The 57,671-nt window shown below is 45.1% G+C and carries 56 protein-coding genes and 1 riboswitch (1 of these 57 only partly in view); of the genes, 53 read left to right on the top strand and 3 right to left on the bottom strand.

Annotated features, from left to right (window positions below; genetic code table 11):
* Positions 1 to 61: 61 nt before the first annotated feature.
* Entirely contained in the window at positions 62 to 1,060 is a 999-nt protein-coding gene (gene holA, locus DESACI_RS19295; protein ID WP_014828895.1) for a DNA polymerase III subunit delta, read from the top strand.
* A gap of 343 nt (positions 1,061 to 1,403) precedes the next feature.
* Here holA and rpsT read toward each other — a convergent pair whose 3' ends face one another.
* Positions 1,404 to 1,676: a 30S ribosomal protein S20 gene (gene rpsT, locus DESACI_RS19290; RefSeq protein WP_014828894.1), complete on the bottom strand. Its 273-nt coding sequence runs from the start codon at positions 1,674 to 1,676 to the stop codon at positions 1,404 to 1,406.
* Between the two features lie 189 nt (positions 1,677 to 1,865).
* Here rpsT and DESACI_RS19285 point away from each other — a divergent pair, with 189 nt between their 5' ends.
* The 24 genes from DESACI_RS19285 to DESACI_RS19170 all read left to right on the top strand — a co-directional run bounded on the left by DESACI_RS19285 (position 1,866) and on the right by DESACI_RS19170 (position 24,785).
* A complete protein-coding gene (locus DESACI_RS19285) occupies positions 1,866 to 2,195 on the top strand; it encodes a phage holin family protein (protein WP_014828893.1) in 330 nt (109 codons plus the stop codon).
* 106 nt (positions 2,196 to 2,301) lie between these two features.
* Positions 2,302 to 3,378, top strand: coding sequence for a stage II sporulation protein P (spoIIP, locus tag DESACI_RS19280; RefSeq protein ID WP_014828892.1), 1,077 nt, complete (start codon positions 2,302 to 2,304; stop codon positions 3,376 to 3,378).
* A gap of 96 nt (positions 3,379 to 3,474) precedes the next feature.
* Positions 3,475 to 5,046 (top strand): murein biosynthesis integral membrane protein MurJ, encoded by a 1,572-nt coding sequence (gene murJ / locus DESACI_RS19275; RefSeq protein ID WP_014828891.1) that lies wholly within the window; start codon positions 3,475 to 3,477, stop codon positions 5,044 to 5,046.
* Between the two features lie 255 nt (positions 5,047 to 5,301).
* Positions 5,302 to 5,730 (top strand): HutP family protein, encoded by a 429-nt coding sequence (locus DESACI_RS19270; protein WP_014828890.1) that lies wholly within the window; start codon positions 5,302 to 5,304, stop codon positions 5,728 to 5,730.
* Between the two features lie 520 nt (positions 5,731 to 6,250).
* The gene (locus DESACI_RS19265; protein WP_014828889.1) at positions 6,251 to 6,568 is read left to right on the top strand and encodes a P-II family nitrogen regulator; all 318 of its coding nucleotides are present in this window, start codon (positions 6,251 to 6,253) and stop codon (positions 6,566 to 6,568) included.
* Between the two features lie 3 nt (positions 6,569 to 6,571).
* A complete protein-coding gene (locus tag DESACI_RS19260) occupies positions 6,572 to 6,955 on the top strand; it encodes a P-II family nitrogen regulator (RefSeq protein ID WP_014828888.1) in 384 nt (127 codons plus the stop codon).
* 253 nt (positions 6,956 to 7,208) lie between these two features.
* On the top strand, positions 7,209 to 8,036 hold the full coding sequence (nifH, locus tag DESACI_RS19255; RefSeq protein WP_014828887.1) for a nitrogenase iron protein: 828 nt from the start codon (positions 7,209 to 7,211) through the stop codon (positions 8,034 to 8,036).
* Positions 8,037 to 8,072: 36 nt separating this feature from the next.
* Entirely contained in the window at positions 8,073 to 9,509 is a 1,437-nt protein-coding gene (gene nifD, locus DESACI_RS19250; protein ID WP_014828886.1) for a nitrogenase molybdenum-iron protein alpha chain, read from the top strand.
* Between the two features lie 14 nt (positions 9,510 to 9,523).
* Positions 9,524 to 10,951, top strand: coding sequence for a nitrogenase molybdenum-iron protein subunit beta (gene nifK / locus DESACI_RS19245; RefSeq protein WP_041276142.1), 1,428 nt, complete (start codon positions 9,524 to 9,526; stop codon positions 10,949 to 10,951).
* A gap of 25 nt (positions 10,952 to 10,976) precedes the next feature.
* Positions 10,977 to 12,332 carry a nitrogenase iron-molybdenum cofactor biosynthesis protein NifE gene (gene nifE / locus DESACI_RS19240; RefSeq protein WP_014828884.1) on the top strand — a complete coding sequence of 452 codons (1,356 nt, stop codon included), beginning with the start codon at positions 10,977 to 10,979 and terminating at the stop codon, positions 12,330 to 12,332.
* 4 nt (positions 12,333 to 12,336) lie between these two features.
* Positions 12,337 to 13,665, top strand: a complete 1,329-nt coding sequence (gene nifN / locus DESACI_RS19235; protein WP_014828883.1) for a nitrogenase iron-molybdenum cofactor biosynthesis protein NifN — start codon at positions 12,337 to 12,339, stop codon at positions 13,663 to 13,665.
* Between the two features lie 11 nt (positions 13,666 to 13,676).
* A complete protein-coding gene (locus DESACI_RS19230) occupies positions 13,677 to 14,051 on the top strand; it encodes a NifB/NifX family molybdenum-iron cluster-binding protein (protein WP_014828882.1) in 375 nt (124 codons plus the stop codon).
* A 13-nt stretch (positions 14,052 to 14,064) separates the two neighbouring features.
* On the top strand, positions 14,065 to 14,334 hold the full coding sequence (locus DESACI_RS19225) for a 4Fe-4S dicluster domain-containing protein (protein ID WP_014828881.1): 270 nt from the start codon (positions 14,065 to 14,067) through the stop codon (positions 14,332 to 14,334).
* A 230-nt stretch (positions 14,335 to 14,564) separates the two neighbouring features.
* Positions 14,565 to 15,398 carry a radical SAM protein gene (locus DESACI_RS19220; protein WP_014828880.1) on the top strand — a complete coding sequence of 278 codons (834 nt, stop codon included), beginning with the start codon at positions 14,565 to 14,567 and terminating at the stop codon, positions 15,396 to 15,398.
* 71 nt (positions 15,399 to 15,469) lie between these two features.
* Positions 15,470 to 16,585, top strand: a complete 1,116-nt coding sequence (locus tag DESACI_RS19215) for a homocitrate synthase/isopropylmalate synthase family protein (RefSeq protein ID WP_014828879.1) — start codon at positions 15,470 to 15,472, stop codon at positions 16,583 to 16,585.
* 131 nt (positions 16,586 to 16,716) lie between these two features.
* A complete protein-coding gene (locus DESACI_RS19210) occupies positions 16,717 to 17,193 on the top strand; it encodes a GNAT family N-acetyltransferase (RefSeq protein ID WP_014828878.1) in 477 nt (158 codons plus the stop codon).
* Positions 17,194 to 17,549: 356 nt separating this feature from the next.
* Positions 17,550 to 18,356: a molybdate ABC transporter substrate-binding protein gene (gene modA / locus DESACI_RS19205; RefSeq protein WP_014828877.1), complete on the top strand. Its 807-nt coding sequence runs from the start codon at positions 17,550 to 17,552 to the stop codon at positions 18,354 to 18,356.
* Positions 18,357 to 18,375: 19 nt separating this feature from the next.
* Positions 18,376 to 19,068 carry a molybdate ABC transporter permease subunit gene (gene modB, locus DESACI_RS19200; RefSeq protein WP_014828876.1) on the top strand — a complete coding sequence of 231 codons (693 nt, stop codon included), beginning with the start codon at positions 18,376 to 18,378 and terminating at the stop codon, positions 19,066 to 19,068.
* Positions 19,061 to 19,750: an ATP-binding cassette domain-containing protein gene (locus tag DESACI_RS19195; protein WP_014828875.1), complete on the top strand. Its 690-nt coding sequence runs from the start codon at positions 19,061 to 19,063 to the stop codon at positions 19,748 to 19,750. Before modB (DESACI_RS19200) ends, DESACI_RS19195 begins: the two co-directional genes overlap by 8 nt.
* A 130-nt stretch (positions 19,751 to 19,880) precedes the next feature.
* Positions 19,881 to 20,022: riboswitch (molybdenum cofactor riboswitch) on the top strand.
* A 185-nt stretch (positions 20,023 to 20,207) separates the two neighbouring features.
* Entirely contained in the window at positions 20,208 to 20,927 is a 720-nt protein-coding gene (gene modB, locus DESACI_RS19190; RefSeq protein ID WP_242833093.1) for a molybdate ABC transporter permease subunit, read from the top strand.
* The gene (locus DESACI_RS19185; RefSeq protein ID WP_014828873.1) at positions 20,911 to 21,972 is read left to right on the top strand and encodes a sulfate/molybdate ABC transporter ATP-binding protein; all 1,062 of its coding nucleotides are present in this window, start codon (positions 20,911 to 20,913) and stop codon (positions 21,970 to 21,972) included. The genes modB (DESACI_RS19190) and DESACI_RS19185 overlap by 17 nt, the downstream gene beginning before the upstream one ends.
* A 37-nt stretch (positions 21,973 to 22,009) precedes the next feature.
* Complete coding sequence (modA, locus tag DESACI_RS19180; RefSeq protein ID WP_014828872.1) at positions 22,010 to 22,852, top strand: molybdate ABC transporter substrate-binding protein; 843 nt, start codon at positions 22,010 to 22,012, stop codon at positions 22,850 to 22,852.
* Positions 22,853 to 22,876: 24 nt separating this feature from the next.
* On the top strand, positions 22,877 to 23,722 hold the full coding sequence (gene modD / locus DESACI_RS19175; RefSeq protein WP_014828871.1) for a ModD protein: 846 nt from the start codon (positions 22,877 to 22,879) through the stop codon (positions 23,720 to 23,722).
* 133 nt (positions 23,723 to 23,855) lie between these two features.
* Complete coding sequence (locus DESACI_RS19170) at positions 23,856 to 24,785, top strand: NADH-quinone oxidoreductase subunit G (RefSeq protein ID WP_014828870.1); 930 nt, start codon at positions 23,856 to 23,858, stop codon at positions 24,783 to 24,785.
* Positions 24,786 to 24,929: 144 nt separating this feature from the next.
* On the opposite strand, the gene DESACI_RS19165 is transcribed toward DESACI_RS19170, so the two are convergent.
* The gene (locus DESACI_RS19165) at positions 24,930 to 25,280 is read right to left on the bottom strand and encodes a carboxymuconolactone decarboxylase family protein (RefSeq protein WP_014828869.1); all 351 of its coding nucleotides are present in this window, start codon (positions 25,278 to 25,280) and stop codon (positions 24,930 to 24,932) included.
* Between the two features lie 426 nt (positions 25,281 to 25,706).
* Between DESACI_RS19165 and lepA the strand changes: the two genes are divergently transcribed.
* The 25 genes from lepA to glyS all read left to right on the top strand — a co-directional run bounded on the left by lepA (position 25,707) and on the right by glyS (position 52,513).
* On the top strand, positions 25,707 to 27,512 hold the full coding sequence (gene lepA / locus DESACI_RS19160) for a translation elongation factor 4 (RefSeq protein WP_014828868.1): 1,806 nt from the start codon (positions 25,707 to 25,709) through the stop codon (positions 27,510 to 27,512).
* A 251-nt stretch (positions 27,513 to 27,763) separates the two neighbouring features.
* Positions 27,764 to 28,975 (top strand): radical SAM family heme chaperone HemW, encoded by a 1,212-nt coding sequence (gene hemW / locus DESACI_RS19155; protein WP_014828867.1) that lies wholly within the window; start codon positions 27,764 to 27,766, stop codon positions 28,973 to 28,975.
* Between the two features lie 958 nt (positions 28,976 to 29,933).
* Positions 29,934 to 30,974: a heat-inducible transcriptional repressor HrcA gene (hrcA, locus tag DESACI_RS19150; protein ID WP_014828865.1), complete on the top strand. Its 1,041-nt coding sequence runs from the start codon at positions 29,934 to 29,936 to the stop codon at positions 30,972 to 30,974.
* A 63-nt stretch (positions 30,975 to 31,037) separates the two neighbouring features.
* Positions 31,038 to 31,640, top strand: a complete 603-nt coding sequence (gene grpE / locus DESACI_RS19145) for a nucleotide exchange factor GrpE (protein ID WP_014828864.1) — start codon at positions 31,038 to 31,040, stop codon at positions 31,638 to 31,640.
* 30 nt (positions 31,641 to 31,670) lie between these two features.
* Positions 31,671 to 33,509 carry a molecular chaperone DnaK gene (gene dnaK, locus DESACI_RS19140; RefSeq protein ID WP_014828863.1) on the top strand — a complete coding sequence of 613 codons (1,839 nt, stop codon included), beginning with the start codon at positions 31,671 to 31,673 and terminating at the stop codon, positions 33,507 to 33,509.
* A gap of 508 nt (positions 33,510 to 34,017) precedes the next feature.
* A complete protein-coding gene (gene dnaJ, locus DESACI_RS19135) occupies positions 34,018 to 35,133 on the top strand; it encodes a molecular chaperone DnaJ (protein WP_014828862.1) in 1,116 nt (371 codons plus the stop codon).
* A 26-nt stretch (positions 35,134 to 35,159) separates the two neighbouring features.
* Positions 35,160 to 36,101, top strand: coding sequence for a 50S ribosomal protein L11 methyltransferase (gene prmA, locus DESACI_RS19130; protein WP_014828861.1), 942 nt, complete (start codon positions 35,160 to 35,162; stop codon positions 36,099 to 36,101).
* The gene (locus tag DESACI_RS19125; RefSeq protein WP_014828860.1) at positions 36,088 to 36,825 is read left to right on the top strand and encodes a 16S rRNA (uracil(1498)-N(3))-methyltransferase; all 738 of its coding nucleotides are present in this window, start codon (positions 36,088 to 36,090) and stop codon (positions 36,823 to 36,825) included. Before prmA ends, DESACI_RS19125 begins: the two co-directional genes overlap by 14 nt.
* 366 nt (positions 36,826 to 37,191) lie before the next feature.
* Positions 37,192 to 38,550 carry a tRNA (N(6)-L-threonylcarbamoyladenosine(37)-C(2))-methylthiotransferase MtaB gene (gene mtaB, locus DESACI_RS19120; RefSeq protein WP_014828859.1) on the top strand — a complete coding sequence of 453 codons (1,359 nt, stop codon included), beginning with the start codon at positions 37,192 to 37,194 and terminating at the stop codon, positions 38,548 to 38,550.
* An 84-nt stretch (positions 38,551 to 38,634) separates the two neighbouring features.
* Positions 38,635 to 38,985, top strand: coding sequence for a histidine triad nucleotide-binding protein (locus DESACI_RS19115; protein WP_014828858.1), 351 nt, complete (start codon positions 38,635 to 38,637; stop codon positions 38,983 to 38,985).
* A gap of 118 nt (positions 38,986 to 39,103) precedes the next feature.
* Complete coding sequence (gene rpsU, locus DESACI_RS19110) at positions 39,104 to 39,280, top strand: 30S ribosomal protein S21 (RefSeq protein ID WP_014828857.1); 177 nt, start codon at positions 39,104 to 39,106, stop codon at positions 39,278 to 39,280.
* 13 nt (positions 39,281 to 39,293) lie between these two features.
* A complete protein-coding gene (locus DESACI_RS19105; RefSeq protein WP_014828856.1) occupies positions 39,294 to 39,746 on the top strand; it encodes a GatB/YqeY domain-containing protein in 453 nt (150 codons plus the stop codon).
* Between the two features lie 138 nt (positions 39,747 to 39,884).
* Positions 39,885 to 40,172, top strand: coding sequence for a YabP/YqfC family sporulation protein (locus tag DESACI_RS19100; RefSeq protein ID WP_014828855.1), 288 nt, complete (start codon positions 39,885 to 39,887; stop codon positions 40,170 to 40,172).
* Positions 40,165 to 41,385 carry a sporulation protein YqfD gene (gene yqfD / locus DESACI_RS19095; RefSeq protein ID WP_014828854.1) on the top strand — a complete coding sequence of 407 codons (1,221 nt, stop codon included), beginning with the start codon at positions 40,165 to 40,167 and terminating at the stop codon, positions 41,383 to 41,385. The genes DESACI_RS19100 and yqfD overlap by 8 nt, the downstream gene beginning before the upstream one ends.
* 67 nt (positions 41,386 to 41,452) lie before the next feature.
* A complete protein-coding gene (locus tag DESACI_RS19090) occupies positions 41,453 to 43,741 on the top strand; it encodes an HD family phosphohydrolase (RefSeq protein ID WP_014828853.1) in 2,289 nt (762 codons plus the stop codon).
* 70 nt (positions 43,742 to 43,811) lie between these two features.
* Positions 43,812 to 44,282 carry an rRNA maturation RNase YbeY gene (gene ybeY / locus DESACI_RS19085; RefSeq protein ID WP_014828852.1) on the top strand — a complete coding sequence of 157 codons (471 nt, stop codon included), beginning with the start codon at positions 43,812 to 43,814 and terminating at the stop codon, positions 44,280 to 44,282.
* A 39-nt stretch (positions 44,283 to 44,321) separates the two neighbouring features.
* Positions 44,322 to 44,705, top strand: a complete 384-nt coding sequence (locus DESACI_RS19080; protein WP_014828851.1) for a diacylglycerol kinase family protein — start codon at positions 44,322 to 44,324, stop codon at positions 44,703 to 44,705.
* A 116-nt stretch (positions 44,706 to 44,821) separates the two neighbouring features.
* Positions 44,822 to 45,277 (top strand): cytidine deaminase, encoded by a 456-nt coding sequence (locus tag DESACI_RS19075; RefSeq protein ID WP_014828850.1) that lies wholly within the window; start codon positions 44,822 to 44,824, stop codon positions 45,275 to 45,277.
* A 561-nt stretch (positions 45,278 to 45,838) separates the two neighbouring features.
* Positions 45,839 to 46,753, top strand: coding sequence for a GTPase Era (gene era, locus DESACI_RS19070; RefSeq protein WP_014828849.1), 915 nt, complete (start codon positions 45,839 to 45,841; stop codon positions 46,751 to 46,753).
* Position 46,754: 1 nt separating this feature from the next.
* Positions 46,755 to 47,399 carry a deoxyribose-phosphate aldolase gene (deoC, locus tag DESACI_RS19065; protein WP_014828848.1) on the top strand — a complete coding sequence of 215 codons (645 nt, stop codon included), beginning with the start codon at positions 46,755 to 46,757 and terminating at the stop codon, positions 47,397 to 47,399.
* Positions 47,400 to 47,499: 100 nt separating this feature from the next.
* Complete coding sequence (locus DESACI_RS24330) at positions 47,500 to 47,751, top strand: hypothetical protein (protein ID WP_148271336.1); 252 nt, start codon at positions 47,500 to 47,502, stop codon at positions 47,749 to 47,751.
* A 208-nt stretch (positions 47,752 to 47,959) separates the two neighbouring features.
* Positions 47,960 to 48,718, top strand: a complete 759-nt coding sequence (recO, locus tag DESACI_RS19060; RefSeq protein ID WP_014828847.1) for a DNA repair protein RecO — start codon at positions 47,960 to 47,962, stop codon at positions 48,716 to 48,718.
* Complete coding sequence (locus DESACI_RS19055; RefSeq protein WP_049804084.1) at positions 48,696 to 49,190, top strand: DUF4342 domain-containing protein; 495 nt, start codon at positions 48,696 to 48,698, stop codon at positions 49,188 to 49,190. Before recO ends, DESACI_RS19055 begins: the two co-directional genes overlap by 23 nt.
* 355 nt (positions 49,191 to 49,545) lie before the next feature.
* Positions 49,546 to 50,436, top strand: a complete 891-nt coding sequence (gene glyQ, locus DESACI_RS19050; RefSeq protein ID WP_014828845.1) for a glycine--tRNA ligase subunit alpha — start codon at positions 49,546 to 49,548, stop codon at positions 50,434 to 50,436.
* A gap of 1 nt (position 50,437) precedes the next feature.
* Positions 50,438 to 52,513 (top strand): glycine--tRNA ligase subunit beta, encoded by a 2,076-nt coding sequence (glyS, locus tag DESACI_RS19045; RefSeq protein WP_014828844.1) that lies wholly within the window; start codon positions 50,438 to 50,440, stop codon positions 52,511 to 52,513.
* A gap of 165 nt (positions 52,514 to 52,678) precedes the next feature.
* Here the strand turns inward: glyS and DESACI_RS19040 are convergent, their stop codons facing one another.
* Complete coding sequence (locus DESACI_RS19040) at positions 52,679 to 54,040, bottom strand: IS1182 family transposase (RefSeq protein ID WP_014826382.1); 1,362 nt, start codon at positions 54,038 to 54,040, stop codon at positions 52,679 to 52,681.
* 455 nt (positions 54,041 to 54,495) lie between these two features.
* Between DESACI_RS19040 and ccpN the strand changes: the two genes are divergently transcribed.
* From ccpN to ppdK, 3 genes are all read left to right on the top strand, one after another.
* Positions 54,496 to 55,137: a transcriptional regulator CcpN gene (gene ccpN / locus DESACI_RS19035; RefSeq protein WP_014828843.1), complete on the top strand. Its 642-nt coding sequence runs from the start codon at positions 54,496 to 54,498 to the stop codon at positions 55,135 to 55,137.
* Between the two features lie 318 nt (positions 55,138 to 55,455).
* Positions 55,456 to 56,265: a pyruvate, water dikinase regulatory protein gene (locus DESACI_RS19030; protein ID WP_041276637.1), complete on the top strand. Its 810-nt coding sequence runs from the start codon at positions 55,456 to 55,458 to the stop codon at positions 56,263 to 56,265.
* Positions 56,258 to 57,671, top strand: partial view of a pyruvate, phosphate dikinase gene (ppdK, locus tag DESACI_RS19025; RefSeq protein ID WP_014828841.1) — the 5' portion only. The gene runs 1,229 nt beyond the window's last position; only the first 1,414 of its 2,643 coding nucleotides appear in the window; it begins with the start codon at positions 56,258 to 56,260; its stop codon lies off the right edge, out of view. The genes DESACI_RS19030 and ppdK overlap by 8 nt, the downstream gene beginning before the upstream one ends.

Below are 57,671 nucleotides of genomic sequence, written 5' to 3'. Positions count from 1 at the left end.
GGAGTTAAATCTGGCTTTTTTCTGAGGCCTCCATTAAAATGAGCAAAGGGGGGTGGATTTGATGAAAGAAATCGAAATAGTTAAGGGGAGTACAGCAAAGGGTAAAATTCCACCCGTTTATTTATGGTATGGAGAAGACCGTTTTTTCATTCAAGAAGCCTATAGTGTCCTTAAGTCCTTTTATCTTCAGACGGATCCTTCGGGAAGCGGGATCGAGCGTGTTTCTGCTAAGAATGTATCTCCTGCCGATATCTGCGAATTAGCTAATTCTATGTCCTTTTTTGCCAATCGTTTAGTGGTGGTTGAAGAGGTTACTTATTTTCAAGACGGACAAACCGCTGATCTCGATCCTTTCTTGGAATATCTCGCTAACCCTAATCCTTCTACTTGTCTTTTATTTTTGGCGGAAAATGTGCATAAAGGAAGAAAGTTTTATAAAGCTCTTGACCGAGCCGGAGAAATTTTGGAGTTCCGCTCCCCCAAACGACCGCAGGAATGGATTGAATGGCTTCAGGAGGAAGTAAAACATCGCGGAAAAACAATGAGTCGTCAGGCTATGGCTCAATTTATCGAATGGGCAGGCCATAATACCGGTGTCCTAAGCCAGGAGTTAAATAAACTTGTGATTTATACGGGGGACCGGAAGACCATTACGGAAGAAGACTTTAAAGCAGTTACCACCCAAACAGTTGAAGCGAGTGTCTTTCAACTTCTTGATGCTGTGGCAAAGCGCTCCGCAAAAGATGCAGTGACCTCCTTGCATGAAGTGCTGCGCAAAGAGCATCCCCTTAAGGTGCTAACTTTGCTGATTCGTCAAGTACGTCTGCTCTTAGGGTGTAATGCTCTGCGGGAACGAGGCAGAAACGTTTCAGAGGCGCCCTCAGCTTTGGGAATTTCGCCCTTTGAAGCTCAGAAATTATGGCAGCAATCTCTCCATCTATCGACGGAAAAGTTAACCCGAGGGCTGCAAGAATGTTTGAGGACAGACCTAGCACTTAAGACAAGCGGCGGAGATCCGGATCTTTTGCTGGAAATCATGATCGTAAAATTTTGCGAGTAAAAAGTCTTTGAGTTATAGGAAACGTTCCCATGAAGTAGTCCAAGGGTACGGTTTTTAAAATTCAAAAGTTAATGAATGAAATAATAAGTAAAGGAACAAGTCACTGCTGAGCAGGAAGTTACCACAAGCATAGAAGAGTTCATTGCGATGGTTGAAAAGTTGAACTGAATTGCGCTTGGATTATAGGCAGAAGCAAAATGAAAACAAGAAATATGAAACCAAGCAAAATGAAAACAAAAAGAGAACGACGCTTGATCGTCGCTCTCTTTTTGTGTCATCGTAAGATTATAAGGCATTCCGCTTGAGTATCAGCGCATAAGTATGACTAGCGGTTCATGCACTCTTAGCTTACTTTCGAAAAGTGGTTATGGAATCTCTTGGTCAGACGGGACTTTTTGCGAGCTGCTAGGTTCTTATGAATTAAACCCTTAGAGGAGGCTTTATCCAAAGCACGAGTAGCCTTTTTCAAAGCGAGTGCTGCAGTCTCAGAATCTGTGCTGATTGCTTCTTCAAAACGTCGAATGGTTGTGCGTAAAGTAGATTTTGCAGCAGCATTCTTAAGCATGCGAGCTTTTCCTAACTCGACTCTTTTGATGGCAGATTTAATGTTTGGCACTAATAGTCACCCCCTTTGGTTGCGATATCCTCAGTTGTACACAAACTACATTTTAACATTTTGACATCTAATTATCAAGATAAATTGAAATTAAAATGCTATAAATAAATTTCTTCTTTTTTGTCAAAACTACTTTTGAGTTAGGATTGTTTTAAAAACTAGCGAGAAAAGAATGGGAGGGATCTTTCAATGATAGGTATGATCGTAAGGTTTATCGTATCTGCTTTGGTTTTGTTGTTAGTCAGCTATATAGTTCCAGGTTTGCGAGTCGCCGGTTTTACAGGCGCTCTAATTGCGGCAGTCGTCATTGCGGTTTTAGGATATCTTGTGGAGCTGGCCTTTGGCAATAAGGTTTCACGCATGGGGCGAGGTTCGATTGGGTTTATCACTGCAGCCGTAGTTATCTATCTGAGCCAATTTATTGTTCCGGGGTCCATTTCAGTTTCCATTATCGGTGCCTTGCTGGCTTCTCTGGTGATTGGAATTGTTGATAGTTTTGTCCCCACAAAACTCCGCTAAACTTAGAGGACATCAACAGAATGAAACTTATGGAAAGATAAATTTTTAGTTCTACTAAGGACTTGTCTCTCATACTTCTTCAATAGGAGAAAGGGGGACAAGTCCTTTGTTGCGGGAACATTATTATCATCATCAAAAAATAAGAATCTTGAGATTAAAGGAATGGGCGAAGGGACTGCTTTTTGGTCTTGTAAGCTGCCTTGTTCTGGCCAGCTTTATTTATTCTATTAAAAATGAGAGTTCGGTGCAATTCGTCCGCTTTTTAGCTCAACAGTCGTTTCCTTTTGAGGCAATTCTGCTTGAAGGAATTCCAGGTTATTCTCAACCGGAACGAGCCCGTTTAGAAGAGGTGAGAAGCCAGAGTGCGGCTACCGGGATGTATTTGTTAACCGGTGTTAATGTCGCAGACCCGCGGACGTTTTTTCTGAGTTTTTTTTCTCCTCCGCCTGAAGGGCCTACCTGGTTAGGCTGGGCTTATAATCCGAGAGACCCTGAATTTGAAGGACCAATTCTTGAACCCATAGAAAGTTCTCCTCCGGTGCAGGAAAATACGGCAGCTTCCCCTCCGGCGGGTGTATCCGGTTCTCAACAAGTTTTAGTAGGAATTTATAATACTCACAATAGTGAATGCTATTCCGGAGACGGAGGCCCGGACCGCAGGCAGGGAGAAAACGGTGATGTGGTGACGGTAGGCGAAACCTTAAAAAGTGCCTTGGCACAACACGGTATCGGAGCGGTTCATTCATTGACAATTCATGATGCGGAAAATTTTATGACTGCTTACTCGCGTTCAGTCAATACGGCGACTAACCTGCTCAAGGAATATCCAACGATTCGAATCTTGATAGACCTTCATCGAGATGGATTTCCGCCGGGGGTGGCCAAGGAGACTGCCACGGTCAACGGGAAAGAGGTCTCCCCGGTACTGATTGTTATCGGAAAGAAAAATCCCCATTGGCAAATCAATGATGCTTTAGCTAAGCAACTGATTGCTTTAGGGAATAAGAAATATCCCGGTCTTTTCCTGGATTCTATCAGCTATGCTGATGATGCGCGGTACAATCAACATCTTTCCAATGGGGGAATATTACTGGAATTCGGAAGCCAAATGAATACATTAGAGGAAGCCAATAGAGCGGCTGAAGATGTCGCAGATGTTTTGGCAGACTATCTTAAACGATAGGGGGTTGGCAGCGAGTCTTTTCGCTTTTATCGCCTCGCAAAAAATGCTATAATGCGGAAGGTAGACTCGGATGATGGGGAGAAGAGGTTAACGTAGATGTCATCAACTAATCGTACACTTTTAAAAGCAGCCGGGTTTTTAATGGCTGCTCAAATGGCTTCGCGCTTGCTGGGTTTTTTGCGGGAAACGTTAATTGCGGGATTTTTTGGGCAAAGTCGAGTTACGGATGCCTATAACACAGCGTTTATTCTCCCAGACTTACTTTATTGGTTATTAGTAGGCGGGGTTTTAAGTGCTGCTTTTATTCCCGTCTTCTCCGAATACATTGCTCAAGGAAACGAGGATGAAGGCTGGCGTGTCGTCAGCTCAGTTGTGAATATCATTTTTCTGGCGCTTGGTTTGTTCGTATTGTTTGGACTGTTTTTTACTCCTGAGTTTTTGAAGCTTATGGTCCCGGGATTTCAGGCGAAGGATATAGCTCTTACTACTCATTTAACGCGGATTTTGCTGATGCAGCCCCTATTTATGGCCTTTAGCGGCTTGACCATGGGTGTTTTGAATTCCTACAAAATCTTTTGGCCTTCTGCCTTGGGCACAGTTTTATATAATGCCAGTGTTATTTTCTTTGGGACGATTCTGGCGAATCCTGGGAAGCCTGAAAGTATTTCCGGGTTTGCTGTGGGAGTCGTTGTTGGTGCTTTGGTTAATTTTGCGATTCAAATTCCTGCCCTGCGCAAGGTTGGGATACGCTACCATCCCATTATTGACTGGCGTCATCCTGGTGTGCGCAGGATTTCAGCCTTAGCCGTGCCGATTATTTTGAGTTATTCCTTAAATCAGATTCAAATCGCCGTTAATAATAATTTTGGTTCGACCCTCTTTCCCGGGAGCATTTCTGCCATTTGGTATTCATCCCGTCTTTTCCAAATGCCTGTTGGGATCTTTGCTTTAGCGATTGCTGTGGCCTCTTTCCCAACCATGACGGAACAGGCAGCTTTAAAACAATGGGATAGTCTGCGGGAAACAATTTCCCGTACCATACGTATGGTTGTCTTTATTACGCTTCCGGTTTCTGTGGGCATGATCGTTCTGCGTTTTCCTCTCATACGAGCACTCTTTCAACACGGGCATTTTACTGCTGAGGATACGGCGCGGACAACAGTTCCTTTGTTGTATTTTTGTTTAGGAATTTCGGCTCAGTCTGTAATTCAGATTTTGCCACGTGCCTTTTATGCCTTGCAGGATACCTGGACACCGGTTGTGTTGGGGCTTATTTCTATGGCTATTGATATCTTGTGTATGTTTTTATTGGTGCACCCCCTTGCTGCCGGAGGACTTGCCTTGGCGGATACTGTTTCGGCAGTGGTCAATATGTTCTTGTTGTTTTATGTGCTGCGCAAGAAATTAGGGAAAATGGATGGAAGAAATATGCTGGGAACCGGTTTGAAAACTCTGCTTTCCTCCCTGCTTATGGCCGCTGTTATTTGGGTTTGGAATCAATGGGCTACACGTTTTTTAGGTGTGAAAACTATTTCTTCGTTAATTGTCCTGATTTCAGGCACCGTCCTTGGGGCTCTGGTCTTTGCTGTGGCGGCAAAGCTTTTGAAAATGGAAGAGTTCGACCAGACGATCGGTTTGCTGCAGCGGAGGTTCAGAAGGGCTTCTTAGAAGGAAGAGTTGTTTAGGTGATTCGTAAATTCTAGTAAAGCCGTGGAATAAGACGATTGATGAATTATATGGCCGATAAACATAAGTAGGTGCCTAAAACGTGAGGATATGAACTGTGACAAATCTCTGATTCTCAGGTAGTATAACTATTATTAAATAACAAATTGGCAATGAAGCCGTCGAGATATCTTCAGATATCTGGCGGCTTTTTCTGCGTTTTCTTATTTATTCTCTTCGGGAGGGGGGCAGTGTTTTGTGAAAGAAAAAACGAAGCCTTCCTTGGAACGCTCCGCTATTCGATTGGCTATGACTGAAACAAGGGAGGAAGAAGAAAGGCTTAAGAGAACTCTTCAGGAATCTGCGAATATTCGGTGTGGGGTAACGGAACTTGGAGGAACAGTCACGACCCTGCAGCATACGGGTAAACTGACAAATTCAGTGATTTCAGCAGCGTTTAACACCGGTGTGATTCCAAAAGAAGGCCGTAAGATTCATGCTCTGATCCATGCCACTTTAGAGGCGAGCAACAGTATTTTTATTCATACGAACAGCAATGCCAGTTTTGCCTTGAAAGTTGGCATAACAACAGATACAGAGTGGATCGCCGTCGCTATTTTCGGCCGCTCATCCTTACATCCTCTTTTGGAACATGCCCGAGTGGGATTGGGATTTATGCATCTTTGATGCGGCGAGGGTATAGTTCAAAAAATTTACCAAGTGTGGATTTTAAGGATGAATGAGTTTTATGGCCATGAGCGGTGCGGAGTGGCATTTTACGTGATAGTTTGTAGTGTCATTTAGATGAATAGAGTAACACAGTAATAGAGGTATAGAGGAATTAAGGAATACGTGAAAGGGTATAAGAATAAAAGAGTAAAGAATAAATAGTAGGGAATAAATAGTAAAGAGTAAAAGAGCGATTGGCAATAGAGTAATAGAGTAACAGAGTATTTAAGGAACAGTGCAATGCTTTCGAGCGTTTGGATAATTGAATAACCGGGCACCAAATCAAGGCAATGGTTTGGAGCGGAAAAGTGTTTTAGAGAGCCCTTAATTGATAAGAATTAGGGCTCTCTTTGTCTTTTTCTGAAGGTTCATCCGGTCACATTGGTTAGGGAGGTGATGCCATTGGTATTTTGCTTAGACCCCAGTGAACTTATATTAAGAAATCCCGGATACCAAATATTGAAGGAGGTAGATTCTAATGAAAATGATTAGAGCTATTGTGAGACCGGATAAAACGGAAGAGGTTGCTGAGTCCCTGGCCCAGGCAGGAATGCCTTCCCTAACGAAAATGCACGTCTTCGGACGCGGCAGAACTAAGGGAATAAGAATTGGTGACGTTGTTTACGATGAATTTCCCAAAACGCTTCTGCTGCTGGTTATCGAGGATGACAAACTAGACGAGGCTATTTCCGTTATCCTGGAAACAGCGAAAACAGGGACTATGGGCGATGGGAAAATCTTTGTGACGGAAGTGGAAGAAGCCTATACCGTGAGTAAAGGAACAAAGGGGTTGTAATTTATGAAAGAAATTATGACGTTTATACGGCGGCACCAAGTTCCAGCCACTAAGAAAGTTTTTGAAGATGCCGGTTTTCCTGCTCTCACGATCCAAAGTGTTGAAGGCCGGGGTAAACAGGGCGGCATAGGAGGATGGGCAGCCGAAGTGGACCCAGAATTAAATTCCGTAATAGCTCAGGTGCATCCGGATGAGCCGCAATTTCATTGGATTCCTAAACGCCTGCTTACTATTGTGGTCCAAGATGATCAGGTGCAAGAGGTTGTTGATTTGATTATTACTGCAAACCAGACAGGACATATGGGAGATGGGAAGATCTTTGTCTGTCCGTTGAAAGAAGTCGTTCGGGTGCGAACAGGGGAGACTGGAAGCGAGGCTGTTGTTTGAAGACAAACAGATAAGAGATAAGAGTAAAAGAGTAAAGAGTAAAGAGTTAAGAATTAAGAGAAAGCATTAAGTATTAGCTGTTAAGCCTCAAGAGTTATAGGCAAGGAGCAAAGATCTAAAGTTAAGAGCAAAAGATTCAAGATTATAGTAAAGAATTTCAAATGAGTCAATTCTGAGCGAAGGAAAAAAGTTAAGGGTTAAGTTTATAGAAGGTTCCTGTTGGAAGGTTAGAGATAAAAGGAGATGTATTGTCATGAGGCAAATCGCAATCTACGGAAAAGGCGGTATTGGTAAATCAACAACTACGCAAAACACGGTTGTCGCTTTGGCTGAAATGGGGAGGAAAGTCACCATCGTGGGTTGTGATCCTAAAGCAGATTCCACGCGCTTGATTCTGAACAGCAAAGCCCAAACGACGGTGATGGACTTAGCTCGTGAACGAGGGACTGTAGAAGACTTGGAATTGGAAGATGTCTTAGTGGAAGGATTTCTGGGCATTCGCTGTTCTGAATCAGGGGGACCTGAACCGGGAGTGGGCTGCGCAGGACGGGGGGTTATCACAGCCATTAACTTTCTTGAGGAAAATGGAGCCTATACGTCGGATACCGATTATGTTTTCTATGATGTTCTCGGGGACGTTGTCTGCGGCGGATTTGCTATGCCGATCCGCGAGAATAAAGCAAAGGAAATTTATATCGTCACTTCCGGCGAGATGATGGCCATGTATGCTGCCAACAATATTTCCAAAGGGATTTTAAAGTATGCCCTGACCGGTACTGTGCGTTTGGGCGGCTTGATCTGCAACAGCCGTGTGGTGGACAAAGAACAGGAACTGATTGAAGCTTTGGCTAAAGCTCTGAATACCCAAATGATTCACTTTATGCCCCGGGATAATGAGGTCCAGCGGGCCGAGGTGCGCAAACAAACGGTGATTCAATATAATCCATCTCATCCTCAAGCGGATCAATACCGAGAGTTAGCCAGGAAGATTGAGGATAATACGAAGCTTACCATCCCAACTCCGCTTAGTATGGATGAATTAGAGGCCTTAATGATGGAATTCGGCATCATGGAAATGTAATAACGGGCAGCGATGGAAATGAGGGAGGACAGCCTTATGAGCGTATTGGAGACAACGGAATTCAGGAAGCAAGTTGTTGAAGAAGTACTGGATATTTATCCGGAAAAAGCTAAAAAGAACCGGAGAAAGCATATTACCGTTAAAGAAAATAATGAGTGTGCCAGCTGTGCCGTTAAATCTAATGCGAAAACTGTTCCCGGCCTGATGACAGCCCGGGGATGCGCTTATGCAGGGGCTAAAGGTGTTGTTTGGGGACCGGTGAAAGATGTTACCCATATTTCCCACGGACCAGTGGGATGCGGATACTATTCCTGGGCCAACCGCAGGAATTTAGCGGACGGCGAGATTGGCGTTGATAACTTTGTCCCTTTTTTATTCACCTCGGACTTTCAGGAGAGCGATATCATCTACGGTGGGGACAAAAAGCTGGAGAAAATTATCGAAGAGATTGTAGAGCTGTTTCCCAACACCCAAGGAGTTTCAGTTCTCTCGGAATGTCCTGTGGGATTGATTGGAGATGACATTGAGAGCGTATCCCGGCGTATGAGTGAGAAACTGAACCTTCCGGTCATCCCGGTTCGCTGCGAGGGATTCCGGGGTATAAGCCAGTCTTTGGGCCATCATATTGCCAACGATGCCATCCGAGATCATCTCATAGGCAAAGGTCCGGAAAGAGAAGTCGGTCCCTACGATGTGGGGATTATCGGAGATTACAATATCGGAGGCGATGCCTGGGCCAGCAAAAAAATTCTGGAGGAAATCGGCTTAAAGGTTGTTAATATCTGGACCGGCGATTCCACAGTGGAAATGCTGCAGAACGGACATCGTGTCAAGCTGAATTTAATTCACTGTTATCGCAGCATGAATTACATGGCCCGCCACATGGAGGAAACCTATGGTACTCCCTGGCTGGAGTTTAATTTCTTTGGGCCGACGAAGATCAGGGAATCCGTTCTTAAAATCGCTGCCATGTTTGATGACACCATTATTGAAAAAGCTCAGATCGTCCTGGAAAATTACGAGGCAGAGATGCAAAAGGTTATCGATATTTATCGCCCGCGTTTGGAAGGAAAAAAAGTGATGCTCTATGTGGGAGGTCTTCGCCCCAGGCACGTGGTGGGAGCATATGAAGACTTGGGTATGGAAGTGATCGGGACGGGTTACGAATTTGCCCACAGCGAAGATTATGACAAGACCATGGCTAATATTAAAGACGGAACTTTGATTTATGATGATGTGACGGCTTATGAACTTGAAGAGTTCGTCAATAAGTTAAAGCCCGATCTCGTAGGATCGGGGATTAAGGAAAAGTATGTTTTTGAAAAGATGGGCTTGCCTTTCCGGCAAATGCATTCTTGGGATTATTCAGGGCCTTATCATGGCTATGAAGGATTCCCGATTTTCGCCCGGGATATGGATATGGCTGTCAACAGCCCTACCTGGAAATCAATTAAAGCTCCTTGGTCTAAATAAGCTGGGCAGAAAGGATGTCGCATATGGAGACTTGCACGAAGGTCACAAAAGAGTGGCTTAATACGATGGAATACCGAGAAAAGAATTTTGCCCGGGAAAAGTTGGTCATTAACCCGGCTAAAGCCTGTCAGCCTCTAGGCGCCCTGCTTTGCTCCCTGGGCATTGAAGGTTGTTTGCCCTTCGTTCATGGTTCTCAAGGCTGCGCCGCTTATTTTCGCAGCACCTTATCCCGTCATTTCCGGGAGCCTGTAGCAGCGGTGTCGGATTCTATGACGGAGGATTCGGCGGTTTTCGGCGGGCAGTCGAACTTTCATGAGGGTTTAAAAAATGCTTATACCGTTTACAGTCCCAAAGTGATAGCGGTATTCACGAGCTGTATGGCGGAAGTTATCGGCGATGATATCAAGGCCTATTTAGGGAATGCCAAGGAACAAGGATCGATACCGAAAGAGTTTCCTGTGGCTTTGGCGAATACCCCCAGCTTTAAAGGATCTCATATTACCGGGTATGACTCCATGCTCAAAGGTCTTATTGATTGTTTAGCAGAACCCAGGCAGGAAGAGAAAATCAACGATAGGCTTTATGTAGTCCCCGGATTTGATACCTATCCGGCGAACCTGCGGGAATATAAACGGTATCTCAAACTCATGGGTGCTCCCTCTGCTCTTATCCCTGATCACAGCGATGTTTTGGATTCTCCGAATTTAGGCACCTATCAGCTTTTCCCCGGCGGAACACCTATTAAAGATATGAAAGAGGCGTTAAATGCCAAGAGCTATTTGTGCCTGCAATCCTACACCACTCCGTCAACCAGTAAATACCTGGCAGGTAAAGAAGTTCCTGTGGAAACGATTCCGATGCCCATCGGAATCGGAGGAACCGACAAATTTATTGAAGCGATTGCCACATTCACGGGTCGAGAGGTTCCTGAGGAAGTTACCATTGAACGGGGACGGGCCATTGATGCCATGACAGATGCTCATCAATATATTCATGGCAAGAAATTTGCTCTCTTTGGAGATCCGGATATTCTCGTCGGTGTGGTTTCCTTCCTCTTAGAAATGGGAGGAGAGCCTGTTCACATCGTTTGTACCAACTCTACTCCAGCCTTTAAAAAAGCTATGGAAAAACTGCTGGCTTCCAGTCCTTATGGTCAAGGAGCCACCCTCTATCCAGGCAAGGATCTTTGGCACCTGCGGTCGCTATTAGTCACCGAGCCGGTTGATATGCTGATTGGTGACGGCCATGGCAAGTATGCTGCCCGAGATGCCAATATTCCCTTAATTAGAATAGGGATTCCTATTTATGACCGGGTGAACCTCCACCGCTATCCTATCGTGGGCTATAACGGAGTCATTAACTTGATTACGATGATTGTTAATACCTTCCTGGATGAAAAAGACAGGAATTCCACAGACACTTATTTTGAATTAATGCGCTAAGGCGTTGAGAACGGAGGGGTGGTTCATGTTTACCAATCTTTCAAAATTAGACCTCAAAGACAAACCTTCCCTGGCGGAGGCCGGTTCGCCGAAATTGTGCATGAAAGCCCTGCCCGGTGAAGGCGCGGAGCGAAGTTGTGCTTATGATGGGGCAAGAGTTGTGCTTATGCCTATTACCGATGTGGCTCATCTTGTGCATGGTCCCATTGCCTGTGCGGGGAACTCATGGGATAACCGAGGAGCTCGCTCCTCCGGTTCCCAACTGTATCGGCGGGGGTTGACCACGGATTTGCTGGAGAACGATGTAATTTACGGCGGAGAGCAGAAACTTAAAGAGGCCATCTTGGAAATTGCTGCGAAACATCAGCCTAAAGCAATTTTCGTCTATGCCACCTGTGTTTCTGCCCTTATTGGTGATGACATGAGCAAAATCTGTGCAGAAGCTGAGGCGGAACTGCCAATTCCCATCATTCCTGTCAACGCTCCGGGCTTTTTAGGCGATAAAAATATCGGGAACCGCATAGCAGGAGAAGTTTTGTTTGAACGGGTCATCGGCACCGGCGGCGGGCCACCGGAGAAAATTCCCCTTTCGATTAATCTCATTGGCGAGTATAACATTGCCGGGGATTTATGGGGAATCTTGCCTGATTTAAAGAACTTGGGAATTACGCTGCAAACAGCCATTACCGGGGATGCCAAATTTGATGATATTCGTTCAGCTCATCGGGCTTGTCTCAACGTCCTGATTTGTTCTAAAAGTTTGACCAACCTAGCGCGGAAGATGGAAATCCGCTATGGGATACCTTTTATTGAAGGGTCCTTTTACGGAATTCATGATACTTCCGAAACCCTGATCAACATTGCCAAAGCTCTTAACGATCCTGAATTGTTGACGAGAACCCAGGCTTATGTGCAGAAGAGGGAAGTGGAAACCCGGGAAATTATCGCTCAACATAAAAAGAAATTAGAAAATAAGCAAGCCATTTTATTTACCGGAGGGGTCAAAACCTGGTCCATGGTCTCTACCCTGGCGGAATTAGGAATCAATATTCTGGCGGGAGGAACTCAAAACTCTACCCCGGAGGATTTTCAAAGAATGAAAGAACTGATGGATCCAAGTGCTCAGATTATTGAAGACACCAGCTCTGCAGGTTTTCTAAAAATCATTGCCGAGAAGAAACCTGATTTGATCGTTGCCGGGGGGAAGACAAAGTATTTAGCCCATAAGACGAGAACGCCTTTCCTGGATATTAACCATGGCCGGAAACTTCCCTATGCCGGCTATCAGGGAATGGTGACCTTCGCAGAGTCGTTAACACGGACGGTATTTAGTCCTGTGTGGGGGCATTTAAAAGCGAAATTCCCCCCGGTAGGAGGGTAAGGACATGACGAAAATAAGATCATATCAGGGTAATCCCCAAAAAAACAGTCCTGCTTTGGGAGCGACCTTGGCTTTTCTCGGAGTGAATGGGCTTCTGGCCTTGCTTCATGGCTCACAAGGATGTTCATCTTTTATACGTTTACAATTGTCCCGGCATTTTAGGGAACCGATTCCCTTGAATTCCACAGCGCTCTTGGAGGACTCGGCTATCTTCGGCGGCTGGGAACATCTCAAAAAAGGGATTGCCGTAGCAGCGGATAAATACAAACCGCAAATTATCGGAGTACTGAGTACCGGGCTCACGGAAACCTTTGGCGATGACATGGTCAGCGCTCTGTCCAGTCTTCGCTCAGAACGCACGGATTTGCTTGATTTGCCGGTGGTTCTGGCCGGCACTCCCGATTATATCGGATCGATGCAAGAGGGATATCAGCGGACTGTAGAGTCTTTGCTGACTACCCTGGCTGTTAATTCCGAAATTGATGAGGTAGTATCCGGTAACTATAGGGATGAATTGGGTTCGAAGACCATGACCCAAGGTGAAGACATCCCTGCCCTTGCCTTATTGCCGGGATGTCATCTGACTCCGGGGGATGTGGATGAACTTAAAGAAATTGTTACTTTGTTCGGCTATCACCCTATTACCATTCCCGACCTGTCTATTTCCCTGGACGGGCATGCGGAACTGGAGGCGGCTCCTTTGGTACAGGGGGGGACACCCCTTGAAGATTTCCGGCGTTTGGCAAAATGCAAAGCTTGTTTCTCTTTTGGATTGAGTATGGAGAAAGCAGGAGAATTTTTAAAGCGAACCTATGCAATTCCCCACACCAACTTTCCTTCCCTCACCGGCCTTTCGGCTACCGATTCCTTTATTCTGACTCTGGCCCGGACAGCAGGGAAGCCGATCCCCGCAAAACTGCTCCGCCAGAGAGACCGGCTGTTGGATACAATGGTTGATTTTCATGATCAACTGGGAAAGCTCAAAGTTGCTGTTGCCCTGGAAGTGGATCTCTTATATAGTTTGGCTTCTTGCCTGGTTGAAATGGGTTCGGAAATTACCTTAGCCTTAGCCGCCTCTCAGTCGGGAATTCACAAGTTCTCACTGCCTGTGCCGATTGAAGTGGGGGATTTGGAAGATCTTGAAGAAGGGGCTCAGACCGGCAAACTAATCATTGCTAATTCTAACGGGCGCCAAGCCGCGGAATTGCTTAAGATTCCTCATTTGAGAGCAGGATTGCCGGTTTTCGACCGGGTTGGTTACCCGCAAAAGCGCTGGATTGGTTATGAAGGAACCCAGCAGTTTCTCTTTGATGCGTTAAATTCACAAAGTTAGGAGGTCAAGATATGTTGATAGCCTTTGCCAGCAGTAATGGGGAATCAATAGACTCCCATTTCGCCTCCGCGCCAGTATTTGAAGTCTATGAATTCGGAGGGAAGAAACAAGGCTTTGTCCATTCTGCCCAGGTACGTGCGGAAAGCTTTGCCGGGGAGAAGGATTCGGAGGATAAAGTTGACGCGCGGATTAAGCACTTAAAGGAATGCGCCATTGTCTATTGTACCCAGATCGGCGGTCCGGCGGCAGCACGACTAGTTCAGTGCGGTATTCACCCTTTGAAAGTGCCGGAAGGAACGAGAATTTACGACGAATTGGGCAAATTGGTCCAATTGTTTAATTCCGGAAAAACACCGCCTTGGCTAAAAAAGAAAATGGCTAATTAAAGGGGGATTAACATTGAGTGACGGCCAGAATTACCAAACCTTTGGGGGATTCCCTTGGACCCCTTTATATGTGGAAGCCATTGACAAAGACAAATGCTTTGGCTGCGGCAGATGTGTCAAATTGTGTGTGCAAAAATGCCTCGGTCTGGAAAGTTTTGAAGATGATGAGGGGACTGAACGTCATACAGCCATCATTGTCAATAAAGATCAGTGCATTGGCTGTCAATCCTGCGGCAGTATCTGTGTACGTAAAGCTTATACATTTAAGGCTAAATCGGCTTAATTTGAAGTTTTCTCACCTGCCCCTGGACACGACAATAAGCGAACGAGCTTATCGCTAGGAAACTTATCACGAAACTCCTTAATTGTGGATCAGCCGAAGGTCTCTGAAGCCCAAAAATTGCGATACTCTCCACTGAAGACTATCGGGATAGCAGGAAGATCTGATAAAGAACAGCGATATCTATCTCTTGGCTCTGAAGAACTAGATAAAAAATGATAGGAGGGATTAAGATGCAAATTGAATGTAGACAAGGAAATCTAAACGGCCATCTAAACCTAGGACACCCCTGTTTTGCAACTCAGGGACACGGCAAAACCGGACGTATTCATCTTGCCGTGGCACCGGGGTGTAACATCTCCTGCAATTATTGCGTGCGTAAATTCGATTGTGCTAATGAATCCCGGCCGGGAGTAACAAGCAAGGTGCTAACACCGGAGGAGGCTCTGGAAACTGTCCGAAAGGTGAAAGCGTCGGACATGGGAGCAAAGTATAGGGTGGTGGGCATTGCAGGTCCGGGAGAACCTTTAGCAAACAGTGCCACTTATGCAACCTTCCGCGAGGTAAAACGAGAGTTTCCTGAAATGATTCTTTGTCTAAGTACCAACGGACTTCTCTTGCCGGAGAAGATAAACGAATTGGCGGAAATCGGGGTGTCCCATATTACCATTACCATTAATACCCTTGATGAAGAAGTGGGAGCTCAGATTTACAGCTATGTCCGTTGGAAGGGTAAAACGCTGACCGGTGCCCGTGGGGCAAGAATTCTGGTGGGTAATCAGCTCAAGGGTCTGACAATGGCTGCCGCGGCCGGAATGACGGTAAAGATCAACACGGTGATTATTCCCGGGATCAATGACAAGCTACTGTATAGCTTAGGTCAGGAAATCAAAAAGAGAGGTGCCCATATTCATAACATTGTTCCTTTGATTCCTCAAGCTAAACTTGCTCATATAAAAGCTCCTTCCAAGGAACTGATAGCCAGCTGCAGAAGGAGTATGGGCGCATTTCTGCCCCAGATGGAGCACTGTCAGCAATGTCGTGCTGACGCCATTGGTTTCCTCTAATCAAAATTAGAGAAAAGTATAGAACCTGAAAGTCAGGCAATCAGATAGTACGAAAAAGAGGGGGTTCGGATATGGATAGGATTATGTTATGCGATACAACCTTGAGGGATGGAGAGCAAGCACCGGGTGTAGCCTTGGGGTTTCGGGAGAAAGAGATGATTGCCAGGGCTTTAGCGGATGCTGGGATCGATGAACTGGAAGTGGGGGTTCCGGCGGTCGGGGATTCGGAAATCAAGTCAATTACCCAGTTAGCGGCCCTGCATTTGCCCGTTCGACTCATAACCTGGAATCGTGCTGTGCTCACGGATCTCCAAGCAAGTTATCGTACGGGAGTTGAAGGAGTTGCTATTTCTGTTCCTGCTTCAGAGCAGCAGATTAGGAATAAATTGAAAAAGGATCGGGCTTGGGTGCTTGAACAGATGGGCCGGTGCATACTCAATGCCCGAAAAGAGGTAGACTATATTGTCCTGGGTTTGGAAGATGCCAGCCGAGCGGATTTTATATTCCTGGCGGAAATCTTGGCTGAGGCGGAAAGGCTGGGGGTTAATCGCGTGCGTTTCGCAGATACCCTCGGGATTTTGGAACCTCTTAAAGTGTTTTTTACCCTGCAGGATCTTGTCAGAATGTCGGGTATACCTTTAGAGTTCCATGCTCATAACGATTTGGGGATGGCTACCGCGAACTCTCTTGCTGCCGTTCAAGCAGGCTTTAAGGCCTTAAGTGTAACGGTTGGCGGATTGGGAGAACGGGCGGGAAATGCCCCTCTTGAAGAAGTAGCGGTTGCTTTGAAATACGCCCTTTATGAGGAGGTGGGAGTTGACCTTAAACGATTAAATACTATCGGCTCCTTGGTGAGTTTAGCCGCGGGCAGGACAATTCCCAAAGCCAAACCGATCATCGGGCAAGATGTCTTTACGCACACCTCATCGATTCACATTGATGGTCTGAAAAAAGACTTTGCCAATTATCAATCCTTTCCGCCCGAAAATGTGGGAAGACAACATTCAACGTCTTTTGGCAAGTATTCGGGGCGAAAGAGTATCCTGCGATTGTTGAAGGACAAAGGAATAGAACTCGATCAGGAAACAATTGATCATCTTTTGGCCAAAGTTTTAAGACGTGCCAATGAAATAAAGAGGGTCTTAAGAGAAGATGACATTATGGAAATCGTTGTGAGCTCATGTTAGATGGATATCCAACGATTTAAAGGCCTTCTTTGTGCTAGCTGCTCAAAGAAGGCCTTTAACGTGTAACCAGTGTAAAAGGTGTAAATGGGTATAACTGAGTATAAACGGGTATAACAGGGAGTGATGAGACTATGGCGGTTCAGAGCCCTCACTATGTGATCAGAAGGGCAAAGCCATCAGATATTAGGAGTCTGATCAGGCTTCTTAAACTTTTATTTTCCATCGAATCAGATTTTTCCTTCAATGAATTGACACAGCAGCGCGGTTTAGAAATGATGCTCCAAAATACCGGGGATCGCTGCGTTATGGTGGCTGAATCCCAGCAGCAAATCATTGGGATGTGTACGGCTCAGACTTTAGTCTCCACAGCCGAAGGCGGAATTGCAGCCATCATTGAAGATTTAATAGTGGAGGAAATCTGGAGAGGGCAAGGATTGGGAAAAAAGTTACTCTCTGCCGTAGAGGAATGGGCGATCACCAGGGGTGTTAACCGCCTTCAGTTGCTGGCAGATCGTAATAATACTGCGGCCATAGGCTTCTATAATAACGTGAATTGGCAAAGAACCGACTTAATTTGCTTGCGAAAATACGTGAGCATCAGCGAGTAGAAAATATTGAGCTTTTTAAGCTTTGGTAAAGAGAGTTTTGAGAAGAGTTTAGGTAATAATTTAGAGAATAGTTCAGGGAATAGTTTAGGGAATGGATGGAGTTGCTAAATTAATAGAAATAGTCAGAAATTGACCGCTACAGTTCAATAGTCTTTAAAAATCAAAAATATTAAAGCGAATGTATTAAGTATAAAGTCTAATCCTATATTGCAATTCAATTAGGGCATAGCGTATAATGACGTTGTAGTTTGGTTTTGTTAGTTTTAGATAGTTTTTGCGATAAGGCGTTAGAACGCGACTCAACAAAAACTAACTTAAACGAACAAAATTGAGTTAATACATAAGGGGGAGTAAAAGTGAAAAAAATAGTTTTATTATTATCGGGTCTTTTGCTAATATTCACCTTGACAGGATGCGGTGCCGGAAATACCGCCCAACAGCCTTCGAACACAGCGCAAACTCAAGCTAAACCAACAGAACTCATGATTTCAGCCGCGGCAAGTCTGAAAGATTCTTTGACCGAACTCCAGAGTGATTATACGAACGTTAAACCCGATGTGAAACTGACCTTTAATTTTGCAGCTTCCGGTACCCTTCAGCAGCAAATAGAGCAAGGTGCTCCCGTGGACTTATTTATTTCTGCCGGTAAGAGTCAAATGGATGCTTTAGAGAAAAAGAATTTATTGCTTAAAGACAGCAGAATCAACTTACTGGGTAATGATTTAGTTCTTGTAGCCGGAAAGGATAACACTAAGATTACTTCTGTACAAGATTTGACGAAAGCAGATGTCGCTCAGGTTAGTATCGGTACTCCTGAATCAGTACCTGCAGGCAAATATGCTCAGGATTCTTTGAAGAACCTCAAACTATGGGATGCTATCCATTCCAAACTGGTGCAAGCCAAAGACGTGTCCCAGGTACTTAATTACGTTGAAACAGGGAATGCGGATGCAGGTTTTGTTTACCGGTCGGATGCCCAACAATCGACAAAAGTTAAAGTTGTTGCAGTTGTCCCCGATAACACTCACTCTCCTATTGTTTACCCGGCAGCTATTATTGGCGCGACGAAAAATCAACAGGCCACTGAGGATTTTCTTAAGTATTTACAAAGTTCCGACGCTCAAAAAGTCTTTGTTAAATACGGCTTTAAGATTATAAAATAATTGAATCTAGGTGAGTCCTATGGATTTTAGTTTTGTCCCTATTATATTATCACTGAAAGTAGCTCTGGCAGCTGTTATCATTGTCACCTGTTTTTCAATTCCCATAGCAGGACTCATGGCTCGGCGGGAGTTCTGGGGTAAAGATGTTGTGGAGTCAATTATTACCTTACCTTTAGTACTCCCGCCCTCTGTTATCGGTTTTATGCTGCTGGTTCTTTTCGGGAAGTACGGTCCCCTAGGTGTGTTCCTTGAATATTTTTTCCATACCAGAGTTGTTTTTACCATTGAAGGAGCGGTGATAGCGGCAGTGGTGGTTTCCTTTCCTTTAATGTACCAATCTGTAAGAGTTGCTATGGAAAATGTTGATCCCAACCTGGAGAAAGCCGCTCGTACCTTAGGGGCAAGAGAAGTGAGAGTGTTTTTCACCATTACTCTTCCTCTAGCCTGGAATGGCATTATTGCCGGTTTGGTTCTTGCTTTTGCCCGGTCCCTGGGCGAATTCGGAGCAACCTTGATGATTGCCGGCAATATACCCGGCATAACTCAAACCATGCCCCTTGCGATCTACTTTGCCAATGAATCGGGAGACATGCGTACGGCGAGTATCTTGGTTATCATCATGACTGCTTTTAGTTTTCTGGTGATTTACGGGTTGAACCGCTGGGGGAAAGGATCGCGGCGGAGTTCGCGTGGAGGTGGGACAAATGCTTGAGGCTCATTTTAAAAAGAAACTGCCTTCCTTTGAGCTGGAGGCTGATGTCTCTATCAGTAATGGTATTCTTGCACTGGTCGGACACTCCGGTGCCGGCAAAACGACATTTTTGCAATGTGTGGCAGGTCTTCAGACGCCGTCTTGGGGAGAGATTAATATTTCGAATAAGACTGTTTTCTCATCTGAGCTTGGTACGAATGTCCCCATCCGCAAGCGGCGCATTGGTTATCTCTTTCAGGACTATGCACTATTTCCTCACATGACTGTGGAGAAAAATGTCTTGTATGGCAAGCCTAAAGAGGAAAGTGTCTCCGAAAAAGTTCTTACTGCAGGCGATGTCTTGGAAATGCTCAAGATTACTCATCTCCGGAATCGCTATCCGGATCAGATTTCGGGAGGAGAAAAACAAAGAGTCGCCCTTGCTCGAGCCTTGATGACGGAGCCGGAATTATTGCTCTTAGACGAACCTCTCTCAGCTCTTGACCAAAACACCCGGAGCATACTCCAACAGGAGCTGCTTAGGCTTCAAGCCCAATGGAAAATCCCCTTTATTCTCGTGACCCATGATCGGCAGGAAGCTGAAATGTTGGGAGACCAAATTATTAAGATAGATCAGGGCAAACAAGAAATAATCAAGGGGCGCAGCAAACGAGAAATAATTGGGGAACTGAATAGAGCTTAACAAGTGAGATAATTTTCAGATGTTACTCAAAATGACATTTAAGACAATATTTTCAGATAATGCATTAGATTAAGTTGGTTAAACAAACGTACGGCGAGGATAGAAATTTCGCAGTATAGTTCCCGTGAATTTAATAGATAATCTCCGAGCCAGGAGGACCTAAAGAGCGTATGATCGTTCCATGGTCGCTGGACAGGATTTTAATCCTCAGGGTATCTCCGGAAACGGGTATGCCTTCACGTTTTTGAAAAGGAGCAGCGCGTCTAAGCCGAATGAATACCGGTCTATTATTACTGGCTCCCTTTTCCGGGGAGCCATTAGTTTTTTTGCTGGCCAAGGATGGTGAGAGGAGGCCGTGAAAGCCAATGAACTTAAGAGAAGATAAGAATGAGCTCCTGTGATCAACGGGGAAGTTGGTACCCTTAATTTTTTGCCGGAATGTAGAAAGGAGGATATTTTGAATACTCTGTTCAGAGGTTTGGATTTTTCTCCATTATTAATTTCACTAAGGGCTGCAACCTTGGCAACCGTTGTGACATTTTTCTCGGGAATTGCTGCAGCAAGTTTTGTTTCAGCTTACCGAGGCAAATTCAAGGGTTTGATTGATGGAATTCTGACGCTGCCGCTGATCTTACCCCCAACTGTCGTCGGCTTCTTGCTGCTTTTGGTATTCGGCAAATACGGGCCTTTGGGGAAATTGTTGCTGGCCATCGGAACCACCGTGATCTTCTCTTGGCCTGCCACAGTTATTGCCGCTTCGGTGGTGGCCTTTCCGCTGATGTATCGAACGGTGAGAAGCGCTTTTGAGCAAATTGATCCATCAATTGTTTATGCTGCCCGCACTTTGGGTGTCTCTGAATGGAAGATATTTTGGAAGGTAACAATTCCCCTGGCCTGGCCAGGGGTGGCAGCAGGTACGGTATTAGCTTTCGCCAGGGCTCTGGGTGATTTTGGTGCTACACTCATGATTGGCGGAAATATTCCAGGAGAAACATTGACGATTCCAGCCGCTATCTTTTTTGCTGCTGAAGGGGGAGATATGGAAAAGGCCTTGTTATGGGTAATTCTTATCTTTATTATTTCGCTGATGGTCATGACCTTAATGAATTACTGGTCTGATTACCAGCGTAAAACGATTGCAGCAAGCGCAGGGAATAGCCATGGAATTATGCGTTGATATTCGCAAGAAATTATCCGGATTTGAACTTAATCTTAATTTTGAAACCAGTGAGGATGTTTTAGGCCTCTTGGGGGCTTCCGGCTCGGGGAAAAGCATGACTTTACGATGTATTGCCGGCATTGAGACCCCTGATTATGGACAGATTGTCCTTAATGGCCGGATTTTGTTTGATTCTCAAAAAGGCATTAATCTGCCTTGTCGTCGAAGAAGAATCGGGTATGTATTTCAAAATTACGCCTTATTCCCTCATTTGACCGTAGAAGAAAACATTGGTTTCGGGATCGGAGAGCTAAGGCGCAAGGATCAAAAGGCGATTATCAAAGAAATGGTAACGATGATAAAGCTGGAAGGTTTGGAAAAGAGATACCCCAGCCAACTCTCAGGGGGACAGCAGCAGCGAGTGGCTCTGGCCAGAGCCTTAGCCACAAAGCCGGAAGCTTTGCTTTTAGACGAACCTTTTTCAGCCTTGGATGATTATCTCAGAAACCATATGGTCAGGCAATTAACGGAGACCTTAGGGAAGTTTCCGGGAGCAGCTGTATTCGTTAGCCATAACATGGAGGAAGTTTACCGGGTATGCCGGAACTTAGTGATCCTCTCACGAGGGATAATTGAAGGGAAAGGAGGGACAAAGGAGGTATTTAAGGCTCCGCCCTCACTGGCGGCAGCTCAATTAACCGGCTGCAAAAATATATCTCCGGCGATCTACATATCACCCTTTGAGCTGAAGGCCTTAGACTGGGGTATTACTTTAAAAACTAACATAAAACTTTCGCAAGACATTAAATATGTAGGTATTCGTGCCCACTTGATAGGTGCTGTTTCAGATGAAACAAAGGATAACGTGTTGCGCTGTTGGCTTAATTTTGCAAACGAAGCACCTTCCAGAATAACGCTTTATCTATTTATAGAAAAAGAAAATCCGGGGCAGAGAGGCCATCAGATTGAGTGGGAAATTACCCCGCAAATGTGGCGGTTTATGAAGATTCAACCTCAGCCATGGAAACTGTGGATTGACCCGGAAGACTTAATTATAGTCTGAATATTCCTGATAGAGTGAGGAGAGGGAGGAAAAGGAAATGTTTTCTGGAATAAGAAAAAATAGAAGAAGTCGTGTTATTTGGGGACTGATGAGTTGCTTATTCATTTTCGTACTGTTTATTTCCGGGTGCTCAGGCAGTGCCAAGGAAGCCTCGACATCCACAAGCGGCAGTGCGAACCAGAGCAAGCAGGTTAAACTTATGATTTCTACGGCTCCCAGTCTGAAAGGTTCCTTCGAAATAATTAAAGGCTTGTATGAGGCCAAAAATCCGGGAGTAACATTAACATTTAATTACGGCCCGTCAGGTTCTCTGCAAAATCAAATTGAGCAAGGTGCCGCCACGGATATTTATATCTCCCAGGGCAAGCCTCAGATGGATGCTTTGGAACAAAAAGGGCTTATTAAGAAGGACTCCAGAGTAAATCTTTTAGGGGATGAACTCGTTTTAATTGTAAAAAAGGACAATACGTCCATTAAGAGTTTTGAAGATTTGGCAAGACCGGATGTCAAGAAAATTGGTATTGGTGAAGCCAAATCAGTTCCGGCGGCTAAGACCACTCAGGAAACCCTCCAAACGCTTAGGTTGTGGGATGCTTTACAATCCAAGATGGTGGTAGGGAAGGATCTAATGCAGGTTATGGCCTATGTTGAGACGGGAAATGCCGATGCGGGTTTTGTCTGGGATACCATCGCCATCACTTCGGATAAAGTGAAAGTTGCGGCCACGGCGCCCGCTGACTCTCATTCACCTGTTGTCTTGCCAGCCGCCATAATAGCGAGTTCTAAAAATAGCGATGATGCTGCTAAATTCTTAGCCTATTTACAAAGTGATGAGGCTATGAAAATTTTTAATTCCAATGGTTTTGCTAAAGTCAAATAATTATGAATATCGGGGGTGAATACAATGCTGTATATCAGTGATGAAACGATTGATCGCTGGCTCAAAGAAGATGTTCCGTATCTCGATTTGACAACGCGCACGCTTGGTATTGGGGACTCAAGGGGCAAGATCACTTTTAAGGCCAGAGAGTTTACGGTGTTATCAGGGGTTGAGGAAGTAGTAAGGATCTTTGCCAAAGTGGGAATCACCCCCCTGCGATTCCTGCCGTCGGGATCTGTGGTAAACAAGGGGGACGTTTTTATTGAAGCAGAAGGAATAGCTTCAAACCTTCACATGGCTTGGAAATTGTCTCTGAATATTCTTGAATACTCTTCAGGCATTGCCACAAGAACAAAAAGGATGGTGGATAAGGTTAAAGCTGCCAATCCTAAGGTTGCTGTGCTGGCTACGCGCAAATCGTTTCCCGGGACTAAAGAACTGTCAATAAAGGCGATCCTTGCCGGGGGGGCTTTTCCGCATCGCTTAGGGTTATCGGAAACAATATTAGTGTTTAAGCAGCATATGGTTTTTCTGGGCGATATCAAAGATCTAGCGCAAAGAGTAGGAGATATTAAAGCGCATGCCTGTGAGAAAAAACTCATTGTTGAGGTGGAATCCATAGACGATGCACGTCTTTTAGCTGAAGCCGGCGTTGATGGATTGCAGTTTGATAAAATACCTGCCCCTCTTTTAAAAAATATTGTTGAACAAATCAGAGAGATAAATCCTCATATCACCCTTCTTGGAGCAGGTGGCATTAATGAAGGAAATATTGAGGAGTATGCTCTTACGGGAATTGATGGCCTTGTAACCACTTCGGTGTATTTCGGAAAACCTTCTGATATTGGAGTGACGATGGAGCAATATTAAGTTGTGTGCTTTACCGCCTCTCCATGCAATGAGTTCACTCTTGTGGGCGAAGCTGCCTTCCTTTGAGGTTTATCGTGTTCGGGGCAGTTTCTTCGGGGTAGATTATTGAAAATGAGAAAGGAGCGAGATATCAATGGAGTGGTTGACCTTAACGATTGATGGGAAAGAAGTTTGCGTTCCCAAAGGGACAACGGTCCTTGAGGCCTGTCGCCTGAATAATATTCCGATCCCTACCCTTTGTCATAATCCGGAATTCACACCTACCGGATCTTGTCGTTTGTGTGTTGTTCAAATTGAAGGAATGCGCAATTTGCCCCCGGCTTGTGCTACTCAAGTTACCCAGGGGATGAAAGTGGAAACTCAAACCTCAAAAGTAAGAAATGCTCGCAAAATGATTCTGGAATTGCTGGTGGCTAATCACCCCCTGGATTGCATGACTTGTCAAAAGCTTGGGAGCTGTTTGTTAGCTGAGTATGCCTATGAATACGGTGTCAAAGGAAAAGTCTTTCAGGGGGAAAAACGCGATCTTCCCATCGATGATACCAATCCCTACATCTTAAGAGACCTAAACAAATGCATTCTCTGCGGAAAATGTATCGCCACCTGTGAGGCCGTATCTGAGCGCAATGTGATCGGGTTCGCTTATCGGGGATTTAAGACTAAGGTCTCCACGTTTATGGATACGGATTTAAAAGATTCCGATTGTGTCTACTGCAACAGGTGCGTTTCTGTCTGTCCGGTAGGAGCTCTTATGGATAGGAATACGATTGGTAAAGGCAGAGAGTGGGAATTAACGTCGGAAGAAGTGACTTGCACGTTTTGCGAGTCAGGCTGCAAATTCAACCTTAAATTAAAAGATGGAACGATGATAGGCGTTACTGCAAAGTCAGCCGCTAAAGGTCGTCCTCTATGTCTAAAAGGCAGAATTGGTTCCGATTTCAGGTACAATCCTGACCGTACAGACAGGCCCTTTGTCAAGCAAAACGGAGAATTTGTTCAGGTGACCTGGGGTGAGTTTTTAGGTCTTGGCGGTATTCTGGAGAAAATAAACTCACTGGCCTAGGGGCTTTATTACTGCCGCACACACTGGAGTCATTTTTATTTTTCTTAACTGTTATCTTTGTAACGTTAACAGTAGGCTGTATCGGACTTTTAGTATTTAAGAAATAATCGAAATCCGTTCTTTTAAATTATTCAATCTCTGATTTCACTGTGTATTTTTGTCGAGTTCATCTAAAACATTTCTCAAGGCTAATATGCCAAACATTGTTTTAGGAAATCCGGCTGTAGGGGCTACCAACATAATGGCATGCTCGATTTCCTCTTCCGTACAGCCGCTCGTCAGCGCTTTTAGGATATGTGTTCTTAAAGCATAGGGGTATTGGCACTCCGTTGATAAGGCTACTTTAATTAACCAACAGGTTTTTTGATCAAGGGGGCCTGATTCATGGACCAATTTGCCATAGTTTTCGTAGGCCTGATAGAGATTTTCATGGGTTGTTGTAAAATACTTCAGGTTTTTTTCAATTGTGTCCAGGTTATCGAAATAATCTTCCAAAATAGTTTCCCTCCTTGTTTTAATCGGCAAATAGTTGACGTATTAATTCATTATCCCGGTAAATGTTGCGGGATTTGAACGTAAATTTGCACTGACTGGGGACGGGTCGATAACGATAGCGTCTTTAAATTCCGGGGCAAAGAGATCATTAACTTAACTCCGGTAAAAATTGTTACTTTCGGTAAGCTTAGGCTTAATTTGCCCATAAGCTCGTTCAATTTATTCCTTTTAACAGCTTAGGTTTATTCGATAATTTCCAGGTGCATAGGTGGGACACCCCCTTGCAGCTTCTTGCAGCTTCTGACAAGGAGGTTGATTAGGCGATTCTTGCGGAATTCCCTCAATATCTGATATACTTTATGTTTAGGATAGCATCTCTCGGAATATTAAATATTACGTCAAAGTATAGAAATGAGGGGGAAGACCTTGGCACAGGCTTCACAACGTATTCGTAACTTTTCCATTATTGCGCATATTGATCATGGCAAATCGACATTAGCGGATCGACTGATTGAATATACCGGGGCTCTTAGTAAACGGGAAATGGAAGAACAAGTTCTCGATTCCATGGACTTGGAGCGTGAACGGGGAATTACGATAAAACTTCAGGCCGTACGGTTGAGTTATAAAGCCAAAGATGGTGAGGTTTACGAGTTAAATCTTATCGATACGCCCGGGCATGTCGATTTTACCTATGAGGTGTCCAGAAGTTTGGCGGCCTGTGAAGGAGCCTTGCTGGTGGTTGATGCGGTTCAGGGGATTGAAGCGCAGACTTTGGCGAATGTTTATCTGGCCTTAGAAAACAATCTGGAAATTATTCCGGTAATTAATAAAATTGATCTTCCCAGTGCAGAACCTGAGCGGGTTCAGCAAGAAATCGAAGATGTAATCGGACTCGATGCCAGTGATGCCATCTTAGCTTCCGCTAAGGTGGGAACCGGTGTGGAGGAGATTCTGGAGAGAATTGTGACTATGGTTCCTGCTCCCCAAGGGGATGATCAGGCTGCTTTGCAAGCCTTGATTTTTGACTCGAAGTTTGATGCCTATAAGGGAGCAATCTCTTATGTGCGAATTGTTGAGGGACGGGTATCCAAAGGCACGACCATGAAGATGATGTCTACCGGGAAGGAATTCGAAGTGACCGAAGTGGGTGTTTTTACGCCTGCGATGAAAATTGTGGATGAACTTAAAGCGGGCCAGGTTGGCTTTATTGCGGCAAGTATTAAAAATGTTAAAGACACTCAAGTTGGAGATACGATTACCGATGCCGAACGTCCTGCCGCCGAACCCCTGCCGGGCTATCGAAAGTCCACTCCGATGGTGTTTTGCGGTCTTTACCCGGTGGAGACGAACGATTACAATCGCTTGCGGGATTCATTAGAAAAACTTCATTTAAATGATGCCAGTCTAGTCTTTGAACCGGAAACCTCAGCTGCTTTAGGATTTGGCTTTCGCTGCGGATTTTTAGGATTGCTCCATATGGAGATCATTCAGGAACGGCTGGAAAGAGAATATGATTTAAATCTTATAACTACAGCACCGAGTGTTATCTACAAAGTAACAACTATTATTGGAGAAGTATTGGATATCGATAATCCTTCGAATCTTCCCGCTGTTGATCAAATTGCCAGTATTGCCGAGCCTGTCGTTAAGGCGACGATTTTGGTTCCGTCCGAGTATGTGGGAGCCATTATGGAATTAAATCAGGAAAAACGCGGGACCTATGTGGCTATGGATTATGTGTCGAAGAACCGGGTGAAGTTAGTTTACGAGCTTCCCCTCAGTGAAATTGTCTTTGACTATTTTGATGAATTGAAATCCAGGACCAAAGGATATGCGTCCCTGGATTATGAGCTATCCGGGTATAAAGAATCGGATTTGGTCAAAATTGATATTCTTCTTAATGGTGAAATGGTAGATGCCCTTTCCTTCATTGTTCATAAGTCCAAATCCTATAACCGGGGCAGAAAACTGGTAGAGAAGCTGCAGGGGATTATTCCAAGACAGATGTTTGAGATTCCGATTCAGTCCGTCATCGGAAATCGGGTCATTGCCCGGGAAACGGTTCGGGCCATGAGAAAAGATGTCCTAGCCAAATGTTATGGCGGAGATATTTCCCGAAAACGAAAACTTCTGGAGAAACAAAAAGCCGGGAAGAAACGGATGAAACAGGTGGGAAATGTTGAAATTCCCCAAGACGCTTTTATGGCTGTATTAAAGATTGAGGATTAAATGGTCACGGCTCCTCTTTCCCCACAAGAGCTTTGTGAGCTTTACCGCCTCTCCATGCAATGAGTTCTCTCTTGTGGGCGAAGCTGCCTCCCTTTCAAAGGTCGTTAAGATCTTTGGGAACTCGGAACTTTGGGGCACAATTAGCTTTGATTCAAAATGCCCCCAATATGGTAGGATGCGCCTTTCCGTTGTAAGCTGGTCAGATATTAAAGGCGTTCCGGATTGAAATATAAAGGAGAGATATCCTCGTTATGCCTTCTCTATATGTTCATGTTCCCTTTTGTATTCAGAAGTGTGATTATTGTGCGTTCTATTCTCATACGCTGAAGGATGTCCCGGGGGACCTTATAGCCTTGTATTTAGAAGGCCTGGCACTTGAAGTGGCCGGGCGTCGAAAAGATGCTCCGCAAGGGGTATCTTCTCTTTTTATCGGAGGGGGGACGCCGACGGTGTTAACTGCTGAAAATCTTGAGCGGCTTATGATATTGATCACTCAAAACTTCGCTTTTGAAGAGAGAGCCGAAAAGACAGTGGAAGGAAATCCCGGAACTCTTACTCGTGAGAAGATCACTATCATACGGAAATATGGAATTAACCGTTTTTCTCTGGGGGTTCAAGCCTTTGATGATAGGCTTTTAAGAAATGTCGGGCGTTTTCACAGCGCTCAACAGGCTCGAGATGCAGTGAGGTTTTTGCGAGAGGCGGGGTTTTCGAACTTGAATTTGGATTTAATGTTCGGACTTCCCGGGCAAGATATGATCTCATGGAAGACTTCCATTGAAGAAGCCTTAGCTTATAAGCCGGAACATCTTTCACTCTATGGGTTAATGTTAGAGGAAGGGACTCCATTGTATGATCGCTTTCGAGAAGTCCCAGAGAACTCAAGCTTAATAGGGGGCGCGGAAATCAAAGATGAATTTTTGAGAAAGACAATTTCCGAGAAAGACCGGGACTTGCCCGACGATGATCTCCAGGCGGAGATGCAGGAATGGGTTGTGAAACGTTTGGAAAACGATGGCTACATCCAGTATGAGACGTCGAATTTTTCACTTCCGGGCTTTGAGTGCCGACATAATTTAGGGTATTGGCGAGGGAAGGATTATATAGGTATGGGTCCGGGCGGGGTTTCATGTCTTAAGCGAGTCCGGCAAAAGAATGTGGAAGATGTGCGGGCTTATTATACAAGTCTTTTCGAGGGACGGGAGCCCCTTGATGACGATGGTAAAGAAGTGTTATCTCTCAAGGATTGCATGGCTGAACGTATGATTTTGGGGCTGCGGCTGCGAGAGGGAGTCAGCTTCTCGCAGTTTCGTGAGGATTTTGGCGTTGATCTTAGGGATATTTATGGGAATGTATTGGAACGCTATCAGTATGGGGATTTTTTTGAAATAAATGGTGATAGTTTGTGCTTGAATTCTAAGTATTCGTTTGTAGCGAATGGGATTTTAAAAGACTTTGTGTGAACAAGTGCTCGGGTCGTACGTTCGCAGAGCAAACTAACCGTTCCAGCGACTGGCTATGGGGAGCGGGGTTCCCACCATAAGCGCCATCCATGGCGCTATGGCGGCGGCGCACGTCCTATGCGCCGCCCCGTGTCTGGGGTCGGTCGCTGGAACGGAAGTTTGCTGGGCTGCTCCCGTAAAGCCCTCGCGCTCGTTTCACACTGCGTCCGGGCTTGGGGGACGGGGGACGTGTAAGAAGAGATTGGGGGCCCGGTTAAGAAGACAATAGGGAACTGGGGTGACGGCACATTTTATGTGCACCGTCTAGCTTGGGTCGGGGGTGCGAGAGTGCGTCAAGGGGACGGTCCTTGTGACACGCTTTGGTCACAGAGCGCTGACGATGAATGGTTCCCTATTATTGAAGGTTTTATGAAAATCTTTGCCTTCTTTTCTTGAAGGTTTTTGAGAGTTAGAGTTAATAGCAGTGGATGGAGGATAAAGGTAAGAGAGAGCTTGGGAGACGGCACATTTCATGTGCGGCGTCAAGTGCGAGTTGAGAGGCAGTGAGACTCACAGGGAGGGCTTGGGAGATGGCACATTTCATGTGCGCCGTCTGGTGTGAGTTGAGAGGCACTGAGACTCACAATGGAGGGCTGTTTATGGAGTTTAGTATGGAACCTAAAGATCACGGACTTCAGTGTCTTTGACTGACAGTGAGAGATGATGGATGTGAGGACCGCTAGAAGGGGATTTTAAGTGATACATAGGTTCTTTCGCGTCTCAGTTTAGGGGGTATTTTTAGTTTCTAAATTACATAGAAAGTTCTTCTAATTAACAGGGCATATTATATGAAATGATTCTTGACAAAGATTTAAGAGCGTGGTAATGTGAAGACATAAAATGTTAGCACTCATTAGAGGAGAGTGCTAACAACCACAGAATGAAGGAAAGGCTAAAGTGGAAAGGCGGGAAGCATTAGATGGAAATGGATGAGCGTAAACGAAAGATTCTTCGAGCGATTGTTCAGGATTATATTGCTACCGCTGAACCAGTTGGTTCGCGAACTATTGCTCGAAAGTTTGATTTAGGAGTTTCTCCGGCTACAATTCGCAATGAGATGTCGGATTTGGAGGAGTTGGGTTTGATTGAGCAACCCTATACGTCTGCCGGACGTATTCCTTCGGATGCCGGTTATCGATATTTTGTTGATTGGTTGATGGATGCTCAAACCCTCAGTAATGAGGATAAGGAAATTATCGAACGGGAAAGCACGAAAAAGATTTGCGAAATTCAAGAAGTGGTGACCCATACCAGCAAATTACTCTCGGAGCTGACAAGTCTGACCAGTATAGTCCTTGGTCCGCAAAAAGGGAAAAGTGCCTTTGGTAAGATGCATTTTCTGCCGTATCGGCCGGGTCAGGTTATTATGGTGATCGTTAAAGAAAATGGTGTTGTGGAAAATCACATTGTCAATGTGGGTGAAGACATTACTGCAGAGGATCTACAAAAGGTTGCCGATGTTTTTAACCAAAAAATGAAGGGGTATTCTTTAAACCAAGTTAAACGAAGTATGTTGCATGAGATCTACAGTGAACTATCCCGCCAGCGGCGTTTGATTGATAATGCCTTGGAAATGCTCGATGCGATCTTAGATGACAACGAGGAAGATGAACGCATTTATTTGGGCGGGACCCTTAACATGCTGAATCAGCCCGAATTTCGGGATTTAGATAAAGTAAAAAGTTTGTTCAAGGTGTTTGAGGAAAATGAACCTCTTAAGAAACTCCTGCTTCCGCGGCAGGAAGGGTTAAATGTAACTATTGGTGGAGAGAATACTCTGAAGGAATTCCGGGATTGCAGCGTAATTTCGGCGACTTACAAGGTGAATGGTAAGACCATTGGGGCTGTTGGAGTCTTGGGACCTACGAGAATGGATTATGCCAAGGTGATTGCGATTGTGGACTTTATGACTAAAAGTCTAACAGATGTGCTGGCGCGGGGTAAACCGCGCAGTTTCTAAAGCGATGTATGAACCTTTGGTTCATTCTAAATATAACGAGAGTACGTGAGGTGATTGTGGATAATGCAAAAAAAGGAAGAAAATCTTAAGAATCAAACATCTAAGGTGAACGAGGAGTATATGGGCGATGAAGCAGGCAGCTCTGGGGAATCTATCCCAGGTGAAGATAATTCAGACAAGAAGGATATGGATCCTGCTGAGAAAATCTTGACTTTGGAAGCTGAACTTACACAGGCCAAGGCTAAGGCAGATGATTATTACGATCGATTGATGCGCTTGCAGGCGGAGTTCGACAACTATAGAAGGAGAACTCAAAAGGAAAAAACTGAAATCACTAAATATGCCTCTGAACAACTTGTGGGTGAGTTGCTGCCGGTGTTGGATAATTTCGAACGGGCTATGTGTTCGACTCAAAATAATCCTGATATAACAGCTTTTTCACAAGGCGTTGAGATGATTCTTCGCCAGATGCAAACAACTTTGGGTAAAATAGGGTTGAAACCTATGGAGTGTGTTGGTCAGCCTTTTGATCCGAATCTCCATGAGGCTGTTTTGAGGGTTGAATCTGAAGAGCATCCTGAAAATACAGTTGTGGAAGAATTGCAAAAAGGTTATTTCTTAAAGGAAAAAGTATTGCGCCCCTCGATGGTTAAAGTTTCGAATTAGCGAGTTATGAATTGAAGGAGGAATTTTGTTATGAGTAAAGTTATTGGTATTGACTTAGGAACTACAAACTCTTGCGTATCTGTTATGGAAGGCGGAGAGGCTGTTGTTATTCCAAACGCTGAAGGAAATCGTACAACTCCCTCAGTAGTGGGTTTTTCTAAAACAGGAGAACGTCTGGTAGGCCAGGTTGCTAAGCGTCAGTCTGTCTCTAATCCTGACAAAACAGTGATTTCTATCAAACGTCATATGGGTTCTGACTATAAAGTTAAAATTGATGATAAATCCTACAGCCCCCAAGAAATTTCGGCCATGATTCTGCAAAAATTAAAGACAGATGCCGAAGCTTATCTCGGGCAAACTGTAAGCAAAGCAGTTATTACAGTCCCGGCGTACTTTACGGACGCTCAGCGCCAAGCGACAAAAGATGCCGGAGCTATTGCCGGTTTGGAAGTTTTGCGGATTATCAATGAACCGACTGCTGCAGCTTTGGCTTATGGCTTGGACAAAGAACATGATCAAACTGTTTTGGTCTATGACCTTGGTGGCGGAACTTTCGACGTTTCCATCCTGGAATTAAGTCAAGGGATGGTTGAAGTAAAAGCAACCAGCGGTAATAACCATTTAGGCGGCGATGACTTCGACCAACGTTTAATTGATTATATGGTCGCTGAATACAAGAAAAGCAATGGCGTAGACTTATCGAAAGATCGTGTTGCCCTGCAGCGTTTGAAAGAAGCTGCTGAAAAGGCTAAAATTGAGCTTTCCGGTGTAACAACATCCAATGTCAATCTCCCCTTTATTACAATGACTGAGCAAGGTCCGCAGCACTTAGATATGAACATTACCCGGGCTAAATTCGAAGAGATTATTGCTGATCTGGTGGAAGCTACTGTTGGACCTACCCGCCAAGCTCTTGAAGATGCGAAACTCTCTTGGAACAATATCGATCAAATCATTTTAGTCGGCGGCTCGACCCGTATACCTTCTGTGCAAGAGGCCATTCGCAAATTGAGCGGCAAAGAGCCTCACAAAGGTGTTAATCCGGATGAAGTTGTTGCTATGGGTGCATCTATTCAAGGCGGTGTACTCAGCGGTGAAGTTAAAGACATGATCCTTTTGGATGTTACCCCGCTGTCCTTAGGTATCGAAACTCTTGGCGGTGTATTCACAAGAATTATCGACCGTAATACCACCATTCCGACAACGAAATCCCAAGTCTTCTCCACGGCGGCTGATAACCAAACTTCCGTTGACATTCACGTACTGCAAGGGGAACGTGAAATGGCCAGTTATAACAAAACTCTGGGCCGTTTCCAACTCACAGGGATTCCACCGGCACCCCGCGGCATTCCACAAATTGAAGTGAAATTTGATATTGATGCCAACGGTATTGTCCACGTTTCTGCTAAAGATACGGCAACGGGGAATGAACAAAAGGTTACAATCACTTCTTCGACAGGGCTCTCCAAAGATGACATCGAGAAAATGAAGAAAGACGCTGAACTTCATGCAGAAGAAGATAAAAAGCGTAAAGATTTGATCGATGCTAAAAACCAAGCCGATTCGATGGTTTATCAAACTGAAAAAACTTTGAAGGATTTTGAAGGCAAAGGTGACGCCGGAGAACTTGATAGTATCAAGAAAGCCCTTGAAGAACTTAAGACCGCCGCTGCTTCGGACAACATCGACGAGATCAACGCTAAAACTGAGGCTTTGACTAAAGTGCTTCACCCGTATATTGAGAAGATGTATCAGCAACAAGCTGCGAATGCTCAAAATGCAGGTGCTCAACCTGGCGAACAAGGAGCTTCTAAAAAAGACGATGACGTTGTAGATGCTGAGTTTACTGAGGTTGATAAGGATAAATAGGTTTCTGAGGGGTACGCGGCAAGATCCTAGGTAACCCACTGCCGCGCAGCCCCCTTGGCATAGATGCGCAACGAATCAAACTCGCTTGAGGTATGGTTCGTTGCGCAATATTACCATAGCACCATGCTTTGCTATGTTGAAACAAGGCAGAAAACTTTCTGATGACCCTGCGGAGGCTAATAAACGTTTAATCAATTTTAATTAGGGTGCAAGGGTTTTAGAGACTTTTGTGCCCCCATTTGTTGTATTGGATAAATTTAGATTTTTAAAATGGGGATATTTCCTTGTGCTCAAACACGAAGGAACATATAATACTATAGGACTTTATTTTAATTTTACTATCTTATATTAGTGCAATTTTCTTTTTTAGGCTGCCTTTTGCGATAGCATAAGGGGCATTATGGGTTTAATAAGCTAATTGAGAAAAACTAATATAATGCAAGGAAAATTTGAAACTGGTTAAAATGGTTGAAAAGTGCGAATGGCTATAGGAGTGATGGAGGAAACCATGAAACGCGATTACTATGAGGTGCTTGGGGTTGATCGGTCGGCTGGTGAACAAGAGATTAAGAAAGCATATCGGAAATTGGCGCGTCAGTATCACCCCGATGCTAACCCCGGTGACAAAAGTGCCGAGGAAAAGTTTAAGGAAGTTGCTGAGGCCTATGATGTTTTAAATGATCCGGAGAAAAAGGCACGCTACGATCAATTTGGTCATGCCGGCGTTGATCCAAACCAAGGCGGCGGAGGCTTTGGCGATATGGGAGGCTTCGGAGACATTTTTGATATGTTCTTTGGAGGCGGCGGTCAACGGCGTAATGGCCCGCAGCGTGGCGCCGATTTGCGTTATGCAATGACTCTTACCTTTGAAGAGGCGGCGTTTGGCGCGGAAAAGGAAATTCAAATTCCGAGAGATGAAACCTGTACCGAATGTCAGGGCTCAGGAGCAGCTCCGGGCACCCATCCTACAACTTGCTCTCAGTGCCAAGGAACCGGCCAAATTAAAGTTACGCAACGCACGCCCTTCGGGCACATTCAGACGGCTCGGACTTGTCCGGCTTGTCAAGGTGAAGGCCGTACAATTAGTTCCCCATGTTCGACGTGTCATGGAAAAGGGAAAGTCCGTAAGGTTAAAACGATCAAGGTCAATATACCTGCGGGTTCTGAGGACGGCCTGAACTTAAGACTTAGCGGGGATGGCGAAGCAGGAGCCAAGGGTGGTCCGCCGGGAGACCTTTATATAGTTTTGCAAGTGAAACCCCATAAGTTCTTCGATCGTGAAGGTAACGATGTCTATTGCGAAATTCCAATTACATTCATCCAGGCGGCTTTAGGTGCGGAGGTTGATGTTCCCACCTTGGACGGAGTCGTTAAGATGAAAGTGCCTGAAGGCACTCAGACTTCAACGGTTTTCCGCCTCAAAGGGCATGGTATCCCTTATCGGCGGGGCAGCGGCCGTGGAGACCAGCATGTCCGGGTCATTCTAACCACACCGACAAAACTTAACGAGAAGCAAAAACAACTTTTGCGTCAGTTTGGTGAGGCTACTCCGGATCATCAACAAATGGGTAAGAAATCCCTGTTTGAAAAGTTTAAAGAAAACCTCCGGGATGCTATGGGTTAATTAATAGAGATTAAAGGAGCATAACCATGGATTGGCGTGAAGTAGCGGTGACAATTTCTGCAGAAGGGGAAGAAATTGTTGCCGATCTTTTTTATCAGTTGGGATGTCCGGGAGTTAGTGTTGATGATCCGGAAATTTTACGGGGATACATAGAATCAGGGACTTGGGATTTTCATGATTTTGGTGAAGTGGAATATACAGGAACTGCTGTGGTCAAAGGCTACTTCCCTGAGGACAATGAGCTGCCCGGCAAGTTGGAAAAACTTGACCTCGGAATTCGGGAGTTATTGGAACGGTTTCCTGAATGGGTGGTTCAAGTTAAAGGGATTTCTCTGAAGGAAGAGGATTGGGCGACAGCTTGGAAAGCATATTTTAAACCTGTGAGAATTGGCAAGAGATTTTTAATTAAGCCGAGCTGGGAACAGGTGAATCCTTCACCGGAAGACATCGTGCTCGAACTTGATCCCGGCATGGCGTTTGGGACAGGTACTCATCCGACAACGACTCTTTGTTTGCGAGCCTTGGAGACTATTGTCAAACCGGGGCAAAAAGTCTTTGACTTAGGGACGGGCTCTGGAATTTTAGCCATTGCTGCTGCGAAGTTAGGGGCAGAGGTTGAGGCTGTGGATCTGGATTCAGTGGCAGTTCGGGTTGCTCAGGAAAACGTTGATTTGAATCAAGTGAGTGAAAAGGTTCGTGTCTTGCGGGGTGATTTGGGCACGGTTCTTAGTGGTCAGGCCGAAATAGTCATTGCCAACATCATTGCTGACGTAATTATAATGCTGCTCGAAGATCTTAAAAGAATCTTAAGCCCTGAAGGGGAATTCCTGGCCTCCGGAATTATCGAACATCGGGCTCTCGATGTGGAGGAAGGTATGAAAAAGGCCGGTTTGGAAATCTTAGAACGAGTCGAAGATTCTGGCTGGATTCTATTTCGCGCAAGGTGGGCTAATCATGAACCGGTTTAAGATCACAGAACTAGGTAAAAATGCTTTTTGGCTGCGAGGAACGGAACGGGATCATCTTGTTCGTGTGCTTCGTCTTACTCCCGGCGATAAAGTTTTGGGCTATGACAACAGCGGTATGGAATATTTGGGTGTGATTCTGAAAATCGAAGATAAAAGCGTGACTTGCCGAATTCTTAGCAGCGATCATCCCGATGTTGAGGCGCACACGTCTGTTTTTGTGGTAGCAGGACTTTCTAAAGGTGAAAAAATGGAATGGGTTATTCAGAAAGGTACAGAACTTGGTATGGAAGGGCTTATTCCCCTGCGCACCAAACGTTCTGTGATGCAGCTTGAGGGAAGTAAGGCCCAGGAGCGAGTTGCCCGTTGGCAAAAAATTGCCTCAGAAGCTTCGAAGCAGTCTCACCGGGTAAAAGAGCCTCGAATTGGGGCGGTCTGCAATTGGGGAGATCTGAAGGACGAACTGCCTGAGGGGACTCAATGGCTGATCCCCTATGAGGAAGAGAAGACTCAGCGTTTAGCTTCTGTGTTGAGTACGTTTGATCCGGAACTTCCGATAGCTATTTTGATTGGACCCGAGGGTGGGTTTGAGGCAACTGAGGTTGCCAGAGCCTGTGAGGAGCTGGGGGCCAAGAGTGTTTCGTTGGGTCCGCGGATTTTAAGAGCGGAAACGGCGGCTTTAGCAGCCTTGACGCTGGTGTTGGGTCATTATGGGGACTTAGGGTGACCCAGCGCTCGGGTCGTACGCTCGCAGAGCAAACTAACCGTTCAGTCGACTGCTTTGGGGAGCGGGGTTCCCACCATAAGCGCCATCCTTGGCGCTATGGTGGCGGCGCACGTCCTATGCGCCGCCCCGTATCTGGGGTCGGTCGCCTGAACGGAAGTTTGCTGGGCTGCTTACGTAAAGACCTCACGCTTGTGTCACGCTGCGTCCTGGGCTTTGGGGATTGTTGTGGCCGTTCTTTGGAGAATGTAAGTTCAATTCTTTTAAGAGCTTGGGAGACGGCACATTTCATGTGCGCCGTCTGTTGCGGGAGTGTGTCAAAAGGACCGTCCCCTTAACACGCTTGTGAACAAAAAGGGTGGAGTATTAATGTCTGTTAAAATTGGACAAGTTAAAATGGACTCAGCCGAACTACGAGCTACCAACCACGAATCACGATTGGGGGCGGTTTGTTTTCTGACCCTTGGCTGCAAAGTAAATCAAGCGGAAAGTGAAGCGCTGGCTCAGCTTTTTAGAGAGGCGAATTATGATGTGGTGAGCTCTTCAGAGGAAGCTGATGTCGTGGTTGTGAATACTTGTACGGTGACGAATACGGGGGGCAGTAAGTCGCGCCAGGCGATTCGCAGGATGATTAAAGCTCATCCCGACAGTATTGTGGTGGTCACGGGATGTTATGCGCAAACGGCTCCTGGGGAAGTGCTGGATATTGAAGGGGTCGATTTGGTTCTTGGAACTCAGGATCGCGGGAAAATTATTGAGTGGATTGAACGGGTTAAGCGGGAGCGCAGGCCCCAGAATGCTGTGCGTGGGATTGAGGATGCCGGTGAGTTTGAAGAACTTCCGCAGCTTAATGAGGAGAGTAGGACGAGAGCATTTTTGAAGATTCAGGAAGGGTGCAATCAGTTTTGTACGTATTGCATTATTCCTTATGCTCGGGGACCGCTCAGAAGCCGTCAGCCGGAGAAAGCTCTTGCCGAGGCTCGGAAGCTGGTGGAAGAGGGGTATCCGGAAATTGTATTGACTGGAATTCATACTGGATTTTATGGCCAGGATTTGAACAATGGGTGGAATTTGGCGCGTTTAGTCCGGGAGTTGGTTGAAATTCCAGGGCTGCGGCGCTTGCGTTTGAGCTCGATTGAGCCGATGGAATATACGCCCGAGTTAATTGATTGTATTGTTTCCTCGGATATTGTTTGTCCTCATGTACATATGCCTTTGCAAAGCGGCAGTGACGAGATATTGGTACGTATGCACCGTCCATATACTTTGCAGGATTATCGGGATTTATTAATTCGATTAAGAGAGAAGATACCGGAACTTGCTGTTACGACAGATATCATTGTGGGTTTTCCGGGGGAAACCGAAGCGGATCATCTTTCAACGTTGAATTTCGTGAGAGATTGCAACTTTGCCGGGGTGCATGTATTTCCCTATTCCAAACGGCAGGGCACGCCTGCCGCAGATTATCCGGATCAGGTTCCCAAGAAAATTAAAGATCAACGGGTAAAAGAGTTAATGGCTGTCGCTCGAGAAAGCAAAGAAGCTTATATTCGAAGATTTATTGGGAAACCGGTAGAAGTATTGATTGAAAGTGTTGACTCCGAGGGCGGCGCGGTTGGACATACTCCCCATTATATTGAAGTTCACTTACCAAAACAGAAAGAAATAACTTGGACTTCACGTCAACTTGTTCAAGTTGTTCTTAAACAAGATTATCTTCAGAGGTAAATGTTAACCAAACATTCCAAAACATGTCGGTAAAAGGGAAGTATTCAATAGGATATTTTGGATTATGATAAGGAGGGAAAGAAATTGTATAGTGACGATTGTATTTTCTGCCAAATTGCACAACGTAAAATACCCAGTGATATAATTTATGAAGATGATCAAGTTGTCGCCTTCAAGGATATTCAGCCCTTAGCTCCAGTGCATTTGCTGGTAATTCCCAAGCATCATTTGACAAATGTTAATGATGTTACGCCTGACTTTGAGGGCTTGATTGGTCACCTTTTCGGGGTAATGCGACGTTTAGCTCAAGAGTTTGGAGTAGCGGAAACAGGCTATAGAGTGGTGACAAATACCGGAGCAGATGGGGGTCAAGTAGTGGGACATCTACATTTTCATCTGCTTGGCGGGCAGGCACTCGAGGCCAAAATCGGATAGCACAATCACAATCGGTATACAATTTTTGTGATCAATAAGTGAACTTGACGCCATTAGGTTATTCCAGTATAATTATAAGGTATATTTGTGATGATCCAGTGGAGGGAGGGATAAGACAATGAGTGAAGTCAGAGTTGGTAAAAACGAATCCCTTGATGCCGCACTCCGCAGGTTCAAGCGTTCTTGTCAAAAGGCAGGGGTTAGTGCAGAAGCTCGTAAACATGAAGCTTATGAAAAACCGAGTGTGAGAAGAAAGAAAAAGTCAGAAGCTGCACGTAAACGCAAGTTCAAGTAAGGAGTGTCTTGAATTGTCCCTGAAAGATCGCCTCGTTGAGGATATGAAGGATGCCATGAAGGCCAAAGAGGAGGGGAAGGTAAGACTTTCCGTCATCCGAATGGTCAGGGCTGCTATAAAGAATGCTGAGATTGAGAAGCACATTGATTTCAATGATGATCAGGTTATTGAAGTATTGGCACGAGAATTAAAATTGCGTCGAGATGCGCTAGAAGTGTTTGGCAAAGCGGATCGCCCTGAAAAGGTAAAGGCTTTGGAAGAGGAAATTGCCATCCTGAAGGCATACCTTCCTCAACAGCTTTCCAAAGGGGAAATTCGCCAACTCGTACAAGAGACCATTACCGCGGTGGGAGCACAGGGGCCAAAAGATCTCGGTAAAGTTATGGGCGCTTTGTCGCCCAAGACGAAAGGTCGGGCAGATGGCAAATTTGTCAATCTTATTGTACGCGAAATGCTTGGGGCATAATATTTTTAAGATGAGAAAAGGCTCAGTTGCGGAAGCTTCTGGGCCTTTTTGCATTGACATAAAATAATAATTACATCGTGGGCTTGGACTATTATGGCTCTTCCCTTCATAGATTTTTACAGAAGGGAGGAGCTTTTTGTGTTTAAAAAAATCCAAACCAGTGTCGGAGATATTTTGGATTTTCCGCCGGATGTGGCCGGAGAGGGTCCTAAAATTACGATAACAGGAAGAAGTGAAGTTTTAGTCGAGAATTACTTGAGTATTATTAATTTTTCTAAAGAGGAAATCCGTATCGAGACAGCTCAAGGAGAATTATTTCTTAGCGGTAAAGGCCTAGTGCTTAAAACTATTTTAGCTACGGAATTGCGGATTGAAGGGGAACTAGATGCTTTAAGGTTTGAGGAAGGAGCAGGAAAAAATGTTTGACCGGCTGCGAGCATTTTGGCAGGGAAGAGTTTATTTTGTTGCTCGGGGAGAACAATTACCTCGTTTCCTCAACTATATTTTGCAAGAAGGTGTGGTTCTTTATCAAACGCAAAGATCCGAAAGGGGAATGAGGGCTCAGCTTAAACTCAATGACTTTTATCGTTTAAAGAGGGCTGCTCGTCTTACCCATACGCGGGTTCACATTATCGCTAAATATGGCTGGCCTTTTGTAGCAGCGCGCTGGTGGAGAAGAAAAGGATTAATAGCAGGAGCAGCCGTTATTGCGGTGGGATTAACGATTCTCTCCCAGCTTGTTCTTATAATTTCTGTGACCGGAAACAAAAACATCCAGACTTCAGATATTCTGCAGCGTGCAGAAAAACTCGGTTTGAAGACTTGGATCTATTCAAAAGGATTAGATTTAAACCAGATTGCCAAAAATCTGCAGGAGGAATTGCCGGACGCAGCTTGGGTTGGTATGGAACGAAATGGGACTGAAATTAAAATAAAGATTTCGGAAAAAATTCGTCCATCAATACCAAAGGAGGCCGGTAATTTGGTTGCTAGTCATGCCGGCCTTGTCAAAGAGATTATGGTGATTCAAGGGATTCCTCAGGTTCATGAGGGGGAACTGGTAAGAGTCGGTCAGGTCCTGATCGCAAAGGCACCAGCGCTCGGACTGCCTAGTACGCCAAATCCTTCAAGTGCGAAAATTAATCCTGCCAAAAGTACAACTCCTAATCCTCCTGCAGCTGCTGCCAAGGGTTTTGTAAGAGGAAGAGTTTGGTATAGTGCTGAACAACAAATTCCTTTAATTGAAGACAAAGTCCAGGAAAGTGGAAGAGTTGCTAAAGGATGGGGTATAAAATTTGGTTCTCGCGTCATAATGGTAACAATGCAGAATTCCCCATTTGAACAGGCAGATAAAGAAGTCCTTAGCCATTCTTTTCAGATCTGGAGGAATTGGCGTTTTCCTGTCGAAGTTATACAGGTGAATTATAAGGAGCTAAAGAAAGTTCATCTCCAACGTACGGTTTCAGAAGCACGCCAATTAGCGGAAGAGACGGCTCGTAGTGAAGTCTTGAAGAAAGTCTCGCCTGGGGCACAGGTTATTGAAGAAACTGTAAAGGTTCTTCCCAGTAATACTGGTGTTGAACGAGTTAGAGTGGAAGTGGAAACTTATGAGGATCTTGCAGTTTATGCAAACCCTTAAGACGGCCACTATAGATTTTTCAGTTCTTGAGGCATTTGGTTGGGCAGCAAAGTAAGGATGATGGTTTTTGAAGATTAAACGATTCAAAAAGGCTTGGGCGGAGATATCCAACCGTTTGGCTTGGTTTAAACATCACACATTTTGGCTTCGGGCCATTATTGGGGTGATGTATTTTCTGTTGTTTACTGTTATATTGTCATCAAATTTATTTGTTTCCAAGCTCCATCTGGAGGTTGGTGAACCAAGCCCGCAGCTTATTACTGCTCCCTGGAGCAAAGATGTCGAAGACACTGAAACGTATGCACAGGATCAAGATGCCGCAGCCAAAGCCGTTCAGCCTGTATACAAACCGGATGAGGATTTTTTCAATAATCTGACCAGAGATTTAGGTGATGACTTTGCAACTTTGCACACCGCTGCTTCGGCTCCAGGGGATGATAGTGCCCGTGTTGCAAAGTTAAGACAAACACAGTTCTTCGCAACATTGCCGCAGGGAACGCTGCTGTCATTATTGAAAACGTCTTCCGATGCTTTGGATACTGAGGAACAAGTTGGCGGAGATATTATTTTAACGAGGGCTCGGAATGTTGTGACAGGGGCTCGTACTGATGCAGATGTTGCCACGTTGCGGGAGCGTACCGTAACAGATATTGATCAATCGGCTTTGCATGATGATGCCAAAGTCTTTTTCAAAGCCTTTGTTGATCAGGAACTAACCCGTCCAACATTGGTTGTAGACACTCAAACAACTGAAAAATTACGCAGCGCTGCTCGTGCAACGGTTAAACGGGATATTACCCAGTATAAGGCTAATCAAAAGATTGTGGGTCCCGGGGAGATTGTGGACGAAAAAATTTATCGAGTTTTGGTTGCCTATGGATTGATTAATAGCCGAAATACTTGGAAAGCGGTAGCAGGGATAGCTTTATTGGTTATCCTTGGGATCGGCGCTATACTTGGGTATTTATATCAATATAAGCGAGACATTTTGCTTTTGACGAATCGAATGGTTCTGATCGGCCTAACCATGATTTTAGTCCTGGCCATCGGTCGAGGTGTCATTTCCATTAATTTAGGTGGAAATGATTTTAATTCGATGACCGGAATGCTTATTCCCGTGGCCTGGGCGACAATGACTGTAGCAATTTTAGTCGATGTGGATGCAGCGTTGCTTGTTTCCGTGGTCTTAGCCATTTTTGTAGCTGTCTTAGTTGATCCGACTTTATCATCGGCGAACGGACTCCAAAGTGGCCTCGTAGCTCTTTTTGGCGGGGTTGTGGGTGTGTATAGCGTGTCTCATTTAAGCCAACGTTCTGATTTGGCGAGGGCTGGACTGTTCGTTTCTGCGGTCAACGTTTTAATGGTAAGTTCTATTGCCTTGACAACGGAAATCGGCTTGATCGCATGGATCGTAGGTTTGATCTTAGCTATAGTCAATGGGGTGGCGTCTTCTTTCTTGACAGTCGGCGCGTTACATTGGTTTGAGTCCGGATTCCATATCACGTCATCTGTTCGACTTTTAGAACTATCGAATCCGAACCGCCCCTTGTTGAAGCGTTTATTAATGGAAGCGCCTGGGACCTATCATCATAGTATATTGGTTGGGAATTTGGCTGAAGCTGCAGCGGAAGCAGTTCATGCTGACGCCACGTTGGTTAGGGTTGCGGCTATGTATCATGATATTGGTAAACTGAAACGTCCTTATTTTTTTATTGAGAATCAGTTCACTCAGGATAATCCCCATGATAAAATCGCTCCGACATTAAGCGCGCTGATTATTATTTCCCATGTAAAAGACGGATTGGAATTGGCGAAGGAGAATAAACTTCCGCAGCAAATGCAAGATATAATTGCTCAGCATCATGGAGATGGCTTAGTGAGTTATTTTTACTATAAAGCACTTGAGGAAAAAGACGATGTGCCTGAGGAAGCCTTTCATTATGAGGGCCCAAGACCGCAAACGAAAGAAGCGGCTTTGGTAAGCCTTGCTGATACAGTGGAAGCGGCTGTGCGTTCCATGAAACATCCCACACCGGGGCGGGTTGAGGGGTTTGTCAGGAAAATAATCAAGGACAAGCTTAATGATGGGCAGCTCGATCAATGTGATTTAACCTTTCAGGATTTAGATCGAATCGCCATGGCTTTTGTCAGGGTTTTAAGCGGAATTTTCCATTCGCGGGTGGAATATCCGGAGTTGCCTTCAGCGAGGGATCATGCTCCCAAGAAACTTGTGGCGGATGTTGGTAAGGCTGGAAAGGGTAATGAGGAAGGATCTAAGCAAGAACAACAAGAAGGTGTGGAGAAAACTGACGCTGATGATACTCAAGGACCAAAGCATCCTGTCCAAGATTCATAGTTGAAGCTTTTAACACGGAGGGAGGTAAAGGCATCCAGTGTTTGAATTATCAGAGTGATGCCTATTAGTTATGATTTTAGATATTTCTTGGGAAGAAGAGTCAGTCAGTCTTGAATTGCGCGATAAATTAGTTGGGTTGTTAGACCGGGCGATTCAGGAAGGAATACGTTTAGCTGATGGGCCGGAAGATGCGGAGGTCAGTTTGATCCTGGTTGATGACAGTCGCATTCACGAATTGAATCGGGACTACCGAGGGGTTGATCGCCCGACAGATGTGCTCTCCTTTGCCCTTCAAGAGGAAACCGAGGAGGAACCTGACGCAGAATTTGAAGACGATATGCTTGGAGATATTGTTATTTCAGTGGAGAGAGCAAGGGAGCAAGCGATAGAATATGGTCATTCCTTTGAACGGGAAATTGTATATTTAGCAGTTCATGGTATCTTGCATTTATTGGGCTATGACCATGAAGATATCCAAGAGAAGGAAACGATGCGCGCAAAAGAGGAAGAAGTAATGGCTTCTTTAGGTTTAGAACGATAGAATTCTAAAAATAGCGCTGGCGAAATGACGGAGGGAAGCATGGGGAGATATCAAAGGCCGGGGTTTTGGAGAAGCCTAAAGCAAGCTTGGCGTGGGATATGGTACACATGTAAAACACAGGGGCACATGCAGTTTCATCTAATAGCAGGATTATCCGTCTTGTGTTTAGCTTGGTGGAGCGAGGTTTCTCGTTCTGAATGGCTGATGCTGATTTTTGCTATTGGCAGCGTTATTAGCGCAGAAGTTATGAATTCTGCGCTTGAAATTGTGGTAGATATGATTCAGCCAAATTTTGATCCGCTAGCCGGTATGGCTAAAGACGTAGCTGCAGGCGCAGTGTTAGTGACTGCTATTCAAGCCATTGTTATTGGAGCGGTAGTTTTTTTTCCGCGGTTTTTTCGATTGGCAAGCCATTTTTTTTGAGGTTTCAGAGGAGAGTGGTTTAGACTTTCTGGTACTAATTGTAAAGTTTTACTAGAACAGTTCTTTTTGCACTTAAGTGTCGTAAGGAACTGTTTTTTAAAAGGAGTTGTCGGAGTGTGAAACAGGTTGATTCTCAGTTGTCAGAGATTACTGAATCTAATATCCTGCCTGAAGTGAGAGATGAACTTATCAACAAGGCTGCTGCTGCTTATCAGCAGGCCTATGTTCCGTATTCTCATTATCCGGTGGGTGCGGCGGCACTGTTTTCTTCGGGATTGATATTTAGTGGCTGTAATGTTGAGAATGCCAGCTACGGTTTGACAGTATGCGCGGAGAGGAATGCAATTTTCCAGGCCGCAGCTAAAGGTGAGCGTAAACTAGAGGCTATTGTTATTGCTGTTCCGACTGATGAGTTTCCCTCTCCTTGTGGTGCCTGCCGGCAGGTGATCCGGGAATTTGCTGAGGATTGTATAGTGATTTTGGTTAATGGCCGAAGGGAAACTCGATGGACGACGTTGAGGAAGTTGCTGCCGGAGTCGTTTGGGCCGGATTTTTTAGGTGGGGGGACTTGAGTGCACAGCGCTCGGTCCTACGTTCGCAGAGCAAACTAGCGTTTAAGCTCCTTCTTGGGGGAGAGGGGTTCATCCTACGGCGATAGTATTTTTTGAAGAACCCGCCTTCGGCGATAGTCTCCACTGGAGACTATCGTGCCATAAGCACCATCCCTGGCGCTATGGCGGCGGCGCACATCCTATGCGCCGCCCCGTCTCTGAGGTCGGGTCGCTTTCACGAAGTTTGCTAGGCTGCTCCCGTAAAGACCTCGCGCTTGGACGTTCAGTCCCGGGCTTTGGAGAGCGGGAAGATGTTCTCTAGAGAATGATTCCATTAACCAAGGGTTTGCGATAAGGCATATTACAGTGCACCTTTTGGTTTGCCGATGTCTTTAAATAAATGCATTGACTTATATCTCAAAAAGGGAGGCGTTGGGGTAGGAGAGAATTCCTGAGTTTTTTTGCTTAAATCGGATCTGAACTTGTTGATTGATAAAGATCGTACTGAATAGATGTCATTGCAAAGGGTTATCGTAATTAAGGAAAGAAATAAAGTAAAAGTATAGGGAAGTGACTTCACCGTTGGTTTCAACATCTACAAAAGATTTTCGTTCCGGTTTTGTCTCAGTAATTGGCAGGCCGAATGCGGGAAAGTCTACATTACTTAATCATCTCTTAGGGCAAAAGGTTCTGATTATGTCCGATAAGCCTCAGACTACCCGCAATCGTATTCAATGTATTTTAACGGAGAAACGGGGGCAAATTGTCTTTCTGGATACCCCGGGGATACATAAGCCTAAACATAAGCTGGGGGAATATATGGTCGGCGCAGCGAAGGAATCGATGCGTGAGGTGGATGCTATTATATACATGGTAGACCTTTCATCGGACTATGGTTCCGGAGAAGAATATATTATTGAGATGCTTAAACATACAAAGACCCCTGTTGTATTGGTATTAAATAAGGTTGATTTGTTGGGTAAGGAGCAATTAGTACATAAAATTCAGCAGTTTTCAGCTTTGGCTGAGTTTAAAGCGATTGTCCCTATTTCGGCTAAAACCGGGGAGAATACTGATGAATTACTGAATGTCATTTTTAATCTTATGCCTAAAGGCCCAATGTATTATCCGGAAGATGAAGTTACAGATCAACCGGAACGGTTCATTATGGCTGAATTGATTAGAGAAAAGGTTTTACAGTTAACGAGAGATGAGATCCCTCATTCGATTGCGGTCGTGATTGAAGAGGTCCAAGAAAAAAAGTCTTTGGTTAAAATTAGGGCTTTGATTATCGTCGAACGCGAATCTCAAAAAGGGATTGTTATCGGGGCAAAGGGTACACAATTAAAAGCCATTGGAAGTTTAGCGCGTCAGGATATAGAGGCTTTGTTAGGAAGTCCGGTCTTTTTGGAACTTTGGGTTAAGGTGAAGAAGGATTGGAGGAATCGAGCCGATAGTTTGCGCAATTATGGATATGGAAAGGAACGAGACGAATAAGATGAGTGAAATTAATATAGCGGGAATGACCGATCATACGCTTTTGAAGCCGCAGGCTTCAGAAAAGGATATTGTTGCTTTGTGTCACGAAGCGCAAGAACATAAATTTGCAACGGTATGTGTAAATCCTTCGTTTGTTCAGACTGCTGCTAAACTTTTGTTTGGTACGGGAATCGGCGTGGCCGCAGTTGTAGGATTCCCGTTGGGAGCAACATTCACGGAGACTAAGGTTTCTGAGGTTTTTATGGTTAAAGCTCATGGGGGCAAAGAAGTTGATATGGTTATTAATATTGGATGGGCCAAGTCTGGTAAGTGGGAAGCTGTTGAGCGGGATATTTTCCGGGTAGTTGAAGCGGCTCATTCATGTGGCCTTTTGATTAAGGTAATCATCGAGACCTGCTTGCTTACGGAAGAGGAAAAGAAAATGGTGGCTGAGATTGTCAAACGTTCGGGCGCAGATTATATTAAAACTTCCACGGGTTTTGCCGGCGGCGGAGCCACTATTGAGGATGTGCGAAATCTGAAAACGTGGGTTGGGGAAAATGTTAAGGTGAAGGCTTCTGGGGGGATAAGAACAAAGGAATTTGCTCTGCAATTGATAGAAGCAGGTGCAGAGAGGTTGGGGACGAGTGCGGTGCTTAAGTAGGAGACTTGTATGACAGAGCGCTCAGTCGTACGACGCAGAGCAAACTAGCCGTTCCAGCGACTGGTTTTGGGGAGCGGGGTTCCCACCATAAGCGCCATCCATGGCGCTATGGCGGCGGCGCACGTCCTATGCGCCGCCCCGTGTCTGGGGTGGGTCGCTGGAACGGAGTTTGCTGACTGCTTACGTAGAGACTTCACGCTCTTGTCATACTGCGTCTCTGGGCTTAGGGTCAGGGGAGATGACGGAGAAGTTGGGGAGACGGCACATTAATGTGCACCGTCTGAATTGGGGAAATCTCTGTATGACGACGGGGTCGGTCACCGGAACGGAGTTTGCTGGGCCGCTTACTTAGAGAATGCGTGCTCTTGTCATATGTGTCTCTTGACTTAGGGGTGATAGATACAAATCACTTAATCCTTGAATTTTGAAACGAGAGTGAGACAAGAGAACCGTCCCCCTGTCTCACCTGTCTCGACCCCTGTTTCGAAAAGTGTGTCAAAAGGACCGTCCCTCGTGTATAGTTGGGTTATAGATAAGAAAGAATAGAAAGGGTTGAGGGCGTGGCCGTTTATCATGCGGACGCGTTGGTGATTCGTAGCCGAGAGTATGGAGAATCGGATCGGGTGCTCACGCTTTTTTCCCGGGAATTGGGGAAGCTTCAGGCTGTGGCGAAAGGGGTACGAAAGCCTAAGAGCCGTCAGAGGGCTGGGGCGCAGTTATTTACATATGGTGATTTTTTAATTCATAAGGGGAAGACTCTAGATACGGTGAGCCAGTGCAGCCCGAAGGAAAGCTTTTCCTATCTCTGGACAGATCTTGATCGCTCTTTGACTGCGACAACTATGGCAGAGCTATTGGATGTTTCGACGATTCTGGGACAGCCTAATGCCGAACTTTTTACGCTGACGCTGAGTTGTTTATTTCTTCTGGAACAGTATGAGACATCTCTTTTGCTTAGTGCCTATGCCCTGCGTTTGTTGGTGATATTAGGGTATCGTCCGCATTTGGGGGATTGTGTAGAGTGCGGTGAGACGTTAAAAAGTGAGAAGTTGTTTTTTAGTTTCGAAGCAGGCGGTACGCTTTGTGAAAGCTGCAGAAAGGGTTATTCGGGACGTATTCTTCGGGCTGGGAGTCTTGCTTTTATGCGTCAGCTAATTCAGGTCGATCTCGCTAAGCTTGAACGGCTGCGTTGGTCGGCGTGGATGAGGGAAGAGATTCTGGAGATTCTGCAGCATTTTCTGGAGTATAAGTTTGAGAGGCCGCTGAAATCATGGAGAATGGGAAATACTATCAGTGATGACTTTGGACGACTTATCTGAACTTATCGTGGAAAGGAAGGAAAAGAATTTGAGTGAAGCGTTGTGGTCGGAGCTTGAAAAGATGGATATTCTGCGGGAACGTATGGGTATTGGATACGAGGAAGCCCGTGCTGCTTTGAATTCGGCTCAAGGTGATGTAGTCAAGGCTTTGGATTTTTTAGAAAAGGAACGGGATGGGAGAAAGCCATGCGAGGAGTTTCCTGATCGAGGGCAGGAAATCTGGGAAAACGTCAAAGCCAAAATGCAAGAGTTTAATCGCACGAAGATTAACCTCAAGCGAAATGATACCACCGTGTTAAGTCTTTCTGCGCCCTTGGGGGTGGCTTTGGCTTATTCTGTTTGGAGGAAACCCGGTTTGCGAATGTTGGCTCTTGCCGGAGCTGTGGGAGCAGCGTTAAATCATTTTCATTTAGAAGTTGATTCGATCGACAAGTCTTCTTATAATGATGAAACGTTTGAATTTCATGGCTGAAGAACATAAAACATGAACATAAAATTTATCAGGTAGAAATTACCAACATGGGTTTGACACAATTATATTTACAGCATATAATTATCATTAATTAACTTGAAAATGCGATGATGGGCAGGAAGTTTGCCGGGAATCTCTTTAGAGAGTTCGGTCATGGTGGAAGCCGAATGAGATTGGTAAATGGGGCAGCTCTGAGCGTTATAAATGAAGGGGACCCTTGGGGTCAAACAGGGTGGAACCGCGGGAACAAGCTCTCGTCCCTGTAGCCGGATAGGCTATGGGAGTGAGTGCTTTTTTATTTGCCGAAATTCATTCCCAGAGTGACAAACCCTATTTTAACCTAGGAGGCTGGACTATGAAATTTCAAGATTTAATTCTAACACTTAATCAGTTCTGGGGTGAGCAAGGATGCATTATTGCCCAACCCTATGATGTGGAAAAAGGGGCTGGGACCATGAATCCGGCCACGTTTTTGCGTGCCCTTGGTCCTGAACCCTGGAATGTGGCGTATGTTGAACCATCGCGTCGTCCAACGGATGGACGGTATGGTGAGAATCCGAATCGTTTACAGCACTATTTTCAATACCAAGTTATCCTCAAACCTTCGCCGGACAATGTTCAAGAGTTATACCTGCAGAGTTTGGAACGCATCGGAGTTAATCCTAAGGAACATGATATCCGTTTTGTTGAAGATAACTGGGAGTCTCCGACCTTGGGTGCTTGGGGTCTGGGCTGGGAGGTTTGGCTTGACGGCATGGAGGTGTCTCAATTTACCTATTTTCAGCAGTGTGGGGGAATTGACTGTAAACCTGTCTGTGCTGAAATCACCTATGGCTTAGAACGGCTGGCCACTTACATTCAGGATAAAGACAGTGTCTATGATATTGAATGGGTAGGAGACGTAACCTACGGGGATATTTATTTGCAGAATGAAATTGATTACTCCCATTATAATTTTGAAGTGGCAGATATCGAAGCCTTGCAGACTTGGTTTGATATGTATGAGCATGAGGCGAAGCGAGTTGTAGAAAAGGGCTTAGTGCTGCCAGCTTACGACTATGTCTTAAAATGCTCACATACCTTTAATCTATTAGATGCCCGCGGGGCGATCAGCGTTACAGAGCGCACAAGTTATATCGCTAGGGTAAGGGCGCTTGCCCGGCTCTGCGCTCAGGCCTATGTGGAACAACGTGAGAAATTAGGTTTTCCTTTGCTGAAGAATAATTCCGTGGGAGAGGTGAAATAAGGTGGCTAAGGACTTTTTACTGGAAATAGGAACGGAAGAAATCCCGGCCAAGTTCTCGCCGGGGGCGATGAAACAATTAGAGGAACAAGCGAGTAAGCGTTTAGGAGAACTCCGTTTAAACTATAGGGAACTGAAGGTTTTCGCCACGCCGCGCCGCCTCGCGCTTTTGGTAAGGGAACTTCAGGATAAACAAGAAGATTTATTAACTGAGGTCAAGGGTCCTGCCGTAAAAGCCGCCTATGATGCCAATGGGGCTCCAACCAAAGCTGCCCAAGGTTTTGCAAAGGGTCAAGGCGCAGCAGTAGAAGATTTATTTGTTCAAGAAGTTAATAACGTGCCTTATGTATTTGCCCGAAAATCTGAGATAGGAGTAAAGACCCTGACACTTCTGCCTCAATTGGCCCAGGATTTGATCCAATCACTTCATTTCCCGAAGCCTATGCGTTGGCGGGACTTAGAGTTCCGTTTTGCACGCCCAATCCGTTGGATTGCCGCACTTTACGGAACAGAAGTTGTGAGTTTTGAATTCGTCGGATTGGAGTCCGGCAGAAGTTCTCGAGGGCATCGCACGTTGGCGGAGGCTTCTGTGTCAATTGAGAATGCTACAGACTATCGCGACGTTTTACGAAAGGCATACGTTATGGTCGATCCCGCTGAACGAAAAGAAGTGATTCAAACTCAAATCAAAGCCCTTGCCGAAAAGGTGGGTGGGGAGGTTCCGGATGATGAAGAACTTCTTGAGGAAGTAATTCACATTGTGGAATATCCTACCGCTTTGTTGGGTGAAGTGGCGGATCGATATATGCATTTGCCTGAGGCAGTTATCACCACACCAATGCGAGAGCACCAACGCTATTTTCCAGTACGTTCAAAAGCAGGACAACTGCTGCCTTATTTTATTACAGTCCGCAATGGTGATGATTTTGCCTTGGATATCGTAAAAGCCGGTAATGAAAAAGTGCTGAAGGCTCGCCTAGAAGATGCTGCCTTTTATTATCGTGAGGATCAAAAGGTCCCGTTAAGTGAGCTGGTTTCAAAGCTCGGGAAAGTTGTTTATCATGAAAAATTGGGTACTGTCGAGCAGCGTGTTGAGCGTCTGCGTAAGTTGTCTCGTTTTATTGCGGAGACATTGGGATTTACGAAATCCCTTGCGGAGGATATCGATCGTACAGCCTATTTAGCAAAAGCGGACCTTGTTACGTTAATGGTCAGTGATTTTCCTGAACTGCAGGGAATTATGGGTTCGGACTATGCTAAAGCCTGCGGTGAGAACCCAGCGGTATGTCAGGGGATCTTTGAACATTATCAACCTCGTTTTGCCGGGGATGGTATACCAGTATCTGAAGCAGGAAGGGTTGTCAGTATTGCCGATAAACTGGATGCTGTCGTAGGAGCTTTTGGGATTGGAATTCAACCCACGGGTTCGCAGGATCCTTATGCTTTGAGACGCCAGGCCCAGGGGATTGTGGCTATACTTCTAGACTCAGGATGGAATCTGTCACTGACTGAACTACTGAAGGAAGCTTATCGTTCCTTTGCAGAACAAGGTACTTCCTTGCTGCCCTTAGAGGATATCCTGCAGCTTCTGCAGGACTTCTTCCAACAAAGGTTAAGGTTTGTGCTCTTAGAAGAAGGAATGCGCTATGATACAGTGGATGCTGTTTTAGCTCAAGGCGGAGATTTATTTAACCGTGTCAGGGAAAAAGCCCGGGTGCTTTCTGAAAAGCGCAACGAAGCTGAGTTTATCTCCTATCTCCAAGCCTATACACGATGTTTCAATTTGACCAAGAAGGAACCGGAGCAAGTGTTAAAGGCTAATTTATTGGTTGATGAGACTGAACTTGCTTTGGAAAAAGGGATTGCTCTTCGCAGAGAGCGTTTTGCTCAAGTCTTGGCGGAGGGAGTTTTTGAGGAAGCATATCAATTAGCGGGAGAACTTGTTCCTTTGATTGAAGGGCTTTTCCAAGCGGTGATGATTATGGTTGAGGACGTGGATCTAAAAAATAATCGCCTGGCCTTGTTGGGAGAGTGTGTTAAAATGTTGGGCTGTTTGGGTGAACTGAGCATTTTATCTTAAACGCAAAATGAATGTACAAAAAATATTAGCCAAAGGATGGGGATTTTCTCCATCCTTTTAGTTTTTATCAAGACATTAAAAAAGAAATTACTTGAGTCAATTTCATAATGTTTAATTGTTAAAGCTCAGACCTTCAGAATTTCGTTAGTAACATTTTTTGAAGATTTATGCTGCAGCTATACGTTTGAACTTGTTCAATCGGTCTACGGCTAATTTGCAGAGGGTATAGGTCAGGATAGAAAACTCGAAATCGACTTTGGCTACGTTTCCTCGATGTCGAATGTTGTTTAACTGAAAGTACTCTTTGAGATAAGCATTAACACGTTCTACGGCTGTTCTCTGTTTATAGAGTTCAAAGTAGCGCCCACTTCCTCTGGCTGGAACGGTGTATTTTCTGGGGTCTGAGGAAACCTTAACCTTGAATACCTTTTGACACTGGTTGTTTTCTTTCAGAGGACACTCTTTGCACTCCTTGGGTTGAGTATATTTCAACGTGTCGTATCGGGAATCATAGCTATCATATCGGTAGGAATGACCTTCTTGACACTTAGGGCAAAAGTATTTGTCCTTGTCTTCAGGTAGTTGTTCATTGCGTGGATTGTAATCAATCAGGGCCCTTGACCCCATGGCTTTTGCTTGTTGGTAAATTGAGCTGTAATCGTAACCAGCATCCAAAAGCGAATAGGAAGGCTTCAGCTGGGGGTGAAGTTCATGAAGAGCCTTGAGTAGAGGAATCGCCATTTTGCCATCATTGACATTTCCCGAGGAAAGTAAGGACTTTAAAATGTATTGGCTTTTACAGTCCACGAGAAGATGACCTTTGAACCCGAACCAAAAGACGTTTTTGCCCTCGGAGTTTTTCTTAATTCCCCAGTGAGGATCTTGCGGGATTTGCTGTTCGATCGTCTTGAAATCAAGAGGAAGTTGAGCTTCAATTTTCTTCTCAAAGAGGGGTCGATTCTCTTCCAGTTCCTGTTGTTCTTTGAGCCATTTCTCCCGTTCCGATTTGGGTTTTCGTCCGCGTTTTTTGGAGGTTTGCTTGACCGGAATCTCTTCGTCTTTCTTTTTCTCAGGTTTACGGTCTCTCGCTTCAATATGAGTAGCATCGATGGCTATAACATCCCCATCGATGAAGCCTTCTTGAAACGCCTGAGAGACTAGTTCATTTTGAATTTTTTCCAAAGCAGAAGAACCCTTGATTTTTTGAATCATTCGAGTATAAGAGGACTCGCTAGGAACTGCATCAGCCATCGTAAAGCCGCAGTCGAAACGGAATTCCAAGCTGTTTTTTAATCGTTTTCGTAAATCTTTGATCGTAGGAATTCGTTCGATCACTCGAATGAATAAAGAATAGATCATGGCTGAATAGTTAAGCGTGGTTGGAGCTCCCAAAAATGCCCTTTTTGAAACCACTCTCAACAAAGGAGTAATATTCAGCGGTTCCAATAGAAGCGGATACGATTCTTTCGGTGACATTTCTAAGATTTCTTCCAAGGAAAATAGACGTTCTTGGCGAATACTAAACATTGGGAGTTCTCCTTTCAACCTCTCGGTGTTTGTTTGGTCACTTACACTTTCGAGATTTTGGGGAGGTACTCCTTTTTTTACGGGTAAAAAGCCCGCTTATATCAAGGGGTATGAATTATGAAACTAACTCACTTCTGTAAAAATACAGCGATTCAAACGATACAATTTACTGCTTTTAGGACCCAATTGTGAAGGATTTAATTTTTCCAAACGGTTTTAGTCTCACGTTGTTTCGTTTTTGACGCAAAAGAAAGGAGGCTAAGAAAAACGTAAGTATCATGGTAAGAATAATGACTTTTTAAAGATCTCTAAAAACAATCTGAACTTAGAACAGAAATATTAAAAAAATACTCAATATCTAGTACGATACCAATATAATGTGGTATAATTGAACGCGTAAACCTCATTTAGTATGTCACATTAAAGAAGGAAGAATCATTAAGAGGTGAAATGGGTTGGAATGGACGGAACGTCAACAGCGAATTGTGGAGATCGTTAAAGAGTCAGGATCCATAACCGGTGAAAAAATTGCAGAAAAGCTGGATTTGACGCGAGCCACCCTCCGCCCGGATTTAACAATTTTAACAATGTCCGGGGTCTTAGTGGCCAGACCGCGTGTCGGGTATTCGTACCGAGATGATCTAGGACCATCTCCGATCATGGAACGGCTGCTTCAGTTAAGAGTTTGCTCATTTAAGTCAATGCCTGTAAATATATTGGAAAGTGCAAGTATCTATGAAGCAGCAGTAACGATGTTTACTCAAAACGTTGGCAGTCTTGCGGTTGTTGGGCCGGAGCGGGTGCTCTTAGGGATGATTTCACGCAAAGATATTATGAAAGCGTCTCTCGGAAAGGGAGACCTTCAGCAGGTTCCTGTTGGGGTTATTATGACGAGGATGCCTAATATCTTCATGACAACTCCGGATGAGCCGGTGTATAGTGCGGCTAAAAAACTCGTACAGCACCAAGTGGACAGCTTGCCGGTTGTTGAAAGTTTTATTGATGAGAACGGAGAAGAATGTTATGAGGTAGTAGGGCGATTCACGAAGACTAATGTAACAAAAATCTTTGTGCAAATTGCAGAAACAAGAGTGTAACTGGGACGGTCCTATTAACACGAATTTACCAAAATCTTTGTGAGCAAAATGGGATAAGACTAGACGGTTGGTTTGAAGAGAGTGTGTCAGAGGGACGGTTCTAATAACACCCTAATAACCCTAATAACCCTAATAACCCTAATAACACTAATAACATTCCAATAACATGTGGTAGCGGTTTGGTTCGGGTGTTAATAAGTCAAAACATGAAAGAGTTTGAGGTTACGTCAGATACATATTTAGAATTTAGGGAGTAAGCGGGGGCCTATAGTTTAATCATTAATTCGGAGGTGTAGTCGGGTGGACGTATCGGTCCCAATGCCTGTAATTTATGTCATTTCAGATGCACTTGGCGAGACGGCAGAGTTTGTTGGTCGGGCTGCTGCAGCACAATTTGTGGGGATCAAGACTCGCTTACGTCGAGTTCCTTATGTACGGGATGAAGCGCATCTGGAGGAAATTCTTGAAGAGGCTGTGGCTGAAGAGGCTATATTAGTTTATACTTTGGTGCTAAAAGGCCTTAGGGATTATTTAGAGAGAAGAGCTGCTGAGAGAGGTCTGAAAACGGTGGATATTTTAGGTCCGCTGATCGGAGCACTATCAGATCAAACCGGTCTTGAGCCTACTCACACTCCCAACATTATTCATCGCTTGGATGAGCAGTATTTCCGAAAAGTTGAGGCGATCGAATTCGCCGTCAAATACGATGACGGGAAAGACTCTCGAGGAGTTCTTTATGCGGATGTAGTCTTAATAGGGGTGTCCCGAACTTCCAAGACTCCTCTGAGTATGTATTTAGCTCATAAGGGGCTTAAAGCAGCGAATATCCCGTTGGTTCCGGAAGTAATTCCTCCGGATGAACTTTATGCGATCTCGCCGCGGAAAGTAATCGGTTTGACTCTGCGGCCTGAACTTTTGAATAAGATACGCACTGAACGCTTAAAAACTCTTGGGTTGGGCGCATCGGCAGATTACGCAAATTTAGAGCGGATTATGCAGGAGCTAGAGTATGCGCGGGGGATTATGAAACGCATAGGCTGTCCGGTCGTTGACGCAACAGGCAAAGCAGTTGAAGAGACTGCAAGCATCGTGTTAGAAATATTATTTAAGGGGGAGCGAAATGGCTAAGAAGTATGTTTATTTATTTCGAGAAGGAAATGCATCTATGCGCGACTTGCTGGGTGGAAAAGGAGCAAACCTAGCAGAGATGACGCAAATTGGGCTGCCGGTGCCTCCGGGGTTCACGATTACTACTGAAGCGTGCAATGAGTATTATGCTATTGGAGAGAATGTTCCGGATGGAACCTGGGATCAAGTTTGGCCGGCGTTGGCTGATGTAGAAGCGGCAACGGGAAAACAGTTTGGGGATAAAACAAATCCTCTGCTTGTTTCAGTAAGGTCTGGAGCCAAATTCTCTATGCCGGGCATGATGGATACGGTACTTAACCTTGGTCTGAATGATGATACGGTGGAAGCCTTAGCTGCAAACACCCAAAACGAGCGCTTTGCTTGGGATTGTTATCGGCGCTTTATCCAAATGTTTGGTGATGTGGTTCTTGAGGTAGAGCATTACTTATTTGAACAGATTTTAGAGACTGCTAAGGAGAAGCAAGGCGTTCGTTTTGATTCGGAGCTTTCTCCGGAAAGCCTGAAATGGATGGTCGGTGAGTACAAAAAACAGATACTTCGCAGTACAGGAAAGCCTTTCCCCATGGATCCCAAAGAGCAGCTGCAATTGGCGGTTTTAGCAGTTTTTCGAAGCTGGAATAATGACCGTGCCAACGTTTATCGCATCATCAATAATATTCCTCACGATATCGGAACGGCCGTTAACGTACAGTCCATGGTTTTTGGCAATATGGGCTCGGATTCGGGGACAGGGGTTGCCTTTACACGCAATCCATCCACGGGGGAAAAGGCGCTTTACGGAGAATATTTAATGAATGCCCAGGGTGAAGACGTGGTGGCGGGGATACGGACTCCCCAACCGATTGCTACTTTAGCTCAAGAAAATGCAGATATCTACAAACAGTTTGTGGAAAATTCTCAACGCTTGGAAGCTCATTATCGGGATATGCAGGATATCGAATTTACCATTGAACGGGGTAAATTGTACATGCTGCAAACCCGAAATGGTAAAAGAACCGCTTCAGCGGCTATCCGGGTGGCGGTAGATCTCTATCACGAGGGTGTGATTTCCAAAGAGGAAGCGATTATGCGCATCGAACCTCAGCAATTGGACCATTTACTGCACCGCCGGATGGATGGGGAAGCAAAACTTCAAGTTTTGGCAAAGGGTCTTCCGGCATCTCCCGGAGCAGCTTCCGGTAAGATTGTCTTTAGTGCTGAAGAGGCGGAACGTCAAGGACAACTGGGCGAAAAGGTTATTCTTGTCCGCACGGAAACAACTCCAGATGATATTCGAGGTATTTTAGCGGCTCAAGGAATTCTGACCAGCCGCGGCGGTATGACCAGCCATGCAGCGGTGGTATCCCGTCACATGGGAAAACCGGCAGTCTGCGGATGTGATGCTT

It is taken from the genome of Desulfosporosinus acidiphilus SJ4 (assembly GCF_000255115.2).
In the GTDB taxonomy this organism is placed as follows: Bacteria; Bacillota; Desulfitobacteriia; order Desulfitobacteriales; family Desulfitobacteriaceae; genus Desulfosporosinus; species Desulfosporosinus acidiphilus.
Note: the sequence above shows the minus strand (reverse complement) of the source record. Positions and strands in the feature narration are given on the sequence as shown.

Bases quoted from the DNA above. Each gene is read 5' to 3' on its own strand.
- DESACI_RS19215 (WP_014828879.1), top strand. From the start codon at position 15,470: ATGGATAGGATTATGTTATGCGATACAACCTTGAGGGATGGAGAGCAA.
- DESACI_RS19185 (WP_014828873.1), top strand. From the start codon at position 20,911: ATGGAATTATGCGTTGATATTCGCAAGAAATTATCCGGATTTGAACTT.
- DESACI_RS24330 (WP_148271336.1), top strand. From the start codon at position 47,500: ATGGCGCTATGGCGGCGGCGCACGTCCTATGCGCCGCCCCGTGTCTGG.
- DESACI_RS19230 (WP_014828882.1), top strand. From the start codon at position 13,677: ATGTTGATAGCCTTTGCCAGCAGTAATGGGGAATCAATAGACTCCCAT.
- dnaK (WP_014828863.1), top strand. From the start codon at position 31,671: ATGAGTAAAGTTATTGGTATTGACTTAGGAACTACAAACTCTTGCGTA.
- mtaB (WP_014828859.1), top strand. From the start codon at position 37,192: ATGTCTGTTAAAATTGGACAAGTTAAAATGGACTCAGCCGAACTACGA.
- holA (WP_014828895.1), top strand. From the start codon at position 62: ATGAAAGAAATCGAAATAGTTAAGGGGAGTACAGCAAAGGGTAAAATT.
- DESACI_RS19260 (WP_014828888.1), top strand. From the start codon at position 6,572: ATGAAAGAAATTATGACGTTTATACGGCGGCACCAAGTTCCAGCCACT.
- DESACI_RS19195 (WP_014828875.1), top strand. From the start codon at position 19,061: ATGCTTGAGGCTCATTTTAAAAAGAAACTGCCTTCCTTTGAGCTGGAG.
- rpsU (WP_014828857.1), top strand. From the start codon at position 39,104: ATGAGTGAAGTCAGAGTTGGTAAAAACGAATCCCTTGATGCCGCACTC.
- nifN (WP_014828883.1), top strand. From the start codon at position 12,337: ATGACGAAAATAAGATCATATCAGGGTAATCCCCAAAAAAACAGTCCT.
- modA (WP_014828872.1), top strand. From the start codon at position 22,010: ATGTTTTCTGGAATAAGAAAAAATAGAAGAAGTCGTGTTATTTGGGGA.
- nifH (WP_014828887.1), top strand. From the start codon at position 7,209: ATGAGGCAAATCGCAATCTACGGAAAAGGCGGTATTGGTAAATCAACA.
- grpE (WP_014828864.1), top strand. From the start codon at position 31,038: ATGCAAAAAAAGGAAGAAAATCTTAAGAATCAAACATCTAAGGTGAAC.
- nifD (WP_014828886.1), top strand. From the start codon at position 8,073: ATGAGCGTATTGGAGACAACGGAATTCAGGAAGCAAGTTGTTGAAGAA.
- DESACI_RS19285 (WP_014828893.1), top strand. From the start codon at position 1,866: ATGATAGGTATGATCGTAAGGTTTATCGTATCTGCTTTGGTTTTGTTG.
- nifK (WP_041276142.1), top strand. From the start codon at position 9,524: ATGTCGCATATGGAGACTTGCACGAAGGTCACAAAAGAGTGGCTTAAT.
- deoC (WP_014828848.1), top strand. From the start codon at position 46,755: ATGAGTGAAATTAATATAGCGGGAATGACCGATCATACGCTTTTGAAG.
- DESACI_RS19125 (WP_014828860.1), top strand. From the start codon at position 36,088: ATGAACCGGTTTAAGATCACAGAACTAGGTAAAAATGCTTTTTGGCTG.
- glyQ (WP_014828845.1), top strand. From the start codon at position 49,546: ATGAAATTTCAAGATTTAATTCTAACACTTAATCAGTTCTGGGGTGAG.
- ybeY (WP_014828852.1), top strand. From the start codon at position 43,812: ATGATTTTAGATATTTCTTGGGAAGAAGAGTCAGTCAGTCTTGAATTG.
- hemW (WP_014828867.1), top strand. From the start codon at position 27,764: ATGCCTTCTCTATATGTTCATGTTCCCTTTTGTATTCAGAAGTGTGAT.
- hrcA (WP_014828865.1), top strand. From the start codon at position 29,934: ATGGAAATGGATGAGCGTAAACGAAAGATTCTTCGAGCGATTGTTCAG.
- murJ (WP_014828891.1), top strand. From the start codon at position 3,475: ATGTCATCAACTAATCGTACACTTTTAAAAGCAGCCGGGTTTTTAATG.
- DESACI_RS19265 (WP_014828889.1), top strand. From the start codon at position 6,251: ATGAAAATGATTAGAGCTATTGTGAGACCGGATAAAACGGAAGAGGTT.
- DESACI_RS19055 (WP_049804084.1), top strand. From the start codon at position 48,696: ATGACTTTGGACGACTTATCTGAACTTATCGTGGAAAGGAAGGAAAAG.
- nifE (WP_014828884.1), top strand. From the start codon at position 10,977: ATGTTTACCAATCTTTCAAAATTAGACCTCAAAGACAAACCTTCCCTG.
- DESACI_RS19170 (WP_014828870.1), top strand. From the start codon at position 23,856: ATGGAGTGGTTGACCTTAACGATTGATGGGAAAGAAGTTTGCGTTCCC.
- modD (WP_014828871.1), top strand. From the start codon at position 22,877: ATGCTGTATATCAGTGATGAAACGATTGATCGCTGGCTCAAAGAAGAT.
- DESACI_RS19080 (WP_014828851.1), top strand. From the start codon at position 44,322: ATGGGGAGATATCAAAGGCCGGGGTTTTGGAGAAGCCTAAAGCAAGCT.
- DESACI_RS19220 (WP_014828880.1), top strand. From the start codon at position 14,565: ATGCAAATTGAATGTAGACAAGGAAATCTAAACGGCCATCTAAACCTA.
- modB (WP_014828876.1), top strand. From the start codon at position 18,376: ATGGATTTTAGTTTTGTCCCTATTATATTATCACTGAAAGTAGCTCTG.
- yqfD (WP_014828854.1), top strand. From the start codon at position 40,165: ATGTTTGACCGGCTGCGAGCATTTTGGCAGGGAAGAGTTTATTTTGTT.
- DESACI_RS19040 (WP_014826382.1), bottom strand. From the start codon at position 54,040: ATGTTTAGTATTCGCCAAGAACGTCTATTTTCCTTGGAAGAAATCTTA.
- prmA (WP_014828861.1), top strand. From the start codon at position 35,160: ATGGATTGGCGTGAAGTAGCGGTGACAATTTCTGCAGAAGGGGAAGAA.
- DESACI_RS19030 (WP_041276637.1), top strand. From the start codon at position 55,456: ATGCCTGTAATTTATGTCATTTCAGATGCACTTGGCGAGACGGCAGAG.
- DESACI_RS19210 (WP_014828878.1), top strand. From the start codon at position 16,717: ATGGCGGTTCAGAGCCCTCACTATGTGATCAGAAGGGCAAAGCCATCA.
- dnaJ (WP_014828862.1), top strand. From the start codon at position 34,018: ATGAAACGCGATTACTATGAGGTGCTTGGGGTTGATCGGTCGGCTGGT.